At 61.1% G+C, this 56,820-nt stretch carries 56 protein-coding genes (2 of these 56 only partly in view); 27 read left to right on the forward strand and 29 right to left on the reverse strand.

What is annotated here, in order from left to right:
* A protein-coding gene (locus tag LB536_RS01340) for an ABC transporter ATP-binding protein (RefSeq protein ID WP_224589830.1) crosses the window boundary here: on the forward strand, positions 1-1,511 show its 3' portion. The gene continues 382 nt to the left of window position 1, outside the view; 1,511 of the gene's 1,893 nt are visible here — the last part of the coding sequence; its start codon lies off the left edge, out of view; the stop codon is at positions 1,509-1,511.
* A gap of 53 nt (positions 1,512-1,564) precedes the next feature.
* On the opposite strand, the gene LB536_RS01345 is transcribed toward LB536_RS01340, so the two are convergent.
* Positions 1,565-3,010, reverse strand: coding sequence for a DHA2 family efflux MFS transporter permease subunit (locus LB536_RS01345; RefSeq protein WP_224589831.1), 1,446 nt, complete (start codon positions 3,008-3,010; stop codon positions 1,565-1,567).
* A 285-nt stretch (positions 3,011-3,295) separates the two neighbouring features.
* Here LB536_RS01345 and LB536_RS01350 point away from each other — a divergent pair, with 285 nt between their 5' ends.
* Positions 3,296-3,625: a hypothetical protein gene (locus tag LB536_RS01350; RefSeq protein WP_224589832.1), complete on the forward strand. Its 330-nt coding sequence runs from the start codon at positions 3,296-3,298 to the stop codon at positions 3,623-3,625.
* Positions 3,626-3,660: 35 nt separating this feature from the next.
* Here the strand turns inward: LB536_RS01350 and LB536_RS01355 are convergent, their stop codons facing one another.
* From LB536_RS01355 to LB536_RS01385, 7 genes are all read right to left on the reverse strand, one after another.
* A complete protein-coding gene (locus tag LB536_RS01355) occupies positions 3,661-4,443 on the reverse strand; it encodes an ABC transporter ATP-binding protein (RefSeq protein WP_140715331.1) in 783 nt (260 codons plus the stop codon).
* Between the two features lie 10 nt (positions 4,444-4,453).
* Positions 4,454-5,317, reverse strand: a complete 864-nt coding sequence (locus tag LB536_RS01360) for an ABC transporter permease (RefSeq protein WP_263488785.1) — start codon at positions 5,315-5,317, stop codon at positions 4,454-4,456.
* Between the two features lie 28 nt (positions 5,318-5,345).
* On the reverse strand, positions 5,346-6,356 hold the full coding sequence (locus LB536_RS01365; protein ID WP_224589833.1) for an ABC transporter substrate-binding protein: 1,011 nt from the start codon (positions 6,354-6,356) through the stop codon (positions 5,346-5,348).
* Positions 6,357-6,781: 425 nt separating this feature from the next.
* The gene (hutC, locus tag LB536_RS01370) at positions 6,782-7,513 is read right to left on the reverse strand and encodes a histidine utilization repressor (protein WP_140757797.1); all 732 of its coding nucleotides are present in this window, start codon (positions 7,511-7,513) and stop codon (positions 6,782-6,784) included.
* A 1-nt stretch (position 7,514) separates the two neighbouring features.
* Positions 7,515-8,543: a zinc-dependent alcohol dehydrogenase gene (locus tag LB536_RS01375; protein ID WP_224589834.1), complete on the reverse strand. Its 1,029-nt coding sequence runs from the start codon at positions 8,541-8,543 to the stop codon at positions 7,515-7,517.
* Between the two features lie 15 nt (positions 8,544-8,558).
* Entirely contained in the window at positions 8,559-9,881 is a 1,323-nt protein-coding gene (gene hisD / locus LB536_RS01380; RefSeq protein ID WP_224589835.1) for a histidinol dehydrogenase, read from the reverse strand.
* Between the two features lie 80 nt (positions 9,882-9,961).
* Complete coding sequence (locus tag LB536_RS01385) at positions 9,962-10,735, reverse strand: SDR family NAD(P)-dependent oxidoreductase (RefSeq protein WP_224589836.1); 774 nt, start codon at positions 10,733-10,735, stop codon at positions 9,962-9,964.
* A gap of 360 nt (positions 10,736-11,095) precedes the next feature.
* Between LB536_RS01385 and LB536_RS31200 the strand changes: the two genes are divergently transcribed.
* Positions 11,096-11,695, forward strand: a complete 600-nt coding sequence (locus tag LB536_RS31200) for an FAD-binding oxidoreductase (protein ID WP_318013392.1) — start codon at positions 11,096-11,098, stop codon at positions 11,693-11,695.
* Here LB536_RS31200 and fghA read toward each other — a convergent pair.
* Positions 11,608-12,471 carry an S-formylglutathione hydrolase gene (gene fghA, locus LB536_RS01395; protein ID WP_224589837.1) on the reverse strand — a complete coding sequence of 288 codons (864 nt, stop codon included), beginning with the start codon at positions 12,469-12,471 and terminating at the stop codon, positions 11,608-11,610. The genes LB536_RS31200 and fghA overlap by 88 nt on opposite strands.
* Before the next feature lie 625 nt (positions 12,472-13,096).
* Between fghA and LB536_RS01400 the strand changes: the two genes are divergently transcribed.
* The 7 genes from LB536_RS01400 (at position 13,097) to LB536_RS01430 (ending at position 18,725) form a co-directional block, all read left to right on the forward strand.
* Positions 13,097-14,068 (forward strand): SDR family oxidoreductase, encoded by a 972-nt coding sequence (locus LB536_RS01400; RefSeq protein WP_224589838.1) that lies wholly within the window; start codon positions 13,097-13,099, stop codon positions 14,066-14,068.
* A 10-nt stretch (positions 14,069-14,078) separates the two neighbouring features.
* Positions 14,079-15,791 carry an HAD-IIB family hydrolase gene (locus LB536_RS01405; RefSeq protein WP_224589839.1) on the forward strand — a complete coding sequence of 571 codons (1,713 nt, stop codon included), beginning with the start codon at positions 14,079-14,081 and terminating at the stop codon, positions 15,789-15,791.
* Between the two features lie 76 nt (positions 15,792-15,867).
* On the forward strand, positions 15,868-16,185 hold the full coding sequence (locus LB536_RS01410) for a hypothetical protein (protein ID WP_027042484.1): 318 nt from the start codon (positions 15,868-15,870) through the stop codon (positions 16,183-16,185).
* A 26-nt stretch (positions 16,186-16,211) separates the two neighbouring features.
* Positions 16,212-16,655 (forward strand): PPC domain-containing DNA-binding protein, encoded by a 444-nt coding sequence (locus LB536_RS01415; protein WP_224589840.1) that lies wholly within the window; start codon positions 16,212-16,214, stop codon positions 16,653-16,655.
* Positions 16,656-16,686: 31 nt separating this feature from the next.
* Positions 16,687-17,688 (forward strand): ATP-dependent DNA ligase, encoded by a 1,002-nt coding sequence (locus LB536_RS01420; protein ID WP_224589841.1) that lies wholly within the window; start codon positions 16,687-16,689, stop codon positions 17,686-17,688.
* Positions 17,689-17,801: 113 nt separating this feature from the next.
* Positions 17,802-18,320, forward strand: coding sequence for a ferritin-like domain-containing protein (locus LB536_RS01425; protein WP_140808049.1), 519 nt, complete (start codon positions 17,802-17,804; stop codon positions 18,318-18,320).
* Positions 18,321-18,449: 129 nt separating this feature from the next.
* A complete protein-coding gene (locus LB536_RS01430) occupies positions 18,450-18,725 on the forward strand; it encodes a hypothetical protein (protein ID WP_224589842.1) in 276 nt (91 codons plus the stop codon).
* Positions 18,726-18,741: 16 nt separating this feature from the next.
* Here the strand turns inward: LB536_RS01430 and LB536_RS01435 are convergent, their stop codons facing one another.
* The 7 genes from LB536_RS01435 to LB536_RS01465 all read right to left on the reverse strand — a co-directional run bounded on the left by LB536_RS01435 (position 18,742) and on the right by LB536_RS01465 (position 23,907).
* A complete protein-coding gene (locus LB536_RS01435) occupies positions 18,742-18,906 on the reverse strand; it encodes a hypothetical protein (protein WP_224589843.1) in 165 nt (54 codons plus the stop codon).
* A 122-nt stretch (positions 18,907-19,028) separates the two neighbouring features.
* A complete protein-coding gene (locus tag LB536_RS01440) occupies positions 19,029-19,223 on the reverse strand; it encodes a hypothetical protein (protein ID WP_140765714.1) in 195 nt (64 codons plus the stop codon).
* Positions 19,224-19,447: 224 nt separating this feature from the next.
* Complete coding sequence (locus LB536_RS01445) at positions 19,448-19,987, reverse strand: prepilin peptidase (protein ID WP_224589844.1); 540 nt, start codon at positions 19,985-19,987, stop codon at positions 19,448-19,450.
* 1 nt (position 19,988) lies between these two features.
* Positions 19,989-20,528 carry a tetratricopeptide repeat protein gene (locus LB536_RS01450; protein WP_224589845.1) on the reverse strand — a complete coding sequence of 180 codons (540 nt, stop codon included), beginning with the start codon at positions 20,526-20,528 and terminating at the stop codon, positions 19,989-19,991.
* A gap of 53 nt (positions 20,529-20,581) precedes the next feature.
* Positions 20,582-21,532 carry a type II secretion system F family protein gene (locus LB536_RS01455; RefSeq protein WP_224589846.1) on the reverse strand — a complete coding sequence of 317 codons (951 nt, stop codon included), beginning with the start codon at positions 21,530-21,532 and terminating at the stop codon, positions 20,582-20,584.
* 18 nt (positions 21,533-21,550) lie between these two features.
* Positions 21,551-22,522: a type II secretion system F family protein gene (locus tag LB536_RS01460; protein WP_224589847.1), complete on the reverse strand. Its 972-nt coding sequence runs from the start codon at positions 22,520-22,522 to the stop codon at positions 21,551-21,553.
* Positions 22,522-23,907: a CpaF family protein gene (locus LB536_RS01465; protein ID WP_224589848.1), complete on the reverse strand. Its 1,386-nt coding sequence runs from the start codon at positions 23,905-23,907 to the stop codon at positions 22,522-22,524. Before LB536_RS01465 ends, LB536_RS01460 begins: the two co-directional genes overlap by 1 nt.
* A gap of 540 nt (positions 23,908-24,447) precedes the next feature.
* Between LB536_RS01465 and LB536_RS01470 the strand changes: the two genes are divergently transcribed.
* From LB536_RS01470 to LB536_RS01515, 10 genes are all read left to right on the forward strand, one after another.
* Positions 24,448-24,660, forward strand: coding sequence for a Flp family type IVb pilin (locus tag LB536_RS01470; protein WP_224589849.1), 213 nt, complete (start codon positions 24,448-24,450; stop codon positions 24,658-24,660).
* 90 nt (positions 24,661-24,750) lie between these two features.
* Positions 24,751-25,812, forward strand: coding sequence for a Flp pilus assembly protein CpaB (cpaB, locus tag LB536_RS01475; RefSeq protein ID WP_224589850.1), 1,062 nt, complete (start codon positions 24,751-24,753; stop codon positions 25,810-25,812).
* 55 nt (positions 25,813-25,867) lie between these two features.
* Entirely contained in the window at positions 25,868-27,310 is a 1,443-nt protein-coding gene (locus LB536_RS01480; protein WP_224589851.1) for a type II and III secretion system protein family protein, read from the forward strand.
* On the forward strand, positions 27,297-27,596 hold the full coding sequence (locus tag LB536_RS01485; RefSeq protein ID WP_224589852.1) for a hypothetical protein: 300 nt from the start codon (positions 27,297-27,299) through the stop codon (positions 27,594-27,596). The genes LB536_RS01480 and LB536_RS01485 overlap by 14 nt, the downstream gene beginning before the upstream one ends.
* A 76-nt stretch (positions 27,597-27,672) precedes the next feature.
* Positions 27,673-29,199, forward strand: coding sequence for a pilus assembly protein TadG-related protein (locus tag LB536_RS01490; protein WP_224589853.1), 1,527 nt, complete (start codon positions 27,673-27,675; stop codon positions 29,197-29,199).
* 5 nt (positions 29,200-29,204) lie between these two features.
* Positions 29,205-29,732, forward strand: coding sequence for a TadE/TadG family type IV pilus assembly protein (locus LB536_RS01495; RefSeq protein ID WP_224589854.1), 528 nt, complete (start codon positions 29,205-29,207; stop codon positions 29,730-29,732).
* Positions 29,733-29,734: 2 nt separating this feature from the next.
* Positions 29,735-30,382: a TadE/TadG family type IV pilus assembly protein gene (locus tag LB536_RS01500; RefSeq protein ID WP_224589855.1), complete on the forward strand. Its 648-nt coding sequence runs from the start codon at positions 29,735-29,737 to the stop codon at positions 30,380-30,382.
* Positions 30,379-31,542 (forward strand): CpaE family protein, encoded by a 1,164-nt coding sequence (locus tag LB536_RS01505; RefSeq protein ID WP_224589856.1) that lies wholly within the window; start codon positions 30,379-30,381, stop codon positions 31,540-31,542. Before LB536_RS01500 ends, LB536_RS01505 begins: the two co-directional genes overlap by 4 nt.
* Positions 31,529-32,101 carry a L,D-transpeptidase gene (locus LB536_RS01510; RefSeq protein WP_224589857.1) on the forward strand — a complete coding sequence of 191 codons (573 nt, stop codon included), beginning with the start codon at positions 31,529-31,531 and terminating at the stop codon, positions 32,099-32,101. Before LB536_RS01505 ends, LB536_RS01510 begins: the two co-directional genes overlap by 14 nt.
* Positions 32,098-32,661, forward strand: coding sequence for a hypothetical protein (locus LB536_RS01515; protein WP_224589858.1), 564 nt, complete (start codon positions 32,098-32,100; stop codon positions 32,659-32,661). The genes LB536_RS01510 and LB536_RS01515 overlap by 4 nt, the downstream gene beginning before the upstream one ends.
* Positions 32,662-32,693: 32 nt before the next feature.
* On the opposite strand, the gene LB536_RS01520 is transcribed toward LB536_RS01515, so the two are convergent.
* From LB536_RS01520 to LB536_RS01530, 3 genes are all read right to left on the reverse strand, one after another.
* Entirely contained in the window at positions 32,694-33,161 is a 468-nt protein-coding gene (locus LB536_RS01520; RefSeq protein ID WP_224589859.1) for a hypothetical protein, read from the reverse strand.
* Between the two features lie 160 nt (positions 33,162-33,321).
* The gene (locus LB536_RS01525) at positions 33,322-33,948 is read right to left on the reverse strand and encodes an MraY family glycosyltransferase (RefSeq protein ID WP_224589860.1); all 627 of its coding nucleotides are present in this window, start codon (positions 33,946-33,948) and stop codon (positions 33,322-33,324) included.
* 158 nt (positions 33,949-34,106) lie between these two features.
* On the reverse strand, positions 34,107-35,120 hold the full coding sequence (locus LB536_RS01530; protein WP_224589861.1) for an NAD-dependent epimerase/dehydratase family protein: 1,014 nt from the start codon (positions 35,118-35,120) through the stop codon (positions 34,107-34,109).
* A gap of 383 nt (positions 35,121-35,503) precedes the next feature.
* Here LB536_RS01530 and LB536_RS01535 point away from each other — a divergent pair, with 383 nt between their 5' ends.
* Positions 35,504-37,519, forward strand: a complete 2,016-nt coding sequence (locus tag LB536_RS01535; protein WP_224589862.1) for an acyltransferase family protein — start codon at positions 35,504-35,506, stop codon at positions 37,517-37,519.
* A gap of 42 nt (positions 37,520-37,561) precedes the next feature.
* Here LB536_RS01535 and LB536_RS01540 read toward each other — a convergent pair whose 3' ends face one another.
* Genes LB536_RS01540 through LB536_RS01550 form a run of 3 tightly spaced genes read right to left on the reverse strand, consistent with a single transcriptional unit; the run spans position 37,562 to position 41,885 of the window.
* On the reverse strand, positions 37,562-39,580 hold the full coding sequence (locus LB536_RS01540; RefSeq protein WP_224589863.1) for a hypothetical protein: 2,019 nt from the start codon (positions 39,578-39,580) through the stop codon (positions 37,562-37,564).
* 3 nt (positions 39,581-39,583) lie between these two features.
* Positions 39,584-40,843 (reverse strand): glycosyltransferase, encoded by a 1,260-nt coding sequence (locus tag LB536_RS01545; protein WP_224589864.1) that lies wholly within the window; start codon positions 40,841-40,843, stop codon positions 39,584-39,586.
* Positions 40,836-41,885, reverse strand: a complete 1,050-nt coding sequence (locus LB536_RS01550) for a hypothetical protein (protein ID WP_224589865.1) — start codon at positions 41,883-41,885, stop codon at positions 40,836-40,838. The genes LB536_RS01545 and LB536_RS01550 overlap by 8 nt, the downstream gene beginning before the upstream one ends.
* Between LB536_RS01550 and LB536_RS01555 the strand changes: the two genes are divergently transcribed.
* Positions 41,869-43,833 carry an ABC transporter ATP-binding protein gene (locus tag LB536_RS01555; protein ID WP_224589866.1) on the forward strand — a complete coding sequence of 655 codons (1,965 nt, stop codon included), beginning with the start codon at positions 41,869-41,871 and terminating at the stop codon, positions 43,831-43,833. The two genes, LB536_RS01550 and LB536_RS01555, sit on opposite strands and share 17 nt — an antisense overlap.
* Before the next feature lie 94 nt (positions 43,834-43,927).
* On the opposite strand, the gene LB536_RS01560 is transcribed toward LB536_RS01555, so the two are convergent.
* Together LB536_RS01560 and LB536_RS01565 are read right to left on the reverse strand one after the other, a co-directional pair.
* Positions 43,928-44,779, reverse strand: a complete 852-nt coding sequence (locus LB536_RS01560; RefSeq protein WP_224589867.1) for a class I SAM-dependent methyltransferase — start codon at positions 44,777-44,779, stop codon at positions 43,928-43,930.
* Positions 44,776-45,906 (reverse strand): glycosyltransferase family 4 protein, encoded by a 1,131-nt coding sequence (locus LB536_RS01565; RefSeq protein WP_224589868.1) that lies wholly within the window; start codon positions 45,904-45,906, stop codon positions 44,776-44,778. Before LB536_RS01565 ends, LB536_RS01560 begins: the two co-directional genes overlap by 4 nt.
* A 128-nt stretch (positions 45,907-46,034) precedes the next feature.
* Between LB536_RS01565 and LB536_RS01570 the strand changes: the two genes are divergently transcribed.
* From LB536_RS01570 to LB536_RS01585, 4 genes are all read left to right on the forward strand, one after another.
* Complete coding sequence (locus tag LB536_RS01570; RefSeq protein WP_224589869.1) at positions 46,035-47,315, forward strand: nucleotide sugar dehydrogenase; 1,281 nt, start codon at positions 46,035-46,037, stop codon at positions 47,313-47,315.
* A gap of 176 nt (positions 47,316-47,491) precedes the next feature.
* Positions 47,492-48,286 (forward strand): class I SAM-dependent methyltransferase, encoded by a 795-nt coding sequence (locus LB536_RS01575; RefSeq protein ID WP_224589870.1) that lies wholly within the window; start codon positions 47,492-47,494, stop codon positions 48,284-48,286.
* Between the two features lie 72 nt (positions 48,287-48,358).
* A complete protein-coding gene (gene asnB, locus LB536_RS01580; RefSeq protein ID WP_224589871.1) occupies positions 48,359-50,329 on the forward strand; it encodes an asparagine synthase (glutamine-hydrolyzing) in 1,971 nt (656 codons plus the stop codon).
* A 183-nt stretch (positions 50,330-50,512) separates the two neighbouring features.
* The gene (locus LB536_RS01585) at positions 50,513-51,832 is read left to right on the forward strand and encodes an O-antigen ligase family protein (protein WP_224589872.1); all 1,320 of its coding nucleotides are present in this window, start codon (positions 50,513-50,515) and stop codon (positions 51,830-51,832) included.
* A gap of 45 nt (positions 51,833-51,877) precedes the next feature.
* Here the strand turns inward: LB536_RS01585 and LB536_RS01590 are convergent, their stop codons facing one another.
* From LB536_RS01590 to ehuB, 5 genes are read right to left on the reverse strand one after another with little or no spacing between them, the layout of a single operon-like run.
* The gene (locus LB536_RS01590; protein ID WP_224589873.1) at positions 51,878-52,588 is read right to left on the reverse strand and encodes a GntR family transcriptional regulator; all 711 of its coding nucleotides are present in this window, start codon (positions 52,586-52,588) and stop codon (positions 51,878-51,880) included.
* Positions 52,585-53,364 carry an ectoine/hydroxyectoine ABC transporter ATP-binding protein EhuA gene (gene ehuA / locus LB536_RS01595; protein ID WP_318013393.1) on the reverse strand — a complete coding sequence of 260 codons (780 nt, stop codon included), beginning with the start codon at positions 53,362-53,364 and terminating at the stop codon, positions 52,585-52,587. The genes LB536_RS01590 and ehuA overlap by 4 nt, the downstream gene beginning before the upstream one ends.
* Complete coding sequence (gene ehuD / locus LB536_RS01600) at positions 53,361-54,020, reverse strand: ectoine/hydroxyectoine ABC transporter permease subunit EhuD (protein ID WP_224589874.1); 660 nt, start codon at positions 54,018-54,020, stop codon at positions 53,361-53,363. The genes ehuA and ehuD overlap by 4 nt, the downstream gene beginning before the upstream one ends.
* Positions 54,017-54,745 (reverse strand): ectoine/hydroxyectoine ABC transporter permease subunit EhuC, encoded by a 729-nt coding sequence (gene ehuC, locus LB536_RS01605; protein ID WP_224589875.1) that lies wholly within the window; start codon positions 54,743-54,745, stop codon positions 54,017-54,019. Before ehuC ends, ehuD begins: the two co-directional genes overlap by 4 nt.
* Positions 54,746-54,803: 58 nt before the next feature.
* Positions 54,804-55,667: an ectoine/hydroxyectoine ABC transporter substrate-binding protein EhuB gene (gene ehuB, locus LB536_RS01610; protein WP_224589876.1), complete on the reverse strand. Its 864-nt coding sequence runs from the start codon at positions 55,665-55,667 to the stop codon at positions 54,804-54,806.
* A 227-nt stretch (positions 55,668-55,894) separates the two neighbouring features.
* Between ehuB and LB536_RS01615 the strand changes: the two genes are divergently transcribed.
* Positions 55,895-56,820 carry the 5' portion of a M24 family metallopeptidase gene (locus tag LB536_RS01615; RefSeq protein ID WP_224589877.1) on the forward strand. It continues 256 nt past the right edge of the window, so 926 of the gene's 1,182 nt are visible here — the first part of the coding sequence; it begins with the start codon at positions 55,895-55,897; its stop codon lies off the right edge, out of view.

The following is a 56,820-nucleotide window of genomic DNA, read 5'->3' on the forward strand; positions in this document are numbered from 1 at the left end:
ACCTGCGTCGCGCCATGTTCAGCCATTTGCAGCGGGTCTCCCTGGGCTTCATGGACAGGACCGAGGTCGGACGGCTGATGTCGCGCCTGCAGGGCGACGTCAATTCGATGCAGGAATTCCTCGAAACATCCGTCATGTCGGTGGGTGACATCGTGCTGTTGTTCGGCATCGTCACAGTCCTTTTGTGGCTCGATTTCCGGCTCGGGCTGCTGACGCTGTCGACAATGCCGATGCTGTTCATCGTGCGGCTGTTCTGGCTGCCGCGCGCCAAGGTCGCCTTCATGGCCGCCCACGAGACCAACTCCATCGCCAACGGCGCGCTTGCCGAGGGCATCCATGGCGTGCGCACCGTGCAGAGCCTGGAGCGCCAGCACGTCAATTTCGACCTCTATGACGAGAAGGTGCTGGCCAATCTCAACGCCCATCTGCGGTCGGCGAGATACGCGCAGGTGATGGTGCCGATCGTCGACACGTTGACCGGCATCGCCATGGCGACAGTCATCGTCGTCGGCGGGTCGATGGTGCTGTCGCATAGCCTCGACATCGGCGTCATGGTGGCGTTCCTGTTCTACATCCAGCGCTTCTTCGACCCGATCCGCTCGCTCACCATGCAGTACAGCGTCATGCAGCGCGCCATGGCTTCGGGTCAGCGCATCTCCGAAGTGCTCGACGTACCCGTGGATGTCAGCGACAAGCACGGCGCCATCGCACTGTCGCGCGACATGGACGGCTCAGTCGAGTTCAGGAACGTCACCTTCGGCTACCGGCCGAACCAGCCGGTGCTGAAGAACATCTCCTTCCGCGTCAATCCGGGCGAGACAGTCGCGCTTGTCGGCCCGACCGGATCGGGCAAGTCGAGCTCGATGGCGCTGGTGCACCGCTTCTACGATGTCTGGTCGGGCGAGGTCTTGGTCGGCGGCCATGATGTGCGCGAGCTGACGCAGGATTCGCTCGGCGACCAGGTGGCCATGGTGCTGCAGGAGCCGTTCCTATTCTCCGGCACCGTGCTGGAGAACATCCGCTATCACAAGACTGGCGCCAGCCGCGAAGAAGTGGTGCGCGCAGCACAAGCCGTCGGCGCGCACGACTTCATCGAGGACCTGCCCGACGGCTACGATACCGAACTCGAGCAGCGCGGCGGCAATCTCTCGCTCGGCCAGCGCCAGCTGATCAGTTTCGCGCGGGCGCTGGTGGCCGACGCCAAGATCCTCGTGCTCGACGAAGCCACCGCCAGCATCGATTCCTACACCGAGATGCTGATCCAGAAGGCGCTGATCAAACTGCTGGAGGGCCGCACCGGACTGGTCATCGCGCATCGCCTGGCCACCATCCGCGGCGCCGACCGCATCATCGTGCTGCAGAATGGCGAGATCGTCGAAAGCGGCAACCATGAACAGCTGATGAAGAGGAAAGGTCTTTACGCCCGTCTCTACAACATGAACTACGCTTCCTTCGACGACATTTCCGAGGAAGAGATGGGAATGGACGCTTCAGTCGGCAAAGCGACGTGAGCTGGTGACGGCAGGGTGCGAACGGACGGATCGCCTGCTGCCTCCGACAGGACCTATTTGCCGGATCGCCTGACGTGGCCGCTGACCTGCACGCCGTCTTCGGCACGCAGGTACAGAAATCCGGGGATGGAGAGCAGCGGGATGATCGCGGTCAGCAGGAACACCTGGTGAAAGCGTTCCGGCGTCAGGACGTGGCTTTCGCCCGCAATCAGGCCCAGCAGCATCGCGGCGATCGAAACGCCGAGCGATACGCTCAGCTGCTGCAGCACGCCACCAAGGCTGGTGGCGCGGCTGAGCTTGTCGGCCGGCAGATCGGCGTAGGACAAGGTGTTGGACGTCATGAACTGCGCCGAGCGGACGATGCCGAACAGGAAGACATAGAAACCGATCAACCAATGCGGCGTACCGGGCCCCATCAGGGCGAAGCCTGCCACGGTGGCTGAGCCAACGACCGCGCTGCCGATCAGCACGACACCGAAGCCGAAGCGCCGCAGGAGCGGCGACAGCAGCGGCCGCATGAGCAGCGCCCCGAAACTGCCGACGAATGTCAGCGAGCCCGATGTGACCGGGCTCATGCCGAAGCCGACCTGCAGCATCAGCGGCACCAGGAAAGGCACGCCGTTGAGACCGACGCGGCACAGGCCGCCCGCCAGCGTGCCGACCCAGAACGAGCGGAACCGAAACAACGTCAAGTCGACAGCCGGCGCGACGACGCGGCGCGCATAGCGCCCGAAGGCAAGCAGCAGCAGGAATGCCGCGGCCAGCACCAGCACCGTCGCAGACCCGGGAATGATCGGCCGGCCGATGTTTTCCAGCCCGAACTGCAGGAGCGCCACGCCGACGCCCACCATCAGGAATCCCGGGACATCGAAACGTTGCACCGCCTCGCCATGGAAGTCGTCGACGAAGCGCAGCGCGGCCAGGATCCCCAGGCAGCCGAAAGGCACGTTGACATAGAATATCCAGCGCCACGACGCATAGGTGGTGAGCAGGCCGCCCAGCAGCGGCCCGATGATCGGCCCCATGATGGCCGGCAGGGTCGTGTAGGTCATGGCGGTGATCAGGCCGCTGCGCGGAAAGCTGCGCAGCAGGATCAGCCGGCCGACCGGCGTCATCATGGCGCCGCCAAGCCCCTGCAAGGCACGCATCGCCAGCAGCATGCCGAAACTGTCGGCCACGCCGCACAGTGCCGAGCCCAGGGTGAAGGTGAAAAGCGCCAGCGCGAACACCCTGCGCGCGCCGAACCTGTCGGCAAACCAGCCGCTGACGGGAATGAACACGGCGAGCGTCAGGATGTAGGTGGTGATCGCAAGATTCAGCCGGACCGGCGTCGTGCCGAGGCTTTGCGCTATTGCCGGGATCGCGGTGGTGATGATGGTGGAATCGAGCTGCTCCATCAAAAACGCGATGGCGACGATGATCGGGATGATCAGCCTGAGCCTCGGGTCGCGCTCGGTGGCAAATTGCGGCTGTTCCAATGCTCTGGTCAATTCCGTCATGCAGGTGGCTTATAGGCTCTGGCCGACGTGGCGCATCCCGATTCAAAGGCAAGAGTGCCTTACCGGCCAGCCGGGCCTGATCGCAGGCGGTCTTATGATCCGACAAATAGACGAGCGGTAGTCTTTTCCAGATCGCGGGAAGTCAACAAATCTTGACCGGCACCCGAAGTGACGCGGACGAGACACTGCCCGTTTCAGCGAACGGCGTCCCGATTTCGTGAAGGAACATGTACATCGAGGCGCGCGTTCTTTTCGATATGTCTCGAATGAAAAGGAGACATGCTCATGAGAAAGCCAAGCGTATTTCTCTGTTCCATCGTGTTGACGTTGGTGACGAGCGCTGTCTCGTTTGCCACAGTCGCCGATGCCGCCGTTGTCAGGCACTACTATGTCCGCGTCACCACCGTCCACAATGGCCATACGCACGCCGCTAACCGCGGACGCGGACACCATTACGGTTGGGCCGGTAGCGGTTGGACCGCCGACAATTCGACCGACAACAGCGACTGGATGGGCAGCTACTACAATGGCTACGGCAGTTACCGTGGGTATGCCGGCGACTTTTGCGGAACCATCGCATGGACGCTCGAGATATGCAGTCCCCACGGCCCCTGATTCCTGACCGCAGGTGAAGCCAACGAAGGTTGCATTTACGCCATTTCGGGGCGTCTTGACGCCTCGCGGATCGCCTTGTGAACGCCGCGCTGCAAATCCATGAAGGCGGGGGTCTCCATCACCTCTTCCCGGCGCGGACGCTCAATGTCGACATTGAAGGTCTGCATAATGCGTCCCGGGCCGATCCCCATGACGACGATGCGATCCGAGAGGTAGACCGCCTCCTCGACGTCATGCGTGACGAAGAGCACGGTGAGACGATGCTCTTCCCAGATCTGGGTCAGGAGCTCCTGCATCTGGTGCCGCGTCAAGGCATCCAGCGCGCCGAAGGGCTCATCCATCAGCAGCATCTTCGGCCGATAGGAGAGCGCGCGCGCGATGGCGACGCGCTGTTTCATGCCGCCCGACAGTTCGGACGGGAAGCGATCAGCACTCTGCGACAGCTTGACGAGGTCGAGATGCTCGAGCGCGATCTCGCGGCAGGCGGCGCGATCATAGCCGGCAGCCTTGAGGGCGAACTCGATGTTCTGCCGCGCCGTCAGCCAGGGAAGCAGCGTATAGGACTGGAAGACGACACCACGGTCGAGACCCGGTTGCAGGATCGGCGCGCCATCGATGCTGAGATCACCGGCGTCGAAATCCTGCAGCCCCGCCACGATCGACAACAGCGTGCTCTTGCCGCAGCCCGACGTGCCGACGAGGGAGACGAACTCGTTGTCGGCAAGGTCGAGATTGATGTCCCGCAGCACTTGCGTGCGCCGCTCGCCGGTGCCGAAGCTCTTGTCGAGACCCGCGATGCGCAATTTTGGAACAGTCATCGGCGGTTCCTCATTGCGGGTGGCCTTCCTGCCGGAACAGTACCTTCTCCAATGCCTTCATGACCTGGTCGGTAATGAGGCCAAGCACGCCCAGCAGCAGGATGTAGCCGATGATGGTGTTTGTCTGGAAATAGCGCTGCGACACGGTGATGCGATAGCCCAGACCGGAGGTCGCCGCGACGAGCTCGGCCAGCACCAGCCAGGTCCACGCCCAGCCGAGACTGATGCGCAGCGTGTCCCAGATGCCCGGCAAGGCGCTGGGCACGACGATGCGCGTCAGGATCTTGCGGTCCGGCAAGCCGAGCGTACGCCCAAGGCCGATAAAGTCGGTAGGCACCCGTTTCACATTGTCCATGACCATCAGCACCTGCTGGAAGAAGGTGCCGATGAAGATGATCAGGAATTTCTGGGTATCGCCGGTACCGGCCCACAGGATGGAGAGCGGCACGAAGGCGACAACCGGCATATAGCGGATGAAATCCACCAGCGGTTCGATGGCCGCCTCCCAGGAGCGGAAACTGCCGATCAGCACGCCGATCGGGATGGACAGTGCCGAGGCCAGGAGAAAGCCGATGGAAATGCGGTACATCGAGGCCCTGAGGTCCAGCCACAAGGTGCCGTCGGCCGCGAGCTTGGCGATCTGGGTCGCGACGCTGCCCGGCGACGGCAGGAAGATGGGCTTCACCCACCCCAGCCCGGTCGCCGCCCACCAGGCGAGCCCCAGGCCGACGAAGACGGCCACCGCTATCGCCAGGAAACGCGACCGGGCGATCGGCACGCCGATCCCGGAGGATCGGCGACGCCTCGCCGGTTTCGCGGCGGGCGCCGGCGCCGGGCGGGCCAAACCGGTTTTCGCGGGAGGCTCTCCGGACATCTGCGCTACCACCGCGATCCGGATCTCGTCATTGCGCCGCCTTGACGAAGGCCGGGTCGATCATCTGCTCCGGCGTCACATCGGCCTGAAGCAGCTTGGCATTCTTGGCCGCCGCTTCGACATCGGCGAATGTCTTGGTGGTGAAGTCGCCGGTGAGCGCCGTCTTGTTTTCGGCCAGGGAGTAGTAGCGCACGCCGTCGAAGGCGGTGTTGAGGTCCTTGACGTCGGAACCGACGGCCTTGGCGATGATGGCGCGGCCGCCCGAGGTGTCGGCTTTGTAATCCTTGAGCGCGGCGTCCCATGTCTTGATCATGGCCAGCACCTGGCCGGGCCGTGACTTGATCACCTCGTCGCGCACCACCAGCACGTCGCTGATCAGGCCGGGATCCTCGCCGGCGGTGAACAGCAGCTTGATGTCCTTGTTCTGCGCCATGGCGACAGTGAGGTACGGCTCGTAGGTGACCGCGACCGGCACCTGGCCCGCGATCAAGGCGCTGCCGGCGTCGGCGGCAGGCATTGGAACCGGCTGGATATCGGCGACTGACATGCCGTTCCTGGCGAGCGCGTATTTGAGCAGGATGTCGCTCGTCGTGCCTTCCTCGAAGGCGACCTGCTTGCCCTTGAGATCGGCGATGGAGGTGACGTCCTTGCCGGCGACGATGGCGTCGGCCGTCATGGAGACATCGAGCAGCAGCACGATCTTCACCGGCAGGCCGGCCGCAACCATGCCCATCGCTGTGTGAGTGGCGATGTTGGCGGCGTCGAGCTGGCCGCTTGCGAGCGCGGCGTTGATATCCTTGTCCTCGGCGAAATTGACGATCTGGACGTCCGACAGGCCGTTCGTCTTGAACAGGCCCTTGGCCTCGGCGACATGCCACTGGCCATATCCAAGCCAGGGCTCGATGCCGATCTTGAACGATCCGGCCTCGGGCGTCGTCGGAATGCTCGCATCGGCCGCGTGGGCCTCCGGGGCGGCGGTGACCCCGACGGCAATGGCCATCACCAATGCACGAAATTGTCCTGCTAGATTGAGCGTCATCTTTCGTTCCCCTTGATGATCAGACCGCTTTTTTACCCAGGCATCCGGTCTGGTGAGACTGCGGGGTTCTGCTCTTGCGGCACTGTGCCTCGGCGTCTTGCCCGCCACTTCATGGTTGAAGCGCTGACATATTTCAGCGTCAGCGGCAGCGGATGTCAAGGCGGAAATACATACATGCATATACAAGTTGGGGTGACTCAAATTTTGCATTGATCCGGCGAGTGCCCAGCCCGACTACTCATGCTTTCAGGATCCGATCAGATCGAGAAAAACCGGTCATCCGGTCGGTTTCGCCATCTGGCTCGACCATCCCTTGCGGTTGGAACTCGAGCGTCGCGGCATGCTGCCGGTGGATTGGCGAGCAATGCTGCGATCAGGACTTTTCCTGTCGCCGTGAAACCTCGGCTTGCATTGGCTCGTCGACTTCAGCTTGCCCTGGAAGGCGAGTAGCGGCTGCCCAGCGAGTAACGGCTGCCGGCATAGGTCAGCTTGCTGATCGTGGCCACGACTGCCCCCGTCCATGTCCGGCGATGCAGGAGAAGGCAGCAACTGCCGACATCGATGCCGAGATGCTGCGCCGTCTCCTTGTCGGCCGGGATGGCGGAGATGATATGCTCGACCTCGGTTACCGGGGTCTTCTGCATGAGGTAGTCGTAGGTCGCCGTCTTGGTGAAGTCCTGCTTGTCATAGTCGGGGATCAGGCCCGGATTGACGAAGCGCTCCTCCAGCTGCACCGGCAGGTCGTTCTCGAAATTGACGACGACGGAGTGAAAGATCGAAACCCGCTTCGCAAAGTCGAACGACAGCGCCAGTTCCTTGGTCGGCATGATGGTTTCGAGGACGAGGACTTCGGAGCGATGCCTGTTGCCGCGCTCGACGATCTCGGCGGCGATGTTGTTGATCTCGATCAGCGTCGACTGTGGCCGGGGTGGCGCGATGAACGTGCCGACACCTTGCAGCCGGATCAGGAATCCCGCAGCGGTCAGTTCCCGCAGAGCCCGGTGAACCGTCATCCGCGACACACCCAGCGAAACCACCAGCTCGTTCTCGGACGGCAGCTTGCGATCCTTGCCCCATTTGCCCGTCCCGATGTTGGTCAGGATGTAGTCCTTCACCTTCTCGTAAAGGGGGCTCGCCGTATCGGGCAAATCGATCATTTCAAAAATCCTTTCCGGCAGGTTGCCGCATGCGGATGATTGTTTTCAAGCCATCGCTCTGCCCGGCCAGCAGCCGCTCATAGGCGGCTGGAATGTCGTCCAGGCCGATCTCACGGTCGACCAGGGCCAGCAGCGGTTCACTCAGTTCACCCAGCATCCGCACGGCCTTGGGCAATTCGTCGGCGAAGGCATGACATCCCAGCAATGCGATCTCGCGTTCGACCAGAACATTGGGGTCGATGTCGAGCCGGCCATGGAAGATGCTGACCATCGCCACCGCGCCGCCGGGATCGAGAACGCCGAGCAACTGGTTGAATGCCGCGATGCTGCCGGTCGCCTCGACGGCCGCCAGCAGCGGGGCATTGGCGGTCGCGGCTGCAATGGCATCGCGGTCGAGATCGACGATGGTAGCGCCGGTCACCCGCTCCACCCGGGCGCAGCGGCCCCGGTTACGGTCGGCGACAAGCACGGTGCCGGCGAAGGTTCGGGAGAGCAGCAGCGCGGCGAGACCACCGATCGGGCCGCAACCGACGACAAGCACCGCGCCCGCCGTCTTCGGCAGACGCCGCACCGCGTGCAGCGCGACCGCGAGCGGCTCGGCCATGGCAGCGACCCGTTCGTCAAGACCGGCGTCGATCACATGCAGCAGACGTACGGGCAACACTGCCTGTTCGGCAAAGCCGCCGTCGCAGATTTCGCCGACGAAGCCCAGCGAGGTGCAGAGATGCCGCCTGCCGGCACGGCATTGCGCGCAATCCCCGCACCAGAAACGGGAATCGGAAACCACCCTGTCGCCGACGGCGACGGTATCGACGCCTTCGCCCAGCGCGATCACCGTGCCGGTCAGTTCATGGCCCGCCGTCGTGGGCGATCGGCTTATCCATTGGCCGGTGCGGAAATTATGCAGGTCCGACCCGCAGATGCCGGCGGCATCGACCCTGAGCTTCACCCAGCCGGCATCCGGAACGCCCGGCGCGGCGATGTCCTCGACGCGCAGATCGCCCGGTCCATAAAGTCGTGCCGCCTTCATCGCGATCGACTTTCTTCAGCCGGCGAGATAGCGGTCGCGGATCTCCGAAACCGCGTTTTCATGCGAGCTGAAGCCCTCGTAGCGGGCGAGCCGGCGGGCGTGCAGCGCCAGTTCCGGATAGGCGGCGGAGGTGACGTAGCCGACCGACGAGCGCTTGACGAAATCAGTCACCGAAAGTGGCCCATAGGTTCGCGCCCAGCGGCTGGTCGGCAGCACGGCATTCGGCCCGAGGACGAAGTTGGCAAGGGTCACCGGCGTATGCGGACCCATGAGGATTTCGGCCGCCTCGGTGATGTGCCCGAGATGCGCGAACGGCTCCTTCGACAGGATTTCCAGATGTTCGGGCGCGTAGTCGTTGATGAAGCGATAGCTTTCCTCCAGCGACGCGGTCAGCACGATGCCGCCGCGCTCTCCCGTCAGCACCGCGCGCGAGAATTCCACGCGCTGCTCGGTCATCCGCGACCAGTGGTCGGGAAGTGCAGCAAGTGCCGCCTCGGCAACCTTGCGGCTGTGCGTCACCAGATAGGCCGAGGAATCCGGCCCGTGCTCGGCCTCGATCAGCAGATCGAGCGCGGCAAGGCCTCCATCGACGCTGTCGTCGGCAAAGATGATGGCTTCGGACGGCCCGGCAGGCAGGCCCGTGTTGATGATCGAGGACAGCACGCTCTTGGCCGCCACCACCCAAGGGCTGCCCGGGCCAACGATCTTGAGCGCCGGCTTCACCGTCTCGGTGCCGTAGGCGACGGCGGCAACGGCTTGCGCGCCACCGCATTTGTAGACGGTGTTCACCCCGGCGAGACGAGCAGCGACAAGCGTGGCCGCATCCACGGAACCGTCCGCTGTCGGTGGCGTCACGATCGCGATCTGCGGCACGCCGGCAATAACAGCCGGAACCGACGTCATCATGGTCACCGACGGAAATGCGCCCTTGCCGCGCGGCACGTAGAGCGCGACCGATGCGATCGGCGTATATCGGTCGCCGGCATAGGCGCCCGGCCGAACTTCCTTGAGCCACATGGTTTCCGGCTTCTGCTCTTCATGAAAATGCCGGATGTTGTCGATACCGAACCCGATGCTCTCCACGACATCCTTCTCGACCTTGTCGAATGCCGCATCGAATTCCGCTTCCGACACTTTCAATTCACCTTCGGCCACATTGGCCTTGTCGAAGTCCTTGGCGAACCGAATCAGGGCGGCATCGCCCTCTTCCTTTACCGCCTGGATGATCGGGCGGACTTTTTCGACGAAGACCGACAAATCGCCCTCGGCGCGTTTCAGCAGACCGGCCCGCCGGGTGGCATCGAGGGATGACAGATCGTGGAAGCTGATGTCGGACATGGTATTCCCTTCTGTTGAAACGCAATGTGCCGGCCGGTCACATTGCGGAAGACTTTGTTCTCGAAGCTGGGCGAGCCGCCTCAGATCGATGCAAGGAAACCGCCATCCACCGGAATGGACTGGCCGGTTATGTAGGCTGCCGCGTCCGAGGCGAGGAACACAGCGACGCCATGCAGGTCGCGCAGATCGCCGAAACGATGCTGCGGGATCTTGGCGAGCATGGATTGCTGCCACGCCTCGTTGCCGTAGAACACCTCCGTCATCGCCGTCCTGAAATAGCCCGGGGCGATGGCGTTGACCCGGATGCCAAGCTCCGCCCATTCCGCTGCCAGCGCCCGGGTCATGCCGAGCAGGCCAGACTTCGACGAGCCGTACGGCACCGCCGTTGGAATGCCGACGTCTGAAGTCAACGAGCAGAGATTGATGATGGCGCCGGGCCGGCCGGCGTCCCGCATCTGCCGCGCCGCCGCCTGGGCGCAGAAGAACGCCCCCTTGAGGTTGGTGTCGACGATCCGGTCCCACAGCGCCTCGTCGACGTCGAGCGAGGGCCGGACCTCTTCCACCCCGGCATTGTTGACGAGAATGTCGAGGCCACCAAGCAGGCGGGCTGCCTCGGCGGCAGCCGCGCGGCACTGGCCGACATCGGTCACGTCAAGGGCAATGACATGCGCGACTCCGCCGGCCGCGCGGATGGCCGCCGCCGTCTCATCAAGCGAGTCCAGGCTACGCGCCGTGACCGCGACGTCGGCGCCGGCCGCGCTCAGCGCCTCGGCGATGCTGCGCCCAATGCCACGGCTGGCGCCGGTGACAAACGCCTTCCTGCCCGAGAGGTCGAAAAGAGAAGCGTTGCGCATATGATCCTCCTTGGCCGCTCCGGTTGCGTGGCACAGAGAATATCAGATCAACTTACATATACAAGCATATACAAATTTGCCTCTGGTGAGATAGGGGTGACGTTATCCGCCGCAAGCGCGATCGCATAGTTGGCTCTCCCGTACGAGATGCCACGGGCGGCGATTGTTCGAGGTTTGTCCAAGACAATAGTCGGCCGGCGATGGGGAAGACCAACATGTCCAAAGCTGTGATTTCCGAAAGCCATGCAGAATTTCCTGGCGTACCCGACAAAAAAGTCTGGGTCTGCCGCGCGTGCCGGATATCAGGCAATTGAAAGCCGGTTACCCGTCAAGCCCGCCGCCCTATCGCGAGCCCGTCATATGCTGGAAAGCAGCCCGCCCAGGAGCCTCTATCGCGAAACGGCCGGCGGTACCGGCACTTACCCCGCCCTTGCCGGCGCGCAGCGGGCGAGGGTCGCCATCGTTGGCGGCGGCTTCACGGGCCTATCCGCCGCCTTGCATCTGGCTGAAGCTGGCGACGACGTCTGCCTGCTCGAGGCCCATCAGCCTGGCTGGGCGGCGTCGGGCACGAATGGCGGCCATGGCTGGAACGGCCGGGTCACGATCACCAAGGACCATCTCCCGCATGTTCACGAGCCGGAAGACAGCATCCTGACTGCCTTGGCTACAACGGTCGTGGCGTCGCCACGCCTCGGCGATGGGCAATGCGCTAGCAAATCGCCTTCGCGGCGATGCGACCACTCCCTTCCCGATGCCGATATCAGGGCTCGAGCCAATCCGGTTCCATCGCTTCTGGCCGCTTGGCGTCAAGGCGGCGATCCTTTCGGGTCGGGTGAAGGACCGGTTCGGCCTTTGACGAGAAGAGCCCGCCGCTATGCTCCGGCTTCAGCGTCAGACAATCTTCGGGCGTGCCATCTCAGATGGTCGTCCATGAATGTCGAAATGAAAAAATACGAGTGATCGTAGCCATCCTGCATGCGCAGCGTCAGCGCAATGCCGGCCTTGGCGCATGCCGTTTCCAGCAGCCAGGGCCTCAACCCGTCATCGAGAAACCCATCCGATGTCCCTTGGTCGACGAAAAGCTCCGGGAAGCGGTGACCATCCTCGATGAGCAAGGTGGCATCGTAGCCCCGCCATGATTTCTCGTCCGCACCGAGATATTTTTCGAAGGCCGGCTTCGACCAGCCGGCGGTGCTGGGTTGCACGATCGGCGCGAAGGCCGAGCAGCTCTTGAAGCGTTCGGGATTCTTCAGCGCGATGGTCAATGCGCCATGTCCACCCATCGAGTGGCCGAAGATCGCCTGACGCGTCATGTCGGCCGGAAACTCCTGCGCGATCAGCGCCGGCAATTCCTCGGTAACATAGGAATACATGCGATAATTACTGGCATAGGGTTCCTGCGTGGCGTCGACATAGAAACTGGCGCCGCTGCCGAACTGCCAATTGTCCTTCTCGTCGGGAATATCGGTGCCTCGGGGGCTGGTGTCGGGACAGACGACGACCAGGCCGAGTTCGGCGGCCGTGCGCCTGTACTCCCCCTTGTCCATGACATTGGCGTGGGTGCAGGTAAGGCCGGAGAGATACCATACGACAGGGCAAGGTTTTTCGCGGGCCTGTGGCGGCACGAAGACGGCAAAAGTCATGTCGCAGCCGCAGACATCCGAAGCGTGGGAATAGACCCCCTGCACGCCGCCATGCGACCTGGCAGCGGAGATGATTTTCATCCGGTCCGACATGTGTTTCTTCTCCGCCAATGTTGATTCACCGCCGCTTGTCTACGGCATCGGCTGGGACCACGGCAACCTCGACGGATTGGGCTTTGGATGTCGGGCCAGGTTCGATCGGCGTCGGCCATCGCCATCGAAATCGGTAGCCCGCATATCCTGGCAGCCGATGCGACTATTGGCGAAAAGGGATGGCCATCACCCTTTGTTCGGAACCGGATCGCCCGGCGGCTGTTTCCGTTCAGGCAAGCACGGAGGAAGCCATGGCACGCGACAAGACCGAATATGAAACCGGCGCGAGGAAATATCCCGCGAGGACCGGCCCGGATCCGAGCGATGATTTCTCGCTCGATGCGGCCGGCAACAAGCCGCCGGCAGGCGGAATGGGCCTCACGCGACCGGCGGATCAGACAAGTGGAGAAACACATCAGTCCGAAGGACGGAACCCACCTGGCCAGGCGACGCCCGGCCCCGCAAAAGGGAAGGCATCCGGCGCGGGCTCCGAACATTCGAAGGGCGCGAAGTCCCCAAGATCGGGCGCCAGCCCGGCGCCTATGTCAAAGACTGACGCGCTTTAGCGTCGCGCAAACCTTTTGGTCTGCCGCGCGTTGAACTTTCTTCAACCGAGGAGACGACCATGGAGACGAAATCCCAGACCGCCGGTGAAGCCGCCAAGCAGCGCCATATCCAGCGTGGCATCGATGCCAAGGCCAAATCGAAGAGCAACGGCAAGGCGCAGCATGCCATGCAGGCAGGCGCGCGCGTCTATCCCGAGCCGCCCTTCCCCAAGCAACATCAGGCGAAACCCGGGCATGAGGCGGCGGTCGAACCTGCCCCGCTCTACGATGCACCCTACTATCTCGGATCAAGGAAACTCGAAGGGAAGGTGGCTCTCGTCACAGGCGGCGATTCCGGCATCGGTCGCGCGGTGGCGGTATTGTTCGCCCGCGAAGGCGCCGATATCGCGATCGTCTACCTGGCCGAGGACAGGGACGCCGAAGAGACAAGATCCGCCGTCGAAAAAGAAGGGCGACGCTGCATCCTGATCAAGGCCGACGTCAGCGAACGCCAGGATTGCCAAAAAGCCGTGGCGGCCGCGGTCGAAACCTTCGGCCGCATCGACGTGCTGGTCAACAACGCCGCATTCCAGATCCATTCAAGCGACTTCAGCGACCTGACCGAAGACCATTTCGACACCACGCTGAAGACCAATCTCTACGGCTATTTCCATATGGCACAGGAAGCGGTGCCACACATGAAGCCGGGCTCGGCGATCGTCAACACCGGCTCGGTTACCGGCATAGACGGCTCGAAGCAACTGGTCGACTATTCGATGACCAAGGGCGGCATCCACGCCTTCACGCGTGCGCTTTCGGGCAACCTCATCGCCAAGGGTATCAGGGTGAACGCGGTCGCGCCTGGCCCGGTGTGGACGCCGCTCAATCCATCGGACAAGGAAGCCGACGACGTCTCGAAATTCGGCGCGGATACGCCGATGAAACGGCCGGCACAACCGGAGGAACTGGCTCCGGCCTATGTGTTCCTCGCCTCCCCGCATTGCTCGAGTTACATCACCGGCGAGATTCTGCCGATCGTCGGCGGTTACTGAGGTCATCGCAATGTATTTCATTGCCTTGGCGACCGACTATGACGGGACGCTCGCGCATGACGGGACTGTCTCCAAAAAGACGCTTAGCGCGCTGGAGCGGTTCAAGAAAAGCGGCCGCAAACTGCTTCTGGTTACCGGACGCGAGTTGCCCGACCTCAAGCGCGTATTTCCCGACGTCCGCCTGTTCGACAAGGTCGTCGCCGAGAACGGCGCCCTGATCTACACCCCGGCGAGCGAGGAGGAGCGGGTGATCTCGCCGTCGCCGGAGCCCAAATTCGTCACCAGACTGAAAAAGCAGGGGGTGAAGCCGCTTTCGGTGGGACGGTCGATCGTCGCCACCTGGGAACCACATCAGGCGACCGTGCTCGAAGTCATCAAGAAGATGGGGCTCGAGCTCGAAATCATCTTCAACAAGGGCGCGGTGATGGTTCTGCCGAGTGGCGTCAACAAAGCCACTGGGCTGGCGGCCGCACTCGAGGACCTTCATCTGTCGCCGCACAATGTGGTGGGTATCGGCGACGCCGAGAATGATCATGCCTTTCTGCAGGCCTGCGGCTGCAGCGTTGCGGTCGACAATGCCATTCCCGCGGTCAAAGGCACCGCAAACCTTGTCACGCGCGGCGCACGCGGCAAAGGCGTCGAGGAGTTGATCGCCAAGCTGATCGAGCGTGACCATGGGATCGTGGCAAAGCGTCATGACGGCATTGTTCTGGGATCGGCCGGCGGCGACGACATCTATCTGTCGCCGATCGAAAGCGTGCTCATCGCCGGCACTTCGGGCATCGGCAAATCCACCCTGGCCACCGCGCTGACGGAACGCTTTGTCGAGAGCCGATTTCAGTTTTGCGTCTTCGACCCCGAGGGCGACTATGATGGCCTCGAGGATGCGGTTCGGCTGGGGGACGGATCGAGCGCGCCGACAAAGGCGCAAGTGCTGGATTTGATCGCCAAGGCCGACAGCAATGTCGTCGTCAACGGGCTGGCGCTGCGTGTCGATGAACGGCCTGACTTCTTTGCCGATCTGCTGCCTGGCCTTGGCAGCTTCCGCCGCCGCACCGCAAGACCGCATTGGCTGGTCATCGACGAAGCGCACCATCTTCTTCCGAAGCGGCGCGACGACACACGCTCCGTGCTCTCCCTGGAACTGCCGGGTACGATCCTGATCACCGTCCATCCCGAGGCGATTTCGACCGACGCCCTGCGCCTGGTTACGGCCGTCATCGCCCTTGGCCCGAAGGCGAAGGACGTGGTGAAGACCTTCTGCCATGAGACCGGCATCGAGCCGCCGAAGAACATTCCCACACCCAAGGGCGACCGGGTTCTGTTCTGGCGGCCGCAGCTGCGCAAGAAACTCACGACGGTCAAGGTGATCGAACCTCGTCAGTCTCTCAAGCGCCACAGCCGCAAATATGCCGAGGGCCAGCTCGATGAGACCGGCAGCTTCTATTTCCGCGGTCCCGAAGATGCGATGAACCTCAGGGCCCATAATCTGATGATCTTTGCTCAGATGGCCGAAGGCATAGACGACAAGACCTGGGAGTTCCATCTGCGCGCGGGCGACTATTCGAAATGGTTCCGCCAGCAGATCAGGGACAGGGACCTCGCCCGCGAAACCGCCGAGGCGGAAAAGGACAGGAAGCTTTCGGCGGAAGCGAGCCGCAAACGGGTGCTCGACGCCGTTCGGCGGCGCTACACCGCACCCGCGACGGCGCCTGAGGAATAGCAGCCGGTTCGCCGACCGCCATTGGAACCCGGGCGCCGACTTGACGTTCAACCTCCATCGAGAAGGAGAAATGATCATGCCACGAGGCGAGAAATCCAAATACACCGACAAGCAGGAACGCAAGGCCGACCATATTGCCGAAGGCTATGAGAAGCGTGGCGTCTCCGACAAGGAAGCCGAGCGACGCGCATGGGCGACGGTCAACAAGGACGATGGTGGCGGCAAGAAGGAAGGCGGCTCCGGGCGCGGCAAGCACACCGGTAATCCAGCAGCGCACAAGGGCGGCAAGAGCGGCGGAAAGGCGTCCGCTTCCCGATCAGCCGCGAGCCGATCCGAATCGGCAAAGAAGGCGGCGGCGACGCGCAAGAGGAACGCGGAACACCACGCCCACTGAACGGCCTCGAGGATCGGAACACCGGCATGAAATCGCGACTCGTCAACGAGGCCAATGGCCAGCGGACATTCGTCGTGGTGCTCGACCCGGGCGAGGAGGCATTTTCGGCGCTGACCAGCTTCGCGGTCGAGCAGACGATCGGCAGTGCGTCGCTGACCGCGATCGGCGCATTCCAACGGGCCACTGTCGGCTGGTTCGACCTGGAGGCGAAGAGCTATCGAAAGATCCCGGTCGACGAACAATGCGAGGTTCTGAGCGCGATCGGTGATGTCGCGACCGGCGATGACGGCAAGCCAAGTCTTCATGTCCACGCGGTGCTTGGCTTGAGGGACGGCACGACCAGGGGCGGCCATCTGCTCGAAGGCACCGTTCGGCCGACATTGGAAATCACCGTGGTGGAAGCGCCGGGTCACCTGCGCCGCCGCAAGCGTGCCGAGTTCGGTGTGGCTTTGATCGATCTCGGCGCCTGAACCTGCCGCCGCGGGAGCGATGGTAAAGCCAATGACGGACAGGTTTGCCCTACCCCTGGACACACCGCCCATGGAGGCCAAGGCCGCCGATGTCCTGCCGGAAGGCGAAGACCTTTGGCAATACGAGCCCAAATGGGACGGGTTTCGCTGCCTTGCCTTCAAGGGCGACACGGATGTCGACTTGCGCGCCAAGTCCGGCAAACCTCTCGGCCGCTACTTCCCGGAACTGGTCGCCATGCTGCAGCAGGTCGAGGTCCGAGGATTCGTCGTCGATGGCGAGATCGTCATCGAACTCGAAGGCCAGCTTTCCTTCGACGCGCTGCAGATGCGGCTTCACCCGGCCGAAAGCCGTATCCGCAAGCTGAGCGCGCAAACGCCCGCCCGGCTGATCCTGTTCGACATGCCGGCCGCGCCGGGCGGGAAGATCCTGCTTGCCGAGCCGTTGTCGCGACGCCGCCAGGCCCTCGAGGGCTTTGTTCGCGATTGCGCCCAACCCGAGATGCGGCTCTCGCCCAGCGCAACCGAACCGGCGGCCGCCAGGCGCTGGCTTGAAGGGGCCGGCCATGGTCCCACCGACGGCGTGGTCGCCAAATTGCTGGCCGACCCTTACCGGCCGGGGGAACGCGCGATGGTCAAGATCAAACGGTTGCGTACGGCCGACTGCGTGGTTGGCGGATTTCGCTATCTGAGCGGCAGCAAGGAGGTCGGCTCGCTCCTGCTCGGCCTTTACGACGAGCGGGGCGAACTCGACCATGTCGGCTTTACTTCGACCATCGGCAGGGATGACCGGGCCCGTGTCACCCGCAAGCTGGAAAAGCTGCGTGGTGGCCCGGGCTTCACCGGCAAGGCGCCAGGCGGGCCGAGCCGCTGGAGCACGCAGCGCAGCGGCGAATGGGAGCCACTGCGGCCGGAACTGGTGGTCGAGGTCCGCTTCGATCATGTCACCGGCGACAGGTTCCGGCATGGCACGAAACTGTTGCGCTGGCGGCCGGACAAGGCGCCGCGCCAGTGCACCATGCGGCAGATCGAGTGACGGAGTTCGCGCCGCGGGCGCCTCTTTGCGAAGTCGCTGGAACAACCGTCAGCATAGCAAGTTGTGCCCCAGCTACACCGCAGGTGGGCTTCACACAATCGGAGATGACAATCATGGCGACTGCGAAGAAAGCGGCAACGAAGGGCCTTGAAGCCCTGTTCCTCGACGGGCTGAAGGACATCTATTATGCCGAGAAGAAAATCCTGAAGGCGCTGCCGAAAATGGCGAAGGGCGCCGAATCCGAAGATGTTTCGGCGGCGTTCGAGAAACATCTGCAGGAGACCGAGGGCCAGGTCGACCGCCTCGAACAGGTCTTCGAGCTTCTCGACAAGCCGGCCCGAGGCAAGACCTGTCCGGCCATCGACGGCATCATCGAGGAGGGTTCGGAAGTCCTCCAGGACTATAAGGGCGACCCCGCGCTGGACGCCGGGCTGGTCGGGGCGGCGCAGGCCGTCGAACACTACGAGATCGCGCGCTACGGCACGCTGATCGCCTGGGCCGAACAGCTCGGCAAGAGCGACGTGGTCAAACTCCTCAACCAGACCCTTGAAGAAGAGATGGCGACCGACAAGGCACTTTCCAGCCTTGGCGAGGGCGGCGTCAACGAACGTGCCCTGCAACAGGCCGCCTAGACTCTTTGTTTTCGCGCAATTCCGGACGGAAAACCGCTACGCACTTTTCCTGGAATTGCTTTAGCAGGCGAGCTGTTGCCCCGGGCGCCAGGCGATCCGGGGCAACTCCCCGAATTTCGGAGAACGACGATGAACCCCCGCAAAAGAGAGCAACCGGCAGCGCAGACGGAAGACCCGGCGGAAACTGAAGGTCCCACGGTGGAGCAGCAGGACTGGGACGCGCTCGCAGGCGCGAAAATCCTTCCCGACGACGTCGAGGTGGAAGACGAGGCCGAGGGCAACTTGCCGGAGGAAGATGACGACAACGCCTACCAGGAAAGCGACGAGGCATTGCCCGACGATGTCGAGGAGGCGGCTATTTCACGCGATCCGTCAAGGGAAGGCGGCCGCTTCGACGAGGATTGACCCGAGCGCAATCCGGTCAGCCGGCCGCATGCATGGGGGGCTCTTCATTCTCATCGGGATTGGGCAACGGCACCTCATCGGGCAATTCGTGCGGCTCCGGCTCACCGATCGGCTTGGGCTTCCAGTTGGGAGCGGGCATGGGCACGTCTCGGTTGGGGTCGGGTTCTCTCGGATCGGGCATCAAATCTGTCTCTCTTTCGGCGGGCTTTCTTTCGCCGGACCGGGCGGCTTGGCTTTGGCCCGCGGCACGCATGCAAAGCCCATCCCGAGCGCTCGGGATAGGCTCTGTGCCACGGGGGTTGGCTAGCGATTCTTGTGGCTTTGCTCGCCGGCTTTCACATGCTGTTCATGGGTTCCGCCGCGCATGCCGGAGCTGTCGCCTTGCTGGCGCTGGTTTCCACCGGCCGCCTGCTGCTGACGGTTCTTGTCGTCCATGTTCTTGTGGCTTTGCTGGCCTGCTTTCACATGTTGCTCATGGCTACCACCTTGATTGGGCATTCTTCTTCTCCTTTGAGTTATCGAGGCGAACGGCCGCCTCGGGGGTCAAAAGAACCTGGCGGCCCGGATGTTCCCTCACGTAATATTTCGTGAAAAATGCCGCTGGGTTCGGCCCCGCTCGCGTCGCCTGGCCGGCCGCGAAGAGGCGCACTTCTGACCCATATAGGTCACTGTCGTCTTTCGGGCGGACGTTGACGGGGCTCTTGGGCGGTTCGACCGACGAGTTAGTTGAGCTGACCCAGGATTCCAGAACTGGTGGCCAAGACAAAGCTCCAGTAGATCTGGAGCGCTATCGTGCAGATCGCGGCCACCGAAATCGGCACGCCGAAAGGCACCACGCCCCGCTGATCGAGATGCTGGACGTAGACGCGGAAGGCACTTTGAGGCAGCAGAAGCGGGTTCTTCACGATCAGAGCCGTGGCGACCGCCAAAGCCATCAGCAGCAGCGAAAACACCGTCAGTCCACTACCGCCGATTAGAAGCGGCACAATCGCGATCAGCTTGACATCGCCGGCGCCCATCTTGCGCAGGAGCCAAAACGGAAACAGCGCCAGGAACAGCACGAGGCCGGCAAGGGCGCTCAGCCCGATATCCCACCACGATCCGGATTGGAGCGACAGCAGCAGCAGGCCCCCCGCTCCGAGACAAAGCAGCAGCAGCAAATCGCGATTGGATATCTTTTGAGTGGTGAAGTCGAACCAGCCTATTCTTGCCAGCAGCGGGATCGCGAGCGCTTTCAGCAAGAGCGATTCGACCAGCAACATGCTAGCGCTCGATATTCTGCACGCTGGATGACAGCAGCTTCAGATTATTGGCGACAGTCGGATCGTTCGGCGCCAGTTCATAGGCCTTGAGGAAATTGCTGCGCGCGTTCTGCAACTTGCCACGCAGCAGATCGGAATAACCGACATTGTTGTAGTACTCGGGCGACGGGCCCATCAGCTTGAACGCGCGGCCATAGGCGCGGTCGGCAAGGTCGAAGCGGTGGATCCGGTCGCACGAAGCGGCCAATCCCATCCAGGCGCCGCCGTCATTGGGCGCCAGTTGCGTCGCCTTGAAGAACAGCGCGCCGGCATTGCCATAATTTTCCGCGCGGAACTGGTTCTTGGCTTCGGCCACGGCCTGGTCCGATGCGTAGTATTCGACGTTGCCGACCGTCTTCAGCCCGTCGAAAGCATCGCCGAAGGAGGTCACATCCCCCTTCGACGGCTCGTTCGTGCGGACGACTCCGTCGGTGGCGTCCGTCTGGCAGCCGGTAAGGACTACCGTCAACAGGCAAGCTGCGACAGCGATAACCCTTTTCATATAGTTCCCCTCGAGGATCCCCGACTCACATTAGGACCAAAGCATACATGTAACTAGAAGAAAACGCCCCTCATTCGGACGATAATCGGTAGCAGCACAATCATCAAGACAACAGGGAAAACGCAGATCCCCAGTGGGATCATCATTTTGACCGGCAAAGCGTTACCGCGCTCTTCGGCGCGAAGAATTCTCTTACCGCGCATTTCGTCGCTGTAAACGCGTAGGGCGTCCGTCAGGCTGGTGCCAAGTTCTTCCGATTGCCGGAACAGTACCGACAGCGCCCGCGCCTCCTCTAGGCCGAGACGATCGGAGAGGTCTCGAAGACCATCTCGCAGGGGTTTGCCGGCACGCAACTGCAAATTCATGATCGCAAGCTGGATGCCGAGCCATTTGTGGGTACCGGCCAGTTCCTGGCTAACCCGTTCGACCGCCGCCTCCAGGCTCATGCCCGCATCTGCGCAGGTGATCATCATGTCCATGAAATCCGGGAACCCGCGACGGTAAGTTTCCTTCTGGGCATTTTCGAAGCGATCGAGGGCGATGCTAGGAATGACGAGGCAAGCGAGGCCGAACAAAGCAGCAATCCCGAAGGTCAAGAAACCTGGTATCTGCGGCGGCACCACTGCGACCAATCCTGTATAGGACCCCAGAAAGCCGACAGTGACAGCGCCGAAACGCGACAAGGTGTAAAAGAGCGCGGCGCCGGATTGATAGAATCCGGCGCGAAAGAGCTTCGCCTCAAGGGCATTGGGCTCGCCTCGTTCCTTTTCGACCGATCGGAAATAGGCGTCGACCGGGCGCTGTGCCGCAATCTTGGCAAGCTGTTCTTGCCCAGCGAGGGACCGGCGGTTGGCTATGCCTTCGGATTTCAGGCTTTCCGTCACCAGCTTCCGTGTCTGCAGCGCGGGCATGAAGACGAGGGCGCCGAACAGAAAGAGGGCCGTCGCCGCCAGGAAAACAGCAATCGAAACCAGCAGGCTTACGTCCGGGGTGATGGAGAACAAGTGTATACCATGCTCCTGTCAGAAATCGAAGTTGACCATGCGATACATGATATAGTCGCCAAGTAGAGCCCATAGTCCGAAAATGACGAATACGGGCATGACGAGTGGGTTGTTCCATATGTCGCCATAATAACTCGGCGCGATGACCATGAGCAGGCCTAACATGACGAGCGGAAACAGGGAAATGATCCATGCCGACATTCGGCCTTCGGCCGAGAGTGCCCTGATTTTCATCCGCAATTTCTCCCTCTCGCGCAGTACTGATGAGAGGTTCGACAGTATCTCAGTGAGGTTTCCGCCTGTCTTGGCCTGGATGGAGAGCGACACCGAAAGCAGATGGAGACCCTCAAATCCCACGCGTTGCGAAAGTTTCCGTACGGCGCTTTCAAGACTGAGGCCGAAGGTGATTTCGTCGGAGACAATGCCGAATTCGGTGCCCAACGGATCAGGCATTTCACGCGCGACAAGCGCGATGGCCACTGTCGTCGGGTGACCTGCACGCAACGAGCGCACGATCATGTCGAGCGCATCGGGAAGTTGGGCGGCGAATTTCAGGATACGCTTCTTGCGTGCGCGCCGAAGGAGGAGAAGCGGCAGCGCAAACCCCACAAGCAGAAAAGCGATCAGCGCCACGACAGTGGAAAAGCCAAGAAGCAATGGCAGCACCAACGCTAGCACCAGCCCGGCCAGGAGGAACATTGCTGCGAAAGCCAGCGGATTACCGGTAATGCCGGATTGTGTGTAGAGCCGGTTCAAACCGATCATGCTAAAGATGTAGTCGCCTGAATTCGTCAACCCGCGTTCACGCAGCAAGCCTTGCAGAGTCTGTTCGGCAGGTGCCTCCTCCGCGAGGCGCGCCAGACGTCGGTTGATCGTACCGGCTCGCACGCGCCGCGCGGCGTAAGATACATACAGGGATTCGGCGGCAAGGATCATCGATGCGGCTGCAAGCACATAGATGAAATAGAGCAGCGTCTGACCGGTGGGCATCAGAGCGGAACCTGCGGATTGAAGGCGTCTTTGCCGAAATGATGCCCGAGCGTCGCCGCTTCTTGGGCAAAACGTGGCCGAACACCTGTGGCGCGAAATTCTCCAATGATGATGCCGTCGGCGCCGACATCTCGGCGAATGAAGTGGTAGATTTCCTGCAGTTGGACGACATTGCCTTCCATGCCAGTCAATTCCGAGATGGAGACGACGCGCCTTCCGCCGTCGGAAAGACGCTGGGTCTGCACAACGATGTCGATGGCTGAGGCAATCTGCGCCCGGATAGATTCGTGCGTCATCGGCATTCCCGCCATACCGACCATCTGCTCCAGCCGCGAGATCGCGTCGCGCGGTGTATTGGCATGGATTGTGGTCATCGAGCCTTCGTGGCCGGTGTTCATGGCCTGCAGCATGTCGAAAGCCTCCTCGCCACGCACTTCGCCGACGATGATGCGATCCGGGCGCATGCGCAACGCGTTCTTCAGCAACTCGCGCTGACGAACCTCGCCTCTGCCCTCGACATTGGGTGGGCGCGTTTCCAAGCGACCGACATGCGGCTGCTGCAATTGCAGTTCCGCCGCATCCTCGATGGTGATCAGGCGCTCTTTCGAAGGGATGTAGCTCGACAGGGCGTTGAGCAAGGTCGTCTTGCCGCTGCCGGTACCGCCGGAGACCAGGATCGATTTGCGCGACTGCACGGCGATGCGCAGGAGATCGACCATCGGCTGGCGAATCGAGTTGAACGCCATCAGCCGTTCGAGCGAATAAGGATTCTTTGAGAATTTGCGGATCGACACCAGCGGGCCGTCGACCGAGATCGGCCGCACCGCGATGTTGACCCGTGATCCGTCTTCCAGACGCGCATCGACCATCGGCGCCGATTCGTCGACACGCCGGCCGATGGCGGAGACGATCTTGTTGATGACGCGCAGCAGATGCGCCTCATCACGAAAGCGGATCGACGTCTCTTCAATAACGCCGCGCCGCTCGATGAAGACGCGCTTATGGGTGTTGATCAGGATATCGGCGATCGAGTCATCCTTGAGCAGCGGCTCGATCGGGCCAAGGCCTAACATCTCGTCGGCGATATCGCTGGTCAGTTGATCGAGTTCGCGGGCATTCAGCGGCACATTGCGACCCCGCACGAACTCGCGCACGATCGGTCGTATCTCGTTCAGGATCTCGTCCTTCGACGCGCTTTCGAGCGATGCGAGATTGAACCGGTCAATCAGATGTCGATGCAGATCGACCTTCAGAGCCAGAAACTCGTCACCATGCGGTTCGAGATCAGCGACAGTCGGGACGCCGTTGGCAACGGGGAGGACCGCGATCGACTCCACCTTTGGCTCGATCCGCGCCTCGCCACCCTTGATGAACCGCCCCAGCATAATCCCTTATACCCCTCTAGCGCATATTAGCGGAAACTAAACGTTAACCAAGCGACGCACAAGCGCCGGGGTGCCTCGCGTGCCGCCAATACTTTCAACATGGTTAAGGAGCGCCGCCAAAAAATATCGTTTTTATTTCCGGCCGCCCACGCCATCAAACATGATTGGTACACTAGGCTTTGGCGCATCCTGCGCCCCTCGGGTGCTCCGACATCGGCATCCACTCCATATCTGGCTATAACCCCTTAGATATAAAGGGGTATGCCTTACCGCTAAAGTAGCTACCGCTTTATTAGGTCGGATGCATAATTATGAACGAATGGTTAAGGGCGCTTGAAAAATTAGACGAATCAAGCTCTTGCTGGAATTTAAAGCCGCTCTCAACTCGGAAGTTCATGTATTGGGAAGTTAAGGAACCGTTAATCCCGTTTGACTCCGCAATTTCTCGGGACCTAGGATCGAAGTGACGGGGGATGCTTGGGTATGGAGTTCATCCTTGGCTCTGTCTCGTCGGGTTCAACCTCCAAGGGAGAAATTGGCATGAAGAAGCTCATGACGATGGCCCGGCAGTTCCGCGACGACGAAAACGGCGCTGCCATGGTCGAATATTCCATCCTGGTCGGCATCATCGCCGGCGCAGCCATTCTGATCATCGTCGGTATCGGCCTGTGGGTGAACGGTCGCTTCACCGGCCTCTGCACGGCCATGAACGGCAGCGGCATCGGCTCCTGCGGTTCGGGCGTCGGCGGCTAATCTAATGCTTCGGGCCCGGATCTATCTGATCCGGGCCTGAATCCAATCGCGGCGGGCGAATTCCCGCCCTTGGGGCTTGGGGCTTGGGCTATGCGCGCCAATACATTCATCATGATTATACTCGCCGGTGTGTTCGGCGTGCTTGCGGTGGTTCTCATCAATGTCTGGCTGGCCAGCCAGCGCAGCGCCATGGCTGAAGCGAACGGTGTCCAGCGCGATACCGTCGTCGTCGCCGCGATGGGGCTAAAGTTCGGCGACACGCTGTCGGCCGACAAATTGCGTGAAGTCGCATGGCCGTCCGGCGCGGTTCCGGCCGGCGCCTTCAGGACGACAAAAGAGCTGCTGGCGGGCGAAGGCACAAAGCAGGCTCTGCAGGCGATCGGCGCCAACGAGCCGGTTCTCGCCACAAAGATCACCGGCCCCGGCCAGCGCGCCACTCTATCGGCGGTGCTTGGCGAGGGGATGAAGGCGGTGTCCATCCGGGTCAACGACGTGCTTGGCGTGGCCGGCTTCGTCTTCCCGGGTGACCGAGTCGATGTGCTGCTGACGCGCACGGTGCGAAGCAACGATGGTGCGGACCAGAGTTTTGTCGACGTGCTGCTACAGAGTATGAAGGTGCTCGCAGTCGACCAGGTTGCGGACGAAAGCAAGGACAGCCCAACGGTCGTCAAATCGGTAACGCTCGAGGCCAGCACCAAGGATGCGCAGAAGCTGACCCTGGCCGCCGGCGCAGGCCAGTTATCCCTGGCGCTTCGCCAGGCAGCTGCCAGCAAGGGCGAGATGACCGAGCGTGTGACTCTATCCGACCTGACCGGGGAAACGCCAGCTGACGTCGCCAAAAGGCAAGCCGAACTGGAAAAGCAGGCTGCAGCCGACGCCGCGGCCGCGGCCGAACATCAGCGCGCGGAGGACGAGCGCAAGCGCGCCGACGACAAGATCACGGGATTGGCCCAGGCAGTCGACCGGGTGGGAAGCCAGATCGACCAGTTGAGCAAGGCCAAGCCGGTCCCGGCTGTGGCATCTGCGCCGCAGGTGAAAGAAGTCGTCAAGGAAGTGATCAAATATGTGCAGCCGGAAGCACCGTCGCGGGCGACAGTCGGTGTCTTTCGAGGTATAAAGCTCGAAACATATGATGTGCCGCGACAAAAATAATACCGGCACATCAAGATATGTGGCGTCCGAATCAGTCGGCGAGGGGGTAGCGTAGATGCGCGTGTTCCGGGGATCACTGACGGCTGTTCTGGCATTTTTCTGTGCGTTGCTGTCGTTGAGCTTCGCCGCTCACGCTGCAGACCGCTTCATCGATGTGTCGAACCCTGGCGTCCATAAGATCTTCCTGCCGATGTCGCAATCGGTAACGATCCAGGTGAACGCCAATCTCGGTGACATCGTCGTCGGCGACGAGAAGATCGCCGATGCCCAGCCGATGACCGACCGCACGCTCTATGTCATCGGTAAGGGCGCCGGCACCACCACGGTCAATCTGTTTTCCACGGACAAGCGATCGCTCGGCGCCCTCCAGATCGAGGTCGGCGTCGATGTCGGCGACATGGCACAGGCGATCCGCCAGGTGGCGCCAAGGTCGCGTATCGAAGTCGGCTCGGTGAATGGAAGGGTCAGGCTTGGCGGCCATGTCAAGGACGGCGCCACGCTGGCGGCGATCATGGAAGTGGCGCAGCAATATGGTCCTGACGCCATCATCAATGCCGTCACCGTCGACGACAGCCAGCAAGTCAATCTCGAAGTGCGCGTGCTGGAAGCCAAACGCAACGCCGGCCGCGATCTCGGCGTGTCGATCAAGAGCACGAACAGCAGAGGCACGACTCAAGTCGGAACTGGCATCGCGGCAGTTGACAAAGACAAGGTAGTGCTCGGCACCGGGGATCTGCTCAGCAACCTTCTGTCCAACTCCACTCCATTCGGAGCACTGCTCACGCGTGTCATCGACAACAACATCAAAGTCGACTTGTACATCGAAGCGCTCGAGGCCAAGGGCGTGGTGCGCACGCTCGCGAACCCCAACCTCACAACGCTTTCCGGCGAGCCGGCCAGCTTCAACGCGGGTGGCCAGGTGCCGATCCGCAGCGTCAACAAGGATGGTGAAATCCAAATCGAGTACAAGCAATTCGGCGTCAATCTCGAATTCACGCCGGTGGTACTCGACGACGGTAAGATCCATATGAGCCTGGCGCCGGAAGTCAGCGACCTGACCGGCTTCACCACCGCCGGCGACCCGATCTTCACCAACCGCAAGCTGTCGACCGTCGTCGAACTGCGCGACGGCCAGAGCTTCGCCGTCGGCGGGCTCCTGTCCAGCAAGACCACCAAGCTGCAGAACCAGGTGCCGTGGCTCGGCCAGGTGCCAATCATCGGCACGCTGTTTCGCAATTCGAGCAGCCAGAAGGAAGAGACCGAACTGGTGGTCGTCGTGACGCCGCACATCGTACGGCCGGTGAAGCCCGGCGAGCAACTGGCGACACCGTTCGACAAGACGCGGCCCGCCAACGATCCGGAATTCTTCGTGCTCGGCCAGCTCGAAGTGAACAAGGACATGATCCGCAAATATGAAACAGGCGACGGCGTCACCGGCCCCTATGGCCACATGCTGGACTTCAAATCGAAGGACAAGATGCTCTATGTCAAGAAATAGCGCCTTGATCCTCATCCTGTGTGCCGGGTCGCTTTCGGGCTGCGCCGCGGACTATCTGAACCACTATGACTCGGTGACCTTGGCCGCCGGCGACACGCAGAAATACAATTCGATGCTGCAGACGGTCGACCCGCTCAACCCGGCCTCCAGGAACACGCACATCGAAGGCGACGGTACGCGCGCTGCAATTGTCGCCCACAACTACAAATTTCCACCACCACCGCCACCGCCGCCGGCGATCACGGTCAACGTCGGCGGGGCGGGTGTGACGACTACGACGCAGTGAACTAAACGGAAGGATGCGGATTCGGCGCGCCAGCCAATACGAGGGACCTGGCGCCAGGGGAGCTGAGAGTAAGGCCATGCTGCGAACCATTCGCGCGTTCTGGCACGATCAAAGGGGGATAGCCCTCGTTCTAGTGGCCGTCACGTTGCCGGCGATCGTCGGCTTTTCGTTGCTGGTGATCGACATGAGCCGGGTCAACAACCTGCAAAATGACCTGCAAAAGGCGGCTGATTCCTTTTCGTTGGCTGGAGCCGCGGAACTTGATGGCTTGCCCGGTTCATGGGCGCGGGCCGAGCGCGCCATGGCGACGCTGGTCGACAATGAGAGCAATTTCTCGACTTCGGGTCGATTCATCTTGACATCAGGACAGCCGGGCGGCACGGCACGATGCAACACCGCCGGAAACATTTCCTGGTGTTTCCTCAAGGCTATTCCTCCCACAGACGGAATCCGGATAACGGCGGCCAACCAGGCCAGCTATCTTGCCGATGCCACTCAGGCCGTTGGTGAAGACGAGACCAGATTCATCCAAGTCAAAGTCACGCCGGAAGGCTTCGGCACACTATTCCCGGTATCGTTCCTGCCCGGCGGCACCAACCATTCTTGGACTATAGGAGCGGTTTCCACTGCCGGGTTCACATCGGGTGTTTGCGAGTACACTCCCGTTTTCATGTGCAATCCATATGAGGATACGACCATCACCGGTGGCGTCACATTGGAACAGGCAGCGCAAACCAGGCAATACCGTCGCCGCCAAATCAAGTTGCGCGGCGACGGGTCTTACCTCCCCGGCAATTTCGCTTTCTTGGCTTCGCCGTTCGGCAACGGTGCCAATGAGCTTGAAAAGATGCTCGCCGACTCCAAGCCGCAGAATTGCTATTCGCGCGACGGCGTCGATACCGAGCCGGGACAGAACGCGGGGCCTGTGGAAAACGGAATCAACTCGCGCTTCGGTATCAATTCGTCCAACTACTCGGATGGACCTGCCGTTAATGTGCGGAAGGGCGCCAAAAACTGGGACCAGTACGTCAAGAGCAACAAAGTCGACTACGAAACGGATCCGACCAAGGGCGTCGGTCTTGAACGCGACTCGTGCCAGATCGCCGGCAACTGCACCATGATGGGCGGTCGCATGGGCGCTGGCGACTGGAACTTCGCGCGCTACTGGGCTGCCAATCACCCCACGCGTGCCGTGCCTGCGGCGCTATCTGGCACTGGGGCCAACCTCCCGACGCGGTATGAAACCTATCGCTATGAACTTGATCCTGACGGGAACCCTGCCACCAATGACAGCATTGTTGGCGATGCCTCTGTCGGTGGCGAAAAAGGCAACCCGCCTGCTGGAGCCGGCACCCCGATCTCGACCCCTGACCGCCGGTTGCTTTATGGCGCAATCCTGGACTGCAATGCGCTCCAGGCTTCCGGCTTGAAATTCAGCGGTCGCTTGACGGGCATTCCGGTCAGGAGATTTGCCAGTTTCTTCATTACAGAACCTATCAGGGACGGGAAGGATATCTTCGTCGAACTGGTCGACATCACTGGTAAGGGCGGCAATGGCACACTCGACAACTACCTGCGCGACGAAGCCCAGCTTTACCGGTGATGGCGATGATCAGCACCCTGTTCCGCCACCTCGATAAATTTCGACGCGACCATCGTGGCACCACGCTTGTCGAGACGGCCCTGATATTGCCGCTGATGGTGCCCCTGTCGGCGGGCGTGTTTGAATTCGGCAATCTGATCCATGACAAGCTGCTGATGGAGGCAGGGCTTTCGGACGGCGCCCGTTTTGCAGCTCGTTGCAACAGCCAGATGTATACCGACAGCGGTCTTGCGGCGATCAACTGCGCCAACATTGCCACCAACCTAGCGGTGTTCGGTAACGTGGCAGGCACAGGCAGTGCACGCATCAAAGGCTGGGGGAAAGCGAATGTGACGGTGACCATCGCCGCCCCCGCCTCCTGCCATGACGCCGTCGTTGCCGGCGTCACAGAATACCGTTCTACCACAACACAGGTCTGCAAGGTCAGAGCGATAGGCACTTTTTCCTATACCGGCATCGGCATGCTGTCACTGCTGCGCATCGGTCCGATCACTTTGAACGGTTTTCATGAGGAGCGGTACATCCGGTTCTGATCATGATGAAGCGTTTCGCAAAATCGGAAGATGGGACAGCGATGGTGGAAACGGCCATTGTTTCGACGCTGCTGTTTGCGCTGACGCTGGGCTTCGTCGATTTCGGCTACGCGCTCTACCAATGGAATGCCGCGACCAAGGCAGTGCAGGTTGGGGCGCGGCTGGCATCCATCTCCGATTCGGTCGCGACCAATCTGACGGCTGCCGCGCCGATCGCATCGCCCGGCGCGCCGGTCGTCGCCGGCGCATATGGACCTTTCGTCTGCACTTACACCGGCACCACAGGCGCTTGCAGCAATGGCGGCACGTTCAACGCCACCAATTTCAGCCGCATATTCCGGGGAGACACGGCTGTCACCAACGATGATGTCTGTCCGACAATCACCGCGGCCCAGGCGCCCACCATGCGGTCCGGCATGTGCCACTATTTCCCCGGCCTGCGACGCAACAATGTTGTCATCACCTATTCCGCCACCGGCCTCGGCTACCAGACCCGGCTGGGCGGTCCGGTGCCGACGATCACCGTCAACCTGCAGAACATGACCTACCGGTTCTTCTTTCTGGGCGGACTGTACGGATTCGGAACCATGACAATGCCCTCCATGCTGAGCACGGTCACGGGCGAAGACATGAAGAGCACGTTTCCATGAACGCCATCAACACCAAGGTTCTGCCCACCAAGCGAAAGCAGGTCGCACTGTTTTCCTCCGATCCGAATTTCAAGCGCGAGGTGGCGACGCGGCTCGATGCGCTGGCGATCTATGATGTGCGGGTTGCCGAGACGGGCGATTTTCTCAAGGGGCCGCCCGCCGACACCCGCCCGGGCATCGTCATCCTCGATCTCGGCAATGGCGAATTGCTTGGCAAGCCAGGCATCGTCGAGGCGCGCGCGCTGTGGGCGACCGTGCCGCTGATCGCGGTTTCCGACGAGCTGACGTCGGAGCAGACGCGCGTCCTGGTGCGCATGAATGCCTCGGACTGGCTGCACAAGCCGCTCGACGGCAAGGAGCTGCTCAACGCGGTGACCTTCCACGACAGCGGCAACCAGAGCGCCAAGAGCCGCATCATCACCTTCATCAGCGCCAGCGGCGGCGCCGGCGCCACGACGCTGGCGCTGTCGGCGGCCGAATTCCTGGCCTCGAAATCGACCGAGCGCGCGGCCTCGACCTGCCTGGTCGACCTCGACTTCCAGAGCGCCAATTGCGGCGCCTATCTCAACCTGTTCAACCAGTTCGACCTTGCCGGCATCATCGGCCAGCCGGAACGGCTCGACGTCGAACTGATGGATGTCATCAAGCTGTCGCGGCCGTCCGGCCTGACGCTCTACGCCTTCGAGCGGCCGCAGCTGCCGTTCGAGCCGCAGGGCGCCGATTTCGTGTTCCGGCTGCTCGACCTCGTCGCCTACCGTTTCGACGACATCGTCATCGACCTGCCGAACATCGAAACGCCCTGGCACAATTCCGTGCTTTCGACGAGCGACGAGATCTTCATCGTCTTCGAGCTCAACGTCGCCTCGCTGCGGCAAGGCAAACGGCTCTACAAGAAGATCCGCGAGCTGCGCGGCAATGCCGTCTCAATCACGCTGGTGGCCAACAAGCACAAGCGCAAATGGTTCGGCAACCACTTCTCGCGCAGCGAGCTGGAGAAGATCTTCAAGGCGCCGCACATCAAATCGGTCGGCCTCGACAACGCCCTGCTGGCCGACGCCCTGAACCGCGCGATGCTGCCGTCCGAAGTGGATGGGCGGGCGCGCTTCAGCAAGGATCTGAAGAAGATGTTCCGCGAGCGGCTCGACGATGCGGCCCGCTAGCGGCCATCGCGTTCGACTGACGGCCGCCGGCCTCCTAGGCCTGGCGCTGGCGTTTCCGGCCGGACAGATCGCGCGGGCGGACAGCCGCCCGCCCCTGCCGGCCATGGGACCCAGCCTGCGCAAGACGGTGGCGTTTTCCACGGCCGAGAAGATTGGAACCATAATCATCCGCAAGCAGGAAAAAGCGCTCTACCTGGTGACCGGCAAGGGCGAGGCCCTGCGCTACCGGATCAGCGTCGGCCGCGATGGATTCGGCTGGACGGGTACGGTGCAGGTGGGGGCGAAGACCGAGTGGCCGGCGTGGCGCCCGCCCAGGGAAATGCGCGCCCGCCAGCCGGAGTTGCCGGAGATGGTGCCGTCGGGGCCGTACAACCCGCTCGGCGCAAGGGCGCTCTATCTGCTTCGCGATGGCCGCGACACGCTCTATCGCATCCATGGCACCAACGACCCTTCGGGCGTGGGTTTCGACGGCACGTCGGGCTGCTTCCGCTTGACCAATACCGATGTCATCGATCTTTTCAGGCGCGTGCCTGTCGGCACCAAGGTGGTGGTCCAATGACGACGATCAGCGATCCCGACGACCTGGTGGCGGCGGTCGAACCGCCATTGCTCGACAAGGAGAAGAGCCGGTTCAGGCTAGCCGTTGCCGTCGGTGTCGGCCTGGCGCTGTTTGCGCTCCTGAACGCCACCGCGGCCGTCTATCTCTACCGTGGCATCAACGACCTGCGCACGATCGAGGCGCGGCTGGAAGACCTTGGCCAGTTCGAGCAGCGGATGAGTGCGCGGCTGGACACCGTCAACAACGGATTTCAAAGCCGGTTCGAGGCGCTGGACGACCGGCTGCGGGCGAGCTTCGGCGAGGTCAACGCCAACATCGCGCGGCAGGCACCTGAAATGTCGGGAAACCACGTCGGTGACGAGCCGCGCGTCGTGGAGGTCCCCTCGCCTGCCGAAAATACGGCGGCGGTTGCCAGCGCCGCCGAGGCGGAGCCCGCCATGGAGGATATGCCGCGCGCGACGCGAAGGAGGTCGGCTCCGGCGGTGCCTCCCGCGCCAAGCTCCAACTACCAGCGAATCGTATCCCCGGAAGGCAAGGTCACCTATCACAAGATAAACTAGCTCTGGCCGCGGCCGCCGCAGGTAGCGCCGCGCTAGAAGTCTCTGTGCAGCGCCATGATCCGGACGCGCCGCGATTCGACGCGCATGCCGAGTTCACGGACATAGGCAAAATGGCAATAGGCGCACGCCGTCACCCCGATGACCGCCAGCAGGCAGTTCAGCCAGGTGAAGTCCATCATCAGTGAGAACTGAAAGCCGCTCGGCGCCGTGAACGCGGCAATGGTGCTGGCGGTCTGCGAGCGGCCGCCGATGAAAATCATCGATGCGGCGAGGATCAAGGCGCCATGGTTGGCAAGAAAGAAAGCGGCCGACCTTCTGGCCTGGGATGCCATCCAGCAGATCGCCAGTGCCGCGCCCAGCAAGGCGAAATCCAGGACCATCGATCCTCCCAGATAGACATCGACCTGCTGCCAGACCAACCCGGACGACGGATGCAAGATGAGCCAGACCTTCCACATATCGGGGCTCGCGGGGTAGGTTCCGAGCAGGATCGTGGCCATTCGCTCAGCCGCCAGGATCAGCAGGACAAAGGCCGGGAAGGCGAAAAGCAAGTGTGGTTTGCGTTTCATGGTGCCTCGCAATCTGGCGGGCAGATTATGCCGCATATATTGCGCGAGGCTTAACGGGGCGTTTTTGCAGATCGGTATCGCGAAGATTGGCCTATGGATTGGCCAATGCAGAGAATATCAGCCCTATCGCCAGTGCCGCCACTGCGTAAATAGCCGGCAAAAGCCGACGGTTCACACCAACCCGAAGCAAGGTATGACCAAGGTGATCCGTGCCGCCCATCCAAGGCCTCCGCCCCTGTAGCAAGCGGCGAGTGGTTACGAATATTGCATCAATCAGCGGGACGGCAATCCACGCCAACGAGGCGTCAAAACCTCTTTTCGAAGCAAGAAGCACGATTGCCGCCCCGAGCAGAAGGCTGCCGCTATCGCCCATGAAAACGCGGGCCGGCGGATAGTTGAAGCAAAGGAACCCGACGCATGCGCCCGCGCCGGCCATCCCGATATCGCCGCCCAGCCCCAGGAAGGCGGCCGTGATTGCACTCGCGGCAAGGCCATCGGCATGATCGAGCATGTTGACCGCGTTGCAAGCTATCCAAATGACGATCGGGACCCACCACAGACCTGTGATGATTCCAGCCAAGATCGCGGCAGCGGCCAATGCCGCTGCCTTGGCACCGGCGGAAAGGGACCGGACGTCATCCAGCGCCCCGATCAGGCAGAAAACAGCCAGCAGAAGAATATGCTCGATCGGAAGCCACGGAGCCATCGCGATCAGCATGGCCGGCCCTGCCAGCCGGGGTACCTCACCCGATGTGTGCCATCGGTCGCTCTTGACCTTTGAGACCGCTCCGATGCGTATCGCCAGACGCGCAAACAGCCAGACACAAACGGCCGAAATGAGCAAGGCCCCGATGAACGGGACCAATGGACCAGGTATCAAGCCATTGCTCGTTCGGAACGCATGTGCTCGATGCAGTCGAGCACTGTCTGTTTGGTGCTTCGCAGTGGCCGCCATCCGGTCATGGAGGTCAATAGACTTGTGTCAGGCACGCGATCGTGCGTTACGGCGAACCGCTCACCAAAGACCGCACTGGAAGATTTCATGACGATGGTCGCACTCGTCTGGGTGGCATCAACCACCATCTTTGCAAGATTTCCAATCTGAACCGCCTCGCTGCCGCCCAGGTTGACTGGCCGGCCTCGCAACGACCGGCACTGCATCACCTGAAGCAAGCCCTCGGCGGCATCGGCTACGTGGAGAAAAGCGCGCCTCTGCTCGCCATCGTCGTGAACCACGAGCGGTTCGCCCCGCAACGCCGCGTCGACAAACACTGGCAATACGAGGCCGGTCGCCGAGCGCTGGCGCGGTCCGGCCATGTTAAATGGTCGAACGATCCAAGTAGGGATGCCCAAATCAAAAAACAGTCCAGCAACCAGATGCTCAACCGCTGCCTTGGCAGCGGCATAACCCCATCGCGGTCGCAGATCCGTCATAACCGGATCGGACTCCGTGATTGGCCGGTCCCGACCGGAGCCGTAGACTTCTGAACTCGACGTATAGAGAAGCGGGCGCCTGTGCAGCCGGCATGCTTCGACGATTGAACAACCCGACTCGAGAATGCCGCTGGTGACGGCGAAGCGTTCCTTGTGAGCACGCTCGACGCCAATCGGACTCGCCAGATGGAATACGACATCGGCCAGGCCAACCTCATCCTGGACCGCCGCATTGTATGCAGGATCGCCGACCCTGAAGGTACGGATCGTCAAGCGGGGGTCACCAGTCGGCAGATTGCGAAGCAAGCCGTTCGAAAGATCATCGACAACGGTCACGGTGCAATTGCGCGCAAGCAACATATCGACCAGTGCCGACCCTACGAAGCCTGCGCCCCCAGTAACCAACACATGTGCGTGCCGGCCGAACTCAACCACGTCCGCGCTATGGTTGTCCAACGTTGACAGCCTCCAGAACGACCCGTGGTCTCGCAACGCACGGGACAATCTTCTATACAGTCAGGGACGGGACGAACAACTCGTTTTTCTATCAAGCGAGCGAGTTTTCATCGGCCCCTATATCATTAACGAATAAGTACCCCTCCGAAATGCTGCCATTAGTCCGACGCCCAGGTCCCGGACCGGCAGGACTGATTCTGACATATGCGTACCAATGTTTAGGTTTTCGTCGTTCTAGCGCGAAACAAATTGTCAGGGTATCCCCACGTTTCTCAAAATGCGACTTGTAAGTCTAACCGCGAGTGCCGCCACTGTATACATCAGGTCATCGACTCATGTTGCGCAATTGGGCTATGAGGCCGGGAGACGACCCCGGAGAAGCTTTGACGTTCGACTATCGGCCAGATATCGACGGATTGCGTGCAATCGCGGTGGCCGCCGTCATACTTTTCCATTTTGACGTACCCGGTTTCCCGGGTGGCTTCGTCGGCGTCGATATCTTCTTTGTCATTTCTGGCTACTTGATCACGCGCCTTTTGGCGGGTGAAGGCGCTAAACTGTCCCTGATCGAGTTCTACGCCAGACGCATACGCCGAATTCTGCCGGCGATGCTGATAACGATCTGCTTCTCGCTCATTGCTGGGTGGTTTCTGTTGCTCCCCGGGGACTATGCCGGCTTAGGACACAGTGCGGCATATTCCACCGTCGGGTTGGCGAACTACTACTTTCTCTGGAACACGGGCTATTTCGACCGCGAGTCGACGCTTCTGCCCCTGCTCCATCTCTGGTCGCTCGGCGTCGAAGAGCAGTTCTACCTAGTGTGGCCGGTTTTGCTTCTGGTCGCGAACCGGTTGGCACGGGGCCGCCGTCTGCCGATCGTCGCGCTGATTTCTATCGTCGCACTGATCAGCTTCTCGATTGCCCTCCATCTGGTGGCGATCGATCCAAAACAGGCGTTCTATGTTCCCTTCAGCCGAGCCTGGGAACTGGCTCTCGGCGGCCTGCTGGTCTTTGCGGCGCCCATTCGCCGCCGAGGCACTTCCGAAGTTTGCGGACTGGTCGGCCTTTGCCTGGTCGCCGCCAGCACCATCTGGCTGTCGCCGGGTCAACCGTTTCCAGGCCTGAGCGCTTTATTCCCAGTGATCGGCGCTGTCCTGCTCATCTGGCCGCGTTCGCAGTCAATGATCTCGGCGCTGCTTGCGAGCGCGCCTTTGCGATCGACGGGCAAGATTTCTTATAGCCTTTATCTCTGGCACTGGCCGATCCTGGTCTTCTTCCGTCACTACGCAGGCACCGCAATGCCGACGGCGGCCGAGGCGTCGGTCCTTGTCGCGGTGGCCTGGCTGGCGGCGTATTTATCTTGGCGGTTCGTCGAAGAACCCCTTCGCCGTCTGCGAGCGCCTCCATCCAGGGCATTTGCCGCCGGTCTTGCCGCCGCGGTGATAGTTTGCCTAAGCGGCAATGCGATCTTCGAAGCCGGCGGTTTCACCAGCAGGATTCCGAAAGAAGCCGAGGCAATAAGCAGCCTCGATGTGATGTGGGATTGGCCGTGTCCACAGACGGTCGGCATCCCTGAACTCGGCAGCACCTTTTGCGCGTTTGGGGCCCCCTGGAACAAAGCGAGACATCACGCCATCCTGTGGGGCGATAGTCACGCGGAACACCTCGCCCCGTTATTCGATGCTGCCGGCCAGCACGAGAATACGGCCTTCTTTCTTTATCGTGGCTGCCCGGCCGCCTTCGGAGAAGGTGTCCATCGCGATTTTCCAGAACATCCCGACTACCAGGAAAGCTGCGCGACTTCCCGAAAGGCGGTCGTCCACATGCTGAGACAGCGAAAAGATATCGACCTCGTGGTCCTGTCTTCCGCCTGGACAAACCTTGCTGACACCAATGTCGTCGCCGATGACGGCCGGCCGGCCGACAGGGTCCTGCTGTTGCGCGATGGCCTGCTCAGCCTCGTAAAAGAAATCACCGCTCGGCAACGACGCATCGGAATCATTGGACAGGTGCCGGTGCCAGGCGTGGATCTGACGTCCTGCGCGGCAATGCGCGAAAGCGGGATGCTGAGACGTTGTTCGACAGACATGGATAGCGAGCAAATCCTACGGCGTTGGTCGCCGGTGGTGACCGCGTTAGAGTCGCTTGCGGATGAAAATGGGGTGTTCTTCGTCGATCCACTCAAAGGTATGTGTCCGGACAGGCATTGCGCCACCTACATCGATGGCGAGTTCATTTACCGCGACAAAGCTCACCTGCGCCGAAACTTGAGACCGGAGACCGATGATGCGATTGCGCGGATGATAGGTCTCTACTCCGCTTTCGCCACTGGCCAAGAGCAAAAACAGGTATCGACTGCGGACGCTGCGCAGCCCCACACAGCCAGCAAGAGCAATTGAGCGCGATGCGCCGGACACAGTCTCCATGTCGGCGATCAATACCTATCGATCTTCGGCGCGAGGCTTTTTGTTCCGCAAATTTCCAGAGGCTCGAGACCGATTTGTTAGTGGCGTCACGGCAACCACCGTCGCAACCGACCACGCGATGATTGTGCCTAGAAGAATAAAACAGAGTGCACTCACCGAAACCGGAACGGCGACCTCGTAGGTTCGCTCATTGCTGCGAGGGTCGCTCGAATCCGTCGGCGCGAACAGCACAGCATCCCGCTGGCGGAAAGTATACTCGCCCTGCCTGACGGCGGGCCATGCATGCGAAGACCAGTCGACGCGGTGGAGCGATGTCCCGTTCTCGTGCAGATAGGATGCTTGCGAAGGCGGAATGTCGGACAAGTCGTCAAACTGGAAAAGACCGGGAAATTGTGACCGCGGAAGTAGCGTCTCGTATCCGCCTCGGACAGTGAACATGGTCCCGTTCTGCAGCCGTCCGGTAAAAAGCGGTGGTGTGACGAGCAATATCGCGATGCAGCCGGCGCCAAAGGCCGCGACGCCCGCCACTGTTCCGCAAGCAAAGCTCCAAGGCTCTGTCGGCGACGGCATTTCGGCAGCCACTTTCCGCGCGGCGAGCATGCCGCCAATCCCAAGCGCGATCGGAAGAAAGAGACTTGGTGTCAGCAAGAGGTCATGCGAGGTCAGCATTACCCCTACAACCGCGACACCAAGGGCAAGATCATCGGCGTTTCGAGCAAAGCAGAAGGCGAAGCCGACGATGGCGATCGGAATGAGCCAGCCGAGGTGGCCGAAAGCGATCGCAAACAGGACGAAGGTGTTGTGCGGCGCAAGGGCTTGCGCCTCTTCAAGTCCGCGACCGAAAAAGCCACCCTCCCGATAGGCGAGCAGACCGCGCTCCAGAAAGAGAGCCCTTGCCGAAATCGAGTTCCTCTTGCCTTCATCCGTCAGCCGCTCGCCGAGCGCCTGCATCTTGGCGACGTTCGTGGATTGGCTGGCTGCGGACCCGGTGCCGGATGGCAGAGGAGGCGACGTTGCGGCGTCCGCAGATGCACCGGGGGGCGTGGCAGTGCCGGCAGAACTTGTCCCTGGCGAAGCCGGTTGATCTGCCGAAGCCCTTTCAGGCGGCGCCGCAATTGGCACTGTAACGGCAGGCGGAGGTCGATCGACAGCCTTTGATGCCTCGTCGAGCGCGGTGCTTGCAGACAAAATGCCGGCAAAGGATTCGCCCATGGCAATGCGGAAGGAAGCGTTTGTGGTCAGCGCGATGCCGATCGCACCCAGCAGTCCAAACGCGACGGCGACCGCACGGCCCCAACCCCCAAGATCGATCTGAAAACGACGGCCGCTGCGAAATTGTTGCCAAACGCGAACGACAATCGGAACCGCCACCGTTGCAAAGGCGGCAAGAAGGGTCGAGCGAGAAAGCGTCGCAAGAAGCGTTATGGCTACCAGAACAAGGAAGCTTGCACGCCACTTTCGTGCGACGGCGCGGTAGCTCGCCGCAGCCCCAAGCAGAAGTCCTGCCGCCGCGACATTGGGATTGATCGCCAGGCCGGCGGCCCGGCCAGGAGTGTTGGTGAAGCCGTTGGCAAAGAGGAGATCGAGGAAGCAAACCACCCCATTGAGCGCTGTGACTGACGCCGAGAGGCGCAACACGATTACGGGAGCGGATGCAAGCATGAGGACAATCGCCGCGCCGCCGAGGAAAAGGGTGATGAGGTAACACTTGGCGACGATCCCGACCGGATGAAGCGCAACCGGGACGACGGCCATGGCGGCGGCGATCGCAAGCAGGAGGATCGCACTACGCACGTCTCGACGCGTCGCGAGAACCGCGATCGAAACAATCAGAACGCCGCCATAGAGCACATGAAAAACCAGCCTCGCTAACTCATCCCGTCCCGTGAAGAACGGCATAAAGTATGGCAGGAACCAGGACTGGTAGATGACGATGACGAACGCGCAGAGCCCGGCCGAGATGTTCATCAGGATCGCCCGCAGCAGCAGATGCGTTGAACTCACCGAGCGTTCCGAGTGGGCAATCCTGCTCATTCGTCAGCCCACGAGGTATAGGCGTTCATAGGCGTCGACCATAGCTCCTGTCGAATACCGCTCCCGCATCGTCTGTTGCCGAAATTCCCTGTCGGCTGTCGGCTCCGGCGATCGGTCAAGCACGGCTAGGAGCCCGCGAGCCAGATCGGAAGGGTCACGAGGTTTCACCAATACACAACCCGGCATACCCGAGATAGCCTCCGGATTTCCGCCCACATTGGTGGCGACGACCGGGAGACCTGCCGCGAGCTTTTCCATCAGGGCATTGCAAAAACCTTCCTCATGGGACGCGATCACGCCAACATCCATGCCGGCGAGCAATCCCGGCACGTTGCTCTGTAATCCCAATGCATGGACTTTCGATCCAACGCTGAACCGCTCTGCCTCTTCCGCCAGGCCTGGCCCGATGCCGCGGTCCTGTCCAGCCATGAACAGCCGCAGATTCGGCCGCTTTTCGCTCGCAAGAGCGAATGCTTGAATTAGATCCCTGTGCCCTTTGTATGGGATTAAATTCGCGACTATAATGATGCCGACTTCGTCTTGGCCGAGACCGAGCTGCCGCCGGGTTTCGACCCGGCGATGGACGATGTCATCGAAGCGGCTGAGATCGAGACCGTTCGGGATTACCTTTATTCTGTCAATATCATAACCGTCGCGAGCCGCTATATCGGCCGCGACCGCATACGAATTCGCGACCACCACGTGGGAGAGCCGATTGGCGATCCGGTCCATACGCTTTAGCCGGGGCCATCGCTCCTGATGGTTACCGAGACCGCGTCGCGACGTGATGACGAATGGCGCCAGCGCGAACCGCCCTGCCAAGGCGCCCAGGAAATTGGTGAGCGGCAGGAAGGCGTGGACCACATGCGGCCGGGTCAAGGCGATGCGGACGATAAGCGAGGCGACGGCAGCGCCGAGAGCCACCATAGCCTCGATTGGGCGTCTCGTCGGGACTACGCGCGGCCTGGCGCCCCCCGTGGCCGATGCCGGCGGCGATGCGGATAAGGGATTCGGCCGGTGAAGTCCGTACAATACCGGGATTCCAGCATCATCAAGTGCTTCTCCTAGAACACCGCCCCGCGAGAGCGAAAAGACCTCGACTTTCCAGCCTCGCTTCTTCAATCCCTTGGCAAGCAGCACAAGCTGGCTTTCCGTGCCGCCTAGATCAAGCGTGCCGATAACAAAAAGCACGCCGCGACGCCGTCTTCTCAGAAGCCTGGTTGAAGGCACGACTGCCGACAGTTGTGCCTCAGCATCAGTCATCGGAGCTTTTTCTCACAGCATCATTCGGCCGCCGGCCGTCCTCGCTGACCGGCTTGCCATAGCGCATGGCGTACCTGCAAGCATAAGTCCTCGTGAGACGAGAAGAATTCACAAATGGCCATGAGCACCCGAAGTTGAGATCAGGGGCCGCGCCGGATATCGGCAGTGACGCAGGCCGGTCATTTTTCTCGCGACGCCCAAGGAGCGTGCCGCCGGAAACAAGCAATACACCCAAGGCGAGAAGCATGAGCGGCGGAGCCCATTTCAGGCGTTCGAACTTTGCCTCGTACGCACGCACGACATTGAAATCTTCGGCAGTCCCAAGCGGTTGCCAGGCCTGACCATACGCCCTTTTTAGCAGCGGCAGCATCGGGCCGAATTGTGCGTAGTAGGTGTCGATCATCGACGGGTCTTGTTGTACATCCTCAAGCGAGTGGGGGACGAAGACACCATAGTCGGAATCGAGAATGTTGCCATGGGACTCAACCACGGTGTGCTCGGGCGCACTATAGATCGTCGCTTCGATGCCTTGATCGGCAAGGACAGAGTAGACGATCTTCGAAACCTGGGAACAGAACCCATAGCCCCGATCAAGTGCCTTTCGGGGAGTCACAAATTCATAGTTCTGCAGGTTTTTCCGATATTCTGGGCGAAAGCTGAGCATCCAGAGCAGGTAATTGTCGAAAGCCCCGATCCGCGTGTAGGGCACATCGGCCGCTGCCCAGCGATCACCTTCTGTCCAATAGTGCACCATTCCACCCGCGACGGCCGTAGTCAGACGCTCGAGATACGCCTGCATTGGCTCACTCTCGCGACGGTAGAGGTCCTCGACATCTCCCACTTTCCGCGCAAACCCCAGCGGCCCCTCAATTGCCGAAGCGGGTGGAGCCGGGTAGGCGCTGACCAACCCGAGCGGGTATGCCGAGACAAAGGACAGAAACGCCGCCCCTACCCCGGCCGAGAACACGCCGAGTGTACGAAGCAATGCCGCAATTAAGCTCAGCCGCGGCCTTCGATCCCGAATCTTGAAGGCATCGTTCATTGTCAAAACATATCACTTTGCCACGGCAGCGGCCTCTGGTCTCTACCGGGAAACTGTGGACGGACGACCTTCGGGCTTCTGTGATAAAATTGTCAATCGGCGCCGGTTATGGCTTGTCGCCGGGCACCGAACGTGTGCATTGGGCGCTCTAAATGCGGACACCGACCTGGCGTTGAACGGAAAGCGAACCTCGGACAGCACCCTCATCACGCTTCAACGCGTGTGGAAGCAAGTGTCTAAGCGTCGGCAGAGACAGTTTTTCGGCCTCCTAGTCCTGATGGCGTTCGGCGCGCTCGCCGAAGCCGCGACGCTTGGTGCCTTGCTGCCGTTTCTTGCCCGCATCGCCAATCCCGAAGCGATCGGCGATCAGTCGTTCCTCACCCGCCAGCTTGCCGGCCTCCGACTGCCCGGCTCTTCCGACAGCCTTCTCGGCTTGACGGTTCTGTTTTCGGTGGTCGCGCTTACAGCCGGAGTTGTGCGCATATTCATCACCTGGGCTACGAACTCTTATGTCTTCTCCCTCGGACATGAGTTGGGCGTGAAGGTCTATGATCGTGTGCTCCATCAGCCCTATAGCTACCACGTTTCGCGCAATTCCAGTTCGGTGTTGGCCGTGCTTCGCCGGGTTCAGGCGATTACCGCGGGCGTAATGCTCCCGCTGCTGCAATCAATCAGCGGCATAGTCATCGGCGTCTTCATCGTCGCTGCCCTTTTTGCCCTGAGTTCCTTCATCACCTTCGTCATCTTCGCGGGTTTCGGGGCTGTCTACCTCGCCATGTCGCTTGTCATCCGCAAGCACCTGAAGCGGAATGCCCGGATCATCGCCACCGTCGAGGCCGAAGGCATCCGTTCCGTGCAAGAGGGCATGGGCGGCATCCGGGATGTCATCATCAATGATACCCAAGCTTACTTCCTGTCGAGATACAGCGAGCTCGACCGGCATCTGCAGCGCGCGAATGCAACGAACGCACTTGCGGCGGGCGCTCCGCGTTTCGCGATCGAAGCTGCGGGTATGGTGATCATCGCGGCGCTTGCTTATTTCCTCATCACCCGCTCGAACGACGCCGGCCAGGTTCTGCCGATACTTGGAACATTTGTTCTTGGAGCGCAGCGTCTGCTCCCATCCATGCAGCTTGTATACGGCAATTGGGCGCTGATACTGGGCAATCTTGCCGGTGCTGAAGTCGTGCTCCAGGCACTCGAGGCACAACTTGGCCCAGAGTGGAACCAGCCTCCGGCCGAGCGCCTCCCATTCGATCGGGCGATCATGCTCAAGGATGTGTCGTTCCGTTACGCTTCTGACCAACCGCCGATACTCGAGCGGTTCAATCTCACGATCTCGAAAGGGACCAAGGTCGGGTTCGTCGGCAAGACAGGCAGCGGCAAGAGCACGACAGTCGATCTGATTATGGGCCTGCTCGAGCCGACCAGCGGCGCGATCGAGATCGACGGGCAAAGGCTGGATGGCGCTACACGGCGCGCCTGGCAAAGACAGATCGCCCATGTGCCGCAAAGCATCTTCCTGGCCGACGCCTCGATCGCGGAGAACATCGCTTTCGGTATCGACCCCAGCGGAATCGACCGTGATCGCGTCCGCAGTGCCGCGCAGCAGGCCGCTTTGGCTGAATTCATCGAAGGTTTGCCCCAGGGGTATGAGGCGCGGGTCGGCGAGCGCGGTGTCCGCCTGTCAGGCGGCCAGCGCCAGCGCATCGGCATCGCCCGGGCGTTGTACAAACAGGCCTCCTTGCTCGTCTTCGACGAAGCCACGAGCGCGCTCGACATGGAGACCGAGGCCGCGGTCATGGAGGCGATGCGGGAATTGCCGGCCGACCTGACGGTGCTGATCATCGCCCACCGCCTCACGACTGTCGAAAATTGCGACGAGATCGTCACCCTCGAAGACGGCAGACCGCGTATCTGGACGAGAACCGGCGGGCCGGCCGCTTGAAACGAGTCGCATCGAAATGGATTGGCGATGCGCTTGACGTCTCTGTCGCATGTGGTTCTCCCAAAAACCGCCACGCACTTTGGGGCATACGTTATTAGAATTGCTCTGGTTCGGTTTTGGATGGCGACCTGATCGGGTTCTGGAAGAGAAATTCCGTGCAAGCCTCACCGGCAGATATCCTGACGAGTTCGAAATCGAACCGTTTCTTCAGGAAATCGATCACGGCCTGGTCTTCGGCAAACTCCATAGGCCAGCCGCCCAGCCAGTCGCGGATATCGGTCATGTAGCTCATGCCGCGACCTTTTTTCTTTTGGTGGATCTGCTTCACAAGCGAGGGCAGTTGAAGTGGATTGCGACCGAGCCCGAAGCGCCAGATGTACCAATATTCCATCCACCGCCTTTGACGAGGGTTGGCGCGGTTGTATCGCCGTTTCACGTCAAGCCAGAATTCCGCCGAAGGTTTCACCACATTCGACGAATAGAGAGCAATGAAGAAGAGACCGCCGGGCGCAACCGTGCGCACCGCATTTTCGATAGCTTGCCACATGGCACCTGTGTGGTGGAGTACGCCCCAGGAATAGACGAGATTCCATGTGCCTAGCTTCTCCAGATAGTCGGCGTCGAGCACGTCGCCGCGTTGGACGGTCCAGTTTGGCGGATCACCGGCCAAATGGCGCAGCTTGCCGGTTGTGCTTACCGAAAGCGGGTCGAAATCGAAGGAATGTATCCTATCCGCTTTTGCGTCCAAGGCGGCAAGCGAGTGCAGTCCGCTGCCGCTGCCGATATCGAGAAAGTCGAACCCTTCGAGGCTCTGTTTGCCGAGGAAGGACAAGAGCTTCTCCGCCGCCATCCGACGGCGTTCATCCGAGTAGTGCTTGTCGATGAACGACGCCCAATTGGCTCCGAACTCGTATCGGTTCGATGATGGATTTCCTGCAAACGTCATTCTGCGGCTCGGTGCCCGGCTTCGATGATTTCCATCATATGAGCGGTAACTTTCTGAATATCATAGCGCTGTTCGGCAATCGATCGACTGTTCCTGGCCATGCATTCGGCTTCATTCGGGTTGTCGATCAGGCGGATCATAGCCTCCGCCAATGGGGCCGTGACACCGACCGGCACCAGCAGGCCGTTCACGCCGGGGACGATCGGCGCGCGACAACCCGGCGCATCTGTCGTGATCACCGGGCGCCCCATTGCCATAGCCTCCAGGACAGATCGCGACGTACCCTCGCGATAGGACGGAAGCACGAAGATACGCGAATCGGCGATCACTCGACGGACGTCTTCGACAGCCCCGTGATAGTGGATGGTTCCGTCCGCGACGGCTGCCTCAACTTCCGATACTGGAAATCCCGCAGGATTTGGATCCGTATCGCCGACCAGGTCGAAACGAGCTTCAGGTCGAATTGCCTTAACCAGCCTCGCCGCACCTAGATATTCGCCGAGGCCTTTGTCGCGAAGCAGGCGTGCGATCATAAGAAATCGCGGCTTCTCCGGTAATGGCGCAACTTTGAATCGATCGAGGTCTACCCCTGAACCGTTGGCGACATTGGCTGGTGTGCGTCCGAGCAGTCCCAGACGACGGAAGTCATCTCGGTCATCGTCGTTCTGGAAGGTGGCCGTAGTGGCAACACGCAGGCTCGCGGCATAAAGAAGCCGGGCCACCGCATTGACCATCCTCCACCGTAGAGATTTGTGACGGTCCGTGAACGCATAGCCGAGGCCCGTGACAAGCGCGTGCCGGCGCGGTACCCCCGCAATCAGCGCCGCGGGCATGCCATAGACGATCGGCTTGATCGCACAGGTCAGTACGGCCCGGGGTTTGAGCTCTCGTAGCTTCCTGTGAAGACGAAAAGCCAACAGCGTATCGCCGAATGGCGCAATAGCGGCACGCTCCATGGGCAATGGGTGAAAACGTATGCCGTTCTCGGTCAGCCAACCAACGGTCATGGCATCGACTGGCGCCAGGGCATGTACTTCGTATCCGGCTGTGCGCAACGCGAGCAGAAGATGTCCCCGCGTGGTTGCAAGGGATTTTGGTTCGCTTACGACAACAACGATACGATCCATATGGCGATACGTGCGTTGATCAAGCACTATTTTGAGTGGAGATTTCCCGCTACGCAACTATACATCGTTGAATTTGCGTGCGGCCTGCCATACAAGCTCACTCATAAGCGACCTTAGGAAATCCGCGGATGTCCGAACGCATCGCCGTTATCGGCTTGGGATATGTCGGCCTGCCGGTAGCCGTTGCGTTTGGGAAGGTTTTCCCGGGCACGATTGCTTTCGATATCAGCGAAACCCGGATCGAGGAACTGCGTCGCGGCGTCGATCGCACGGGAGAGGTCGACACGGCGGCGCTCAAGGAATCCTCGATCGCGCTTACGACCGACCGGGAGATGTTGAAAGGCGCGACTTTCTTCATCGTTGCCGTGCCAACACCTATCGACATCAACCGTGCTCCCGATCTTGCGCCTTTGAAACTGGCATCTGAGCTTGTCGGCGAAGCGGTGAGCAAAGGCGCGGTCGTCGTTTTCGAATCGACGGTCTATCCAGGCGTGACCGAGGATTTTTGCGGGCCGATCATCGAGCATCTGTCAGGCCTGCGGCACCCTCATGATTTCGCGCTCGGCTATTCGCCTGAAAGGGCGAACCCAGGCGATCGGGAACACTCGCTGCGACGGATCATCAAAGTCGTCTCCGGTGAGAACGCCGAGACGCTGGAGCGCGTGGCCGGCGTCTATGGCAGCATCATCGATGCCGGCGTCTACCGCGCACCGTCGATCAAGGTGGCCGAAGCAGCGAAGGTTATCGAGAACACGCAGCGCGACCTCAACATCGCGCTGATGAATGAACTGGCCATGATCTTCGCGCGGCTTGATATCCGGACGCAGGATGTCCTTGATGCCGCATCGACAAAATGGAACTTCCTTCCTTTTAAGCCGGGCTTCGTCGGCGGCCACTGCATCGGCGTCGATCCGTATTACCTGACTGCCAAAGCCGAGGCCGAAGGCTATCACCCGCAGATTATCCTCGCCGGCCGCCGCATCAATGACGGCATGGGAGCCTTCGTTGCCCAACAGGTCGTCAAACAGCTGATCCGCTCGGACATACCTGTCAAAGGGGCTTCAGTCGGCATTCTCGGACTGACCTTCAAGGAGGACGTGCCGGATTTGCGCAACAGCCGCGTTTTCGGCATGGTCAAGGAACTGAGGCAGTTCGGAATTGTCCCTAAAGTCCACGATCCCCTCGCCGATGCCGAATCCGCTCGACGCGACCATGGCGAAACGATCCTGCCGCTCGATGAGATAAGTGATTTGCAGGCGCTTGTTTTGGCGGTACCTCACAAGGTTTATCTCACCAGCGAGAGAGCGCGTCTTTTTCAAATGATCAGGCCAGGAGGAACGCTGTTCGACATCAAGTCTGCTATCAAACCGCATGAAATTTCTGACAATCTAAAGTATTGGAGTCTGTAGGCTCGGCCTGAATTTAACACTGGGATATACCGTGACATTAAGCAGGTCGATTCCGATCGCCGACGCAGCCTGCAAGAGTCAGGCGCGGCTCGACCGGCTGAACGCATTGGTTTGGGGACTTCTATCGAGCATCGGCCAAGGCTTCGGTCTTTCGGAAAGGACATGGTGGGAAGCTTATGAACGCGCGTTATGATTTCGGCCGCAACTGGTCCGAGCTTGCCGCGCGCTTCGAGGACGAGCATCTGGATCGGGCTTGCGAGGATCTTCGCCGCCTGGTGGGAGATCTGGAGGGGAAGACATTTCTGGACATGGGTTGCGGATCGGGCCTGCATTCAGCGGCCGCACTTCGGCTGGGGGCAGCGAAGGTTCACGCCGTCGACTATGACGCGGGCTGTGTCGAAACAACCAAGGCCGTGCTTTCTCGCTTCGCGCCGGAAGCCGAATGGAGTGTGAAGCGAGCCGATATCCTCGACAGGGCGTCGCTTCCAACCGGAACATTCGACGTCGTCTATTCGTGGGGCGTCCTGCATCACACGGGAGACATGTGGGCGGCGATCAGCAACGCAGCCGGCCTCGTTGGTCACGGCGGAAGGTTTGTCATTGCGATCTACCTGAAGACACCCCTTTGCGGACTGTGGACAGTCGAAAAAAGGCTCTACTCCTCCCATCGGTGGCTACGGCCCCCGGTCAAAGCGCTTTTTGTCTCGGCCTACATGTTGGCAAGGACGCTGCGCCATCGGGACACGATCTCATTTGTAAAGAGCTATCGCGCGCGCCGAGGCATGGAGTTCCTGGCGGATGTCGACGACTGGCTAGGCGGCTATCCCTATCAATCCACCACAGTCGAAGAGTTGGAGACGTCCGTCGAAAAACTTGGGTTTCGCACGAAGCAACGCTTCAATGTGGCGCCTGGAGTTGGCCTCTTCGGCACCGGCTGTGGTGAATGGTGTTTCGAGCGAATGAATTCATAGCGGCCGGTTTCCTCCTCTGATTTCGCGATAGAGAGAAAATCCGAGCCGGTCATTGTGGAGCAGAAACGCCGGATGTGCGGTATCGTCGGCATTGTGGGTGGAGCAGCCGCGACCAGCAGCGGCCCGTTCAGCGTGCGCCGTATGGCGGACATGATCCGGCATCGCGGACCGGACGGCGACGGCGTCTGGACTGACGCCGAGGCCGGCGTTGCGCTCAGTCAACGCCGACTGTCGATCATCGACCTGTCGTCGGCCGGCGCGCAGCCGATGCTTTCGCATAGCGGTCGCCATGTCATCGTCTTCAATGGGGAAATCTACAATCACGGCGAGATGCGGACGCATCTCGATCGGGAATTCGGCGCTCATGCCTGGCGCGGCCATTCCGACACCGAGACCTTTCTGGCCGCGATCGAAGAGCTTGGAACAAAAAGGGCTCTCGAATTGGCCGTCGGCATGTTTGCTTTTGGGTTGTGGGACCGGCGGGAGAGAACGCTCGTTCTCGGACGCGATCGCCTAGGGGAAAAGCCTTTATATTATGGCCGGATCGGCAAGGCCTTCGCGTTTGCTTCGGAACTCAAGGCCTTTCGACCGCTGCCGGATTGGCGCCCGGACATCGACCGGAATGCACTGGCTTTGCTGATGCGCCATAACTACATCCCCGCCCCTTACAGCATTTACCAAGGCATTCGGAAATTGAGACCCGGCCACCTCCTCGTCCTTTCCGACCCGATGCGTGAGCCACACGTCGAGAGCTATTGGAGCGCCAGGGAAGTCGCTGAACAAGGCCAGCGCGATCCGTTTCAAGGGAGCCCCGAAGAGGCGGTCAACGAGGTCGAGCGTCATCTTCGCCGCGCGCTCGAAGGGCAGATGATCGCGGACGTGCCGCTCGGCGCCTTCCTCTCGGGCGGCATCGATTCTTCCGCCATCGTAGCGGTCATGCAGTCGATCAGTTCGCGACCGGTGCGGACCTTCACGATCGGATTTGACGAAGCGGGCTACAACGAGGCCGGCCATGCCCAGCAAGTAGCGCGCCACCTCGGCACCGACCATACGGAACTTTATCTCAGCGAGCGGGACGCGCTAGAGGTTGTGCCCCAACTGCCAGGCATTTATTGCGAGCCTTTCTCCGACTCCTCGCAAATCCCGACATTCCTCGTCTCCAAACTGGCGCGTGGCAGCGTCACCGTGGCGTTGTCGGGCGATGGCGGCGACGAGCTGTTCTCCGGCTACACGCGCTACGCACTCGCCGATGCGTTATGGAACAAGCTTTCCCGCATCCCGACGGGGCTGCGCCGCGCGTCGGCCAGCTTGGCGACACTGGCCTCGCCCGGTCTCTACAACAATGTGGCGGGCGGGATCATGCCGCTTCTGCCGCAGCGCCTGCGCCGCGAGCGCGTCGGCGACAAGATCCACAAGGCGGCGTCGGTCCTTTCGCTGCGAACCATGGACGATGTCTACCGTCGCCTCTGCTCGCACTGGGAAGCGACCGAGATCATCCCGGATGCAGCCGAGCCGCCCACCATGCTGACGGGATTGGAAGCGCTTCCAGCGTTGCCGGGCAACGTCGAGCGGATGATGTACATCGATATGATGAGCTATTTGCCGGACGACATCCTGGTAAAGGTCGATCGCGCGGCAATGGCAGTCAGCCTCGAGACCCGCGTGCCGCTGCTTGACCACCGCCTGATAAGCTTTGCACTTTCGCTACCGCTTTCCATCCGGCGAGGCGGCAACCAGACAAAGTGGCCGCTCAGGCAACTGCTTTACCGACATGTTCCGAAGGCGCTTGTCGACCGTCCGAAAATGGGCTTCGGCGTGCCCATCGACGCCTGGTTGCGCGGCGCGCTTCGCGAATGGGCGGAGGCGCTGCTCGACGAACGTCGATTGCGGGAAGACGGTTTCTTTCGGCCCGAGGCAATCCGGCGCGCGTGGTCGGAACACCTCTCCGGACACCGCAACAACCAGTATCTGCTTTGGGACGTCTTGATGTTCCAATCCTGGCAGGAAGCAACCCAGGGAGCTTCATCGGCGGTCGCGGCGTGAACAGGCGTCAGGGCCACAGGTTTTTGCCTGTTCACTCATGCAGTCGGATGAAAGCGAGACGGTTCCGCACTATCAGATACGGAAGCAAGCAGCTATACGGATTCGAGCACTGGGGCGAAGCACGGTGAGCAAGGATCGTTCGAACGATTCGCACGCGATCCGGAAGATTGCGAAGCAAGGGCATTGGACGCGTTTACATCGCTGCGGCGCCACCTAACGGCAGAACAGGTCAACCGTTGGTTTTCGATCATCTGCTTCTTTTCGCCACCGGTGCTCGGGTCGGTGGTGAGCTTCGTATTTCATGGCGGAGCGCTCTGGTCGGTGGTGTTGCTGGTCGCCAAGCGACGCCGCTTGAACATCGACCGGCCGATGTTTGCCATGACCCTTGCGCTTTATGCCTATTGCGCGGCGATGGTCCTGGCGTCGATCGTCAACGGCACCCTGCGGGCCGATGTCACGCACTTCCTGCCGCTGATCACCTTGCTGGTGTTCCCGATCTCTTATTCGACCTGGAGCATCACCGACAAGGCGACGCTTGTACACATTGCTGTGCTGGCCAGCGCGGCAGCGTGTGTCGGAGCGCTGGCGCTAACCATCGTCCAATATTATTGGATCGGGATGCTGAGAGCCGAAGGAGGGGCTGGAAATCCGATCGTGTTCGCGACGGTCACCTGCCTCGCCGTGATGATGTGCCTCGCGGGCGCCGTGTCGGGAATAGAGAAAGCCTGGAAGACACTCACCGTCGCCATACTCGCCGGCGCCGTGGCGACCGTCTATTCTGGCTCCCGCATGATCTGGGTGGCCTTGCTGATCGCCATTGCCGCCATCCTCGTGATCAATCGCCAGAGACTCACGCGATCGAATATGCGACGGGTGCTGGTGATTGCGAGCGCTTGCTGCCTGCTCACCGCGGCAATCACGTCTCCAATCATCGTGGATCGCACTCATTTCCTGTTCGATGACTGGAAAGCTCTCGCCACCAAAGGTGACCATTCCACTCCGCTCGGACTAAGGGTTGGGCTCTGGGACATTGGGATCGATGCATTTCGCGAAGCACCATTTTTCGGCCACGGCATGTCCGCCAGCCGGGCGATTTCACAGCAGGGTTTCAAAAAGCAATTTGGGGTGAGTCAGGGTTTCAACCATTTTCACAACGGCTTTCTGACAGCCTTGGTTCAGGCTGGACTTGTGGGCGCGTTATCATTGGCGGCGATCTTCATCATCGCGATCTGGAACGCGACGAAGGTCCTTCGCTTCAGTGCCGATCCGTTAGAGCGGTTCGGGGCGACCATGATAGTGGTCGCCGTCATAGTATACCTTGTTGGTGGGCTGACAGGCATCCTTGTCGGCCACGATATTCTGGATTCGACGCTGATGATCTTCCTGGTTTCAGGAACATACCTGGCTTGCGGACGAACAGTTTCGCCGATCAAAGGAGAGTCGGCCGACATAACCTCGATCGGCAGTACCGTCTCGGATATTCGGGGAGCCGGTTCCGCGTGAAACGTTCGTGACGGCTGGCACATTCCAGCAAGAGTGGGCGCTGTCTCAACTTCGGCCAGCATGCCGGATCATGCGCCGAAAGCTCATCGAGATATGGGCGCGCCTTATATGCCCGATCGACTCCCAGTCGCCGATCTCTGCCGCAGCCAGAACTTCCTCCATTTCACGCCGGAAGGCCGTGAACTCCTCCACCAAACCCAGTTGCGGCATCATCTTCAGGACGACACGCGCCACCTGGAAATATAATCTCTCACTGATCTCGCGCAGCGGCTGGTTCCCGGTCATGGCGGTCAGTTCCGAGAAGAAGTCCATGTTCAGCTGCAGGAAAGCGCGCTGATCTGGATTGAGCATATCGGAATCACAGCGCGCAATGAGCGCCCGGATCCGATCCAGGTCGGCCGCTGTTCGGGGGATCGGCGAAAGCTTGCCGACCAGAAGCGCCAATTCCAGGCGCAGGTGATAGACCTGCTGCAGTTCCTCGATATCGACATCGGTGACTATGGTGCCGACGCCGTGGACGGATTGAACCAGACCTTCGGATTCAAGGCGCGCCAGCACGCGGCGGACCGGCGTGCGGCTGATCTCGAATTCCTGGGCGAGTTCTTCCTCGGAGAGGCGGCTTCCCGGCGGGTAGTCGAGCAGGCAGATGCGGTCACGCAGGATCCGGTAGATGCGCTCGAACCGTTCCCGTGCCGAAAGCGGTCGTGGCGCCTCTGCGATCGCCGTGGTGACCGAGGCATCCGTCTCCAGCGTCATCCAGCCTCCAGGACAGCGTGCAGGAACTGCCGCGTCCGCTCGTTCTTAGGGGCACCGAACAGCTCGCTTGGCGGTCCCTGCTCGCATATCTTGCCCTGGTAGAAGAAGCAGACGCGATCGGAAAATTCCTTGGCGAAGCCCATCTGGTGGGTGACCATGAGCATCGTCAAATCATGCTCGCGGCCGATCTGCCTTATCACCTGCAGCACTTCGCCGACAAGTTCCGGGTCGAGCGCGGAGGTCACCTCGTCGAACAGCATTATCTTGGGCCGCATCGCCAACGCCCTGGCGATGGCGACGCGCTGTTGCTGGCCGCCGGAAAGCTGGGAAGGATAGTGATCCTTTTTCTGAGACAACCCGACCATGTCGAGAAGCTCGGCCGCCCGCGCCTCGGCATCCGGCCTTTTCATGCCAAGGACGGTTATCGGCGCCTCGATGCAATTGGCCATCGCGGTCATGTGCGGGAACAGATTGAAGGACTGGAACACCATGCCGATCTTCGCCCTGATGCGGCGAATGTGGGCAAGGTCGGCGGGAACCAGCGCGCCGTTTTTCTTCATATGCGTCAGCGGCTCGCCTTCGACCCAAATGACGCCGTCATTGATCGTCTCCAGCGTCATCAGCATGCGCAGCACGGTGGTCTTGCCGGAACCGGACGGACCGATGACGGAGACCTTCTCGCCGCGCGCGATTTCGAGGTTCAGGCCGTCGAGGACGGTCAACGCGCCGTAGCGTTTGGAAACATTGTCGAAGCGGACCATCGGTTGTTCCGTCATCGCGCGTTCCTCCGGTTGAGCAGGCGTTCAAGGGCACGAATAAGCGCGGCCGAAACCAGGCTCATCGCGAGGAAGAACAAGCCGACCAGCGTGATCGGTTCGGTGTAACGAAATGTCTCGGAGCCGATGATCTTGGCCGTCTGCATGAGTTCCAGCACGGCGATAGCCGAAAGCAGCGGCGTCTCCTTGAACAGCGCGACGAGATAGTTGCCGAGCGCCGGCACGATCGGCGGAATGGCCTGCGGGATGATGATGTCGCGAAAGGTCGTCCAAGACGAGAGATTGAGAGCGATCGAGGCTTCCCATTGGCCGCGATGGATGTTGTCGAAGCCGGCGCGATAGACCTCGGAGCAGTAGGCGGCGTAGTGGATGCCTATGGCGAGAACGCCAGCGGTGAAGGCGTCGAGCACGATGCCGAATTTCGGAAAGACGAAATAGAGAAAGAATATCTGGATGAGCAGCGGCGTCGAGCGGATCAGCTCGACCAGCACCGAAATCGTCCAGCCCGTCCGTGGCACGGCGATGCGGGCCACGGCCAAGACCAGACCGAGCGAAGCGGCGATGGCGAAACCGAGCAGTGTCGCCTCGATGGAGATGATTGCGGCGTGCGCCAGCACCGGTAGGATCTCGAGTGTAAAACCCCAATCCCAGATCATGTCGCCTTCCCCCTGGCGAGGCCGATCGAGGCCCGCTTTTCGAGAAGCCGCATGCCGATGGAGACGGTGAGCGACATGGCGAGATACATCAGCAGCACCAGCGTGAAGATCGGAATGGTCTTGAATGTATTCTGGTTCATCTGCTGCGCCTTGAAGGCGAGGTCCGACAGGGTGATCAGCGACACCAGCGCGGTCGACTTCAGCAGTTCGATGAACAAATTGCCCCAGGGTGGGATCATGGCGATGAAGGCCTGCGGCAGGATGATCCGGCGCAGCATCTGCCCTCGGCTCATGTTGAGCGCCGTTCCCGCTTCCCACTGACCGCGCGCGACCGACTGGATGGCGCCGCGCACGCATTCGGATCCGTAGGCCCCGACATTCAGGCCGAGCGCCAGCACGGCAACGAGAAACGCGTCGAGCGTGACGCCGAATTGCGGCAGCACGAAAAACAGCCAGAACAGCTGCACCAGTGCCGAGGTTCCGCGAAAGATCTCGACATAGGCCGTCGCCAGCCATCTAAGCGGCGCGGGGCCGTACATGCGCGCCAACGCGGCGAGCACGCCCATGATAACCGCCAGCAGGCTGCCAAGAACGGCGATCTCGATTGTCAGGACAGCGCCCTGCAGCAGTCCCGGCAGGAACAGGCTGTATGTTGCCTGTGTCGCCAGCACGCCGATGACGGCGAGCGAGACGACCAGCATGGCAACAAGTGTGCGGATTCCCATCTGCTTCTCCGAAGAAAAAAGAGGGCGGCGCGTTCACGCCGCCCAGCAGTTGGGAACTTTATTCGCCCTTGCAGAGCTGTGCAGTCGTCTTGTTCGGCAGATAGTCCTTGCCGAAGCCGAGCGGCTCGACCAGGGCGATGTGCTCGGGTGACCCGAGGAATTTCTTCAGTTCGGCGTTGAACGCTTTCTGCAGATCGGTGTCTTCCTTGCGGAAGCCGAAGCCGCCATGGCCCTTCACCGACTTGCCGGCGACTTCGCCGAAGGGCTTTGTCGATTCGACGCCATCGGCCTTCTTGGCCATGTCGGCGATGGACAGCGCGGTAAGCGCGGCCGCATCGGCGCGACCGGCCTGGACGGCGGCGACGAGACTGGATTGATCTGGCAAGGCGACGATTTGCCCCGGGGCGACACCGGCATCCTTGGCGTAGCCGCCCTCGACGGCACCCGCCATCACGGCGAGCTTGAGGTCTGGATTGTCCTTGATGCTCGAATAATCCTTTATGCCTTTTGGATTGCCCTTCGCCACCAGCATGGCCTGGCCGATGCCATAAGATGGTTCGGAGAAATTGATCTCGGCGCAGCGCTTCGGATTGATGAACATGCCGGCCGCGATGATGTCGAAGCGTCCGGCTTTGAGACCGGGGATGAGCGAGCCGAATTCGGTCAGCACGCCGTCGACCTGCGGGATGCCCATCTTGGCAAGCACCGCTTTGGCGACTTCTGGCGCTTCGCCGGTCAGCTTGCCGTCAGGCGTCGCAAAACCGAACGGCGCCTCGTTGGCGAAGCCGACACGGATATAACCGTCCTTCTTGGCGCGTTCGAGGGTCGTTTCGGCCTGGGCCGGCAGCGCCGTGAACGCGGTCGCGACAAGTGCAAGGCAAGCAGCCGCCTTCATGGCCGTTCGACGAGATATCTGTGACATGAGCATGCATCCCCTTTTCTTTTTGACGATTGTCTTGCCCGGACGACGTTTCTCCTCCGTCGCAGCGAGTATGCAAGACGTATACAACTCATCTGGACATATCGCAAGACGCGCTGTACGAATCCTGGAAATAGATGATTATGATCGCACGTTCAGCCGAGATGGGCTGATAGTTGTGCACAATTACCCATGCTTGTCGGGTTGACGTGGCGGTCAGGGGAACGAGTTTGAGCGGCTCAGGCAGCTTTACGAAGACGGAATATGTGCAGCGCCTGACCGGCGTGAAGCAGCGCATGGAGAAGGCCGGCTTCGATCTCATCATCTGCCAGGATCCGGCGAACATGTGCTGGCTGACAGGCTATGACGGTTGGTCCTTCTATGTGCCGCAATGCGTGCTCGTCCATCTGGAAGAGGACAAGCCGATCTGGTTCGGCCGGGCGCAGGACGCCAGAAGCGCCCGCATGACCACCGGCTTGCCCGAACAAAACATCGTCCCGTTCTCGGAGCGGCTGGTGCAGCAGCCCGTCGAGCATCCCTATGACGAGCTCGCCGGTCTGATCCGGGCACGCGGTTGGGAACGGGCGCGCATCGGCGTCGAGATGGACGCGCACTACTACACGGCGCGCTGCCATGCCCATCTCGTAGCCGGCCTGCCCGCGGCGCGTTTCAGCAACAACCACGACCTCGTCAACTGGGCCCGGCTGGTGAAATCGGATGCCGAGCTGGCGCTGATCCGCGAAGCCGGCGCGATCTGCAGCAATGCCATGAACCGCGCTGTCGAAAAGATGCGGCCGGGCGTGCCGCAGAACCACGTGATTGCCGAGATCTATCATGCCCAGATCTTGGGCGTGCCGGGCGCTGGCGGCGACTACGCCGCAATCTGCCCGCTGATGCCGGTGGGCGAAGGCACCAGCACACCACACCTGACCTGGTCGGACGCGCCACTTCCCGACACTGGGTTGGCAATCGTCGAAATCGCCGGCGTGCGACGGCGCTACCATGCGGCACTAACCCGGACGGTCCATTTCGGCAAGCCGCCGACCGCCCTCTCCGATATGGCCAAGGTGATCGTCGAAGGCGTCGATGCCGGCCTCGAACTGGCACGGCCCGGCAACACCGCCGAACAGGTCGAAGCCGCCTGGCAGGCGGTGCT

The organism is Mesorhizobium sp. ES1-3, assembly GCF_020164795.1.
Classification (GTDB): Bacteria; Pseudomonadota; Alphaproteobacteria; order Rhizobiales; family Rhizobiaceae; genus Mesorhizobium.

Bases quoted from the DNA above. Each gene is read 5' to 3' on its own strand.
- LB536_RS01565 (WP_224589868.1), bottom strand. From the start codon at position 45,906: ATGGATCGTATCGTTGTTGTCGTAAGCGAACCAAAATCCCTTGCAACC.
- LB536_RS31200 (WP_318013392.1), top strand. From the start codon at position 11,096: ATGCTGGAAAGCAGCCCGCCCAGGAGCCTCTATCGCGAAACGGCCGGC.
- LB536_RS01415 (WP_224589840.1), top strand. From the start codon at position 16,212: ATGAAATCGCGACTCGTCAACGAGGCCAATGGCCAGCGGACATTCGTC.
- LB536_RS01480 (WP_224589851.1), top strand. From the start codon at position 25,868: ATGCGCGTGTTCCGGGGATCACTGACGGCTGTTCTGGCATTTTTCTGT.
- LB536_RS01520 (WP_224589859.1), bottom strand. From the start codon at position 33,161: ATGGCCACGATCCTGCTCGGAACCTACCCCGCGAGCCCCGATATGTGG.
- LB536_RS01540 (WP_224589863.1), bottom strand. From the start codon at position 39,580: ATGAGCAGGATTGCCCACTCGGAACGCTCGGTGAGTTCAACGCATCTG.
- cpaB (WP_224589850.1), top strand. From the start codon at position 24,751: ATGCGCGCCAATACATTCATCATGATTATACTCGCCGGTGTGTTCGGC.
- LB536_RS01355 (WP_140715331.1), bottom strand. From the start codon at position 4,443: ATGACTGTTCCAAAATTGCGCATCGCGGGTCTCGACAAGAGCTTCGGC.
- LB536_RS01570 (WP_224589869.1), top strand. From the start codon at position 46,035: ATGTCCGAACGCATCGCCGTTATCGGCTTGGGATATGTCGGCCTGCCG.
- LB536_RS01360 (WP_263488785.1), bottom strand. From the start codon at position 5,317: ATGTCCGGAGAGCCTCCCGCGAAAACCGGTTTGGCCCGCCCGGCGCCG.
- LB536_RS01430 (WP_224589842.1), top strand. From the start codon at position 18,450: ATGAACCCCCGCAAAAGAGAGCAACCGGCAGCGCAGACGGAAGACCCG.
- LB536_RS01505 (WP_224589856.1), top strand. From the start codon at position 30,379: ATGAACGCCATCAACACCAAGGTTCTGCCCACCAAGCGAAAGCAGGTC.
- fghA (WP_224589837.1), bottom strand. From the start codon at position 12,471: ATGTCGGACCGGATGAAAATCATCTCCGCTGCCAGGTCGCATGGCGGC.
- LB536_RS01445 (WP_224589844.1), bottom strand. From the start codon at position 19,987: ATGTTGCTGGTCGAATCGCTCTTGCTGAAAGCGCTCGCGATCCCGCTG.
- ehuB (WP_224589876.1), bottom strand. From the start codon at position 55,667: ATGTCACAGATATCTCGTCGAACGGCCATGAAGGCGGCTGCTTGCCTT.
- hutC (WP_140757797.1), bottom strand. From the start codon at position 7,513: ATGATCGATTTGCCCGATACGGCGAGCCCCCTTTACGAGAAGGTGAAG.
- LB536_RS01545 (WP_224589864.1), bottom strand. From the start codon at position 40,843: ATGACTGATGCTGAGGCACAACTGTCGGCAGTCGTGCCTTCAACCAGG.
- LB536_RS01400 (WP_224589838.1), top strand. From the start codon at position 13,097: ATGGAGACGAAATCCCAGACCGCCGGTGAAGCCGCCAAGCAGCGCCAT.
- LB536_RS01365 (WP_224589833.1), bottom strand. From the start codon at position 6,356: ATGACGCTCAATCTAGCAGGACAATTTCGTGCATTGGTGATGGCCATT.
- LB536_RS01515 (WP_224589858.1), top strand. From the start codon at position 32,098: ATGACGACGATCAGCGATCCCGACGACCTGGTGGCGGCGGTCGAACCG.
- LB536_RS01375 (WP_224589834.1), bottom strand. From the start codon at position 8,543: ATGAAGGCGGCACGACTTTATGGACCGGGCGATCTGCGCGTCGAGGAC.
- LB536_RS01590 (WP_224589873.1), bottom strand. From the start codon at position 52,588: ATGACGCTGGAGACGGATGCCTCGGTCACCACGGCGATCGCAGAGGCG.
- LB536_RS01425 (WP_140808049.1), top strand. From the start codon at position 17,802: ATGGCGACTGCGAAGAAAGCGGCAACGAAGGGCCTTGAAGCCCTGTTC.
- LB536_RS01460 (WP_224589847.1), bottom strand. From the start codon at position 22,522: ATGCCCACCGGTCAGACGCTGCTCTATTTCATCTATGTGCTTGCAGCC.
- LB536_RS01385 (WP_224589836.1), bottom strand. From the start codon at position 10,735: ATGCGCAACGCTTCTCTTTTCGACCTCTCGGGCAGGAAGGCGTTTGTC.
- LB536_RS01500 (WP_224589855.1), top strand. From the start codon at position 29,735: ATGATGAAGCGTTTCGCAAAATCGGAAGATGGGACAGCGATGGTGGAA.
- LB536_RS01495 (WP_224589854.1), top strand. From the start codon at position 29,205: ATGATCAGCACCCTGTTCCGCCACCTCGATAAATTTCGACGCGACCAT.
- LB536_RS01485 (WP_224589852.1), top strand. From the start codon at position 27,297: ATGTCAAGAAATAGCGCCTTGATCCTCATCCTGTGTGCCGGGTCGCTT.
- ehuC (WP_224589875.1), bottom strand. From the start codon at position 54,745: ATGGGAATCCGCACACTTGTTGCCATGCTGGTCGTCTCGCTCGCCGTC.
- hisD (WP_224589835.1), bottom strand. From the start codon at position 9,881: ATGTCCGACATCAGCTTCCACGATCTGTCATCCCTCGATGCCACCCGG.
- LB536_RS01405 (WP_224589839.1), top strand. From the start codon at position 14,079: ATGTATTTCATTGCCTTGGCGACCGACTATGACGGGACGCTCGCGCAT.
- LB536_RS01470 (WP_224589849.1), top strand. From the start codon at position 24,448: ATGAAGAAGCTCATGACGATGGCCCGGCAGTTCCGCGACGACGAAAAC.
- LB536_RS01345 (WP_224589831.1), bottom strand. From the start codon at position 3,010: ATGACGGAATTGACCAGAGCATTGGAACAGCCGCAATTTGCCACCGAG.
- LB536_RS01550 (WP_224589865.1), bottom strand. From the start codon at position 41,885: ATGAACGATGCCTTCAAGATTCGGGATCGAAGGCCGCGGCTGAGCTTA.
- ehuA (WP_318013393.1), bottom strand. From the start codon at position 53,364: ATGACGGAACAACCGATGGTCCGCTTCGACAATGTTTCCAAACGCTAC.
- LB536_RS01410 (WP_027042484.1), top strand. From the start codon at position 15,868: ATGCCACGAGGCGAGAAATCCAAATACACCGACAAGCAGGAACGCAAG.
- LB536_RS01560 (WP_224589867.1), bottom strand. From the start codon at position 44,779: ATGACGTTTGCAGGAAATCCATCATCGAACCGATACGAGTTCGGAGCC.
- LB536_RS01440 (WP_140765714.1), bottom strand. From the start codon at position 19,223: ATGCCCAATCAAGGTGGTAGCCATGAGCAACATGTGAAAGCAGGCCAG.
- LB536_RS01435 (WP_224589843.1), bottom strand. From the start codon at position 18,906: ATGCCCGATCCGAGAGAACCCGACCCCAACCGAGACGTGCCCATGCCC.
- LB536_RS01350 (WP_224589832.1), top strand. From the start codon at position 3,296: ATGAGAAAGCCAAGCGTATTTCTCTGTTCCATCGTGTTGACGTTGGTG.
- LB536_RS01420 (WP_224589841.1), top strand. From the start codon at position 16,687: ATGACGGACAGGTTTGCCCTACCCCTGGACACACCGCCCATGGAGGCC.
- LB536_RS01450 (WP_224589845.1), bottom strand. From the start codon at position 20,528: ATGAAAAGGGTTATCGCTGTCGCAGCTTGCCTGTTGACGGTAGTCCTT.
- ehuD (WP_224589874.1), bottom strand. From the start codon at position 54,020: ATGATCTGGGATTGGGGTTTTACACTCGAGATCCTACCGGTGCTGGCG.
- LB536_RS01510 (WP_224589857.1), top strand. From the start codon at position 31,529: ATGCGGCCCGCTAGCGGCCATCGCGTTCGACTGACGGCCGCCGGCCTC.
- LB536_RS01490 (WP_224589853.1), top strand. From the start codon at position 27,673: ATGCTGCGAACCATTCGCGCGTTCTGGCACGATCAAAGGGGGATAGCC.
- LB536_RS01465 (WP_224589848.1), bottom strand. From the start codon at position 23,907: ATGCTGGGGCGGTTCATCAAGGGTGGCGAGGCGCGGATCGAGCCAAAG.
- LB536_RS01525 (WP_224589860.1), bottom strand. From the start codon at position 33,948: ATGCTGATCGCGATGGCTCCGTGGCTTCCGATCGAGCATATTCTTCTG.
- LB536_RS01575 (WP_224589870.1), top strand. From the start codon at position 47,492: ATGAACGCGCGTTATGATTTCGGCCGCAACTGGTCCGAGCTTGCCGCG.
- asnB (WP_224589871.1), top strand. From the start codon at position 48,359: ATGTGCGGTATCGTCGGCATTGTGGGTGGAGCAGCCGCGACCAGCAGC.